General features: G+C 49.6%; 52 protein-coding genes (2 of these 52 cut by a window edge). 24 read left to right on the top strand and 28 right to left on the bottom strand.

The window, feature by feature from the left end; genetic code table 11:
* The 4 genes in view from ABEA14_RS00555 to ABEA14_RS00540 are tightly spaced (at most 45 nt apart) and all read right to left on the bottom strand, a layout consistent with a single transcriptional unit that may run on beyond the window.
* Nucleotides 1-1,327 carry the 5' portion of a protein kinase domain-containing protein gene (locus ABEA14_RS00555; RefSeq protein WP_345337779.1) on the bottom strand. Its footprint begins 473 nt before the window's first position, so only the first 1,327 of its 1,800 coding nucleotides appear in the window; its start codon is at nt 1,325-1,327; its stop codon lies beyond the left edge, outside the window.
* Between the two features lie 32 nt (nt 1,328-1,359).
* On the bottom strand, nt 1,360-2,670 hold the full coding sequence (locus ABEA14_RS00550; protein ID WP_345337778.1) for a 2-oxo acid dehydrogenase subunit E2: 1,311 nt from the start codon (nt 2,668-2,670) through the stop codon (nt 1,360-1,362).
* 45 nt (nt 2,671-2,715) lie between these two features.
* Nucleotides 2,716-3,690, bottom strand: coding sequence for an alpha-ketoacid dehydrogenase subunit beta (locus tag ABEA14_RS00545; RefSeq protein WP_345337777.1), 975 nt, complete (start codon nt 3,688-3,690; stop codon nt 2,716-2,718).
* A gap of 2 nt (nt 3,691-3,692) precedes the next feature.
* Nucleotides 3,693-4,889, bottom strand: a complete 1,197-nt coding sequence (locus ABEA14_RS00540) for a thiamine pyrophosphate-dependent dehydrogenase E1 component subunit alpha (protein WP_345337776.1) — start codon at nt 4,887-4,889, stop codon at nt 3,693-3,695.
* A gap of 365 nt (nt 4,890-5,254) precedes the next feature.
* Between ABEA14_RS00540 and ABEA14_RS00535 the strand changes: the two genes are divergently transcribed.
* A complete protein-coding gene (locus ABEA14_RS00535; protein ID WP_345337775.1) occupies nt 5,255-5,698 on the top strand; it encodes a hypothetical protein in 444 nt (147 codons plus the stop codon).
* 302 nt (nt 5,699-6,000) lie between these two features.
* Here ABEA14_RS00535 and ABEA14_RS00530 read toward each other — a convergent pair whose 3' ends face one another.
* A complete protein-coding gene (locus tag ABEA14_RS00530; RefSeq protein WP_345337774.1) occupies nt 6,001-6,330 on the bottom strand; it encodes a DUF1904 domain-containing protein in 330 nt (109 codons plus the stop codon).
* A gap of 259 nt (nt 6,331-6,589) precedes the next feature.
* Between ABEA14_RS00530 and ABEA14_RS00525 the strand changes: the two genes are divergently transcribed.
* The 5 genes from ABEA14_RS00525 (at nt 6,590) to ABEA14_RS00505 (ending at nt 11,872) form a co-directional block, all read left to right on the top strand.
* Complete coding sequence (locus ABEA14_RS00525; protein WP_345337773.1) at nt 6,590-7,879, top strand: EAL domain-containing protein; 1,290 nt, start codon at nt 6,590-6,592, stop codon at nt 7,877-7,879.
* 242 nt (nt 7,880-8,121) lie between these two features.
* Nucleotides 8,122-8,622, top strand: coding sequence for a PaaI family thioesterase (locus tag ABEA14_RS00520; RefSeq protein WP_345337772.1), 501 nt, complete (start codon nt 8,122-8,124; stop codon nt 8,620-8,622).
* Entirely contained in the window at nt 8,619-9,977 is a 1,359-nt protein-coding gene (locus ABEA14_RS00515) for an ABC transporter substrate-binding protein (protein WP_345337771.1), read from the top strand. Before ABEA14_RS00520 ends, ABEA14_RS00515 begins: the two co-directional genes overlap by 4 nt.
* A 166-nt stretch (nt 9,978-10,143) precedes the next feature.
* A complete protein-coding gene (locus ABEA14_RS00510; protein WP_345337770.1) occupies nt 10,144-11,433 on the top strand; it encodes an ABC transporter substrate-binding protein in 1,290 nt (429 codons plus the stop codon).
* A 37-nt stretch (nt 11,434-11,470) separates the two neighbouring features.
* Complete coding sequence (locus ABEA14_RS00505) at nt 11,471-11,872, top strand: hypothetical protein (protein ID WP_345337769.1); 402 nt, start codon at nt 11,471-11,473, stop codon at nt 11,870-11,872.
* A gap of 47 nt (nt 11,873-11,919) precedes the next feature.
* Here ABEA14_RS00505 and ABEA14_RS00500 read toward each other — a convergent pair whose 3' ends face one another.
* Nucleotides 11,920-12,207 (bottom strand): carboxymuconolactone decarboxylase family protein, encoded by a 288-nt coding sequence (locus tag ABEA14_RS00500; RefSeq protein ID WP_345337768.1) that lies wholly within the window; start codon nt 12,205-12,207, stop codon nt 11,920-11,922.
* Nucleotides 12,208-12,624: 417 nt separating this feature from the next.
* Here ABEA14_RS00500 and gloA point away from each other — a divergent pair, with 417 nt between their 5' ends.
* The 4 genes from gloA (at nt 12,625) to ABEA14_RS00480 (ending at nt 16,191) form a co-directional block, all read left to right on the top strand.
* Nucleotides 12,625-13,011: a lactoylglutathione lyase gene (gene gloA / locus ABEA14_RS00495; protein ID WP_345337767.1), complete on the top strand. Its 387-nt coding sequence runs from the start codon at nt 12,625-12,627 to the stop codon at nt 13,009-13,011.
* 12 nt (nt 13,012-13,023) lie between these two features.
* The gene (locus tag ABEA14_RS00490; RefSeq protein ID WP_345337766.1) at nt 13,024-14,124 is read left to right on the top strand and encodes an alkene reductase; all 1,101 of its coding nucleotides are present in this window, start codon (nt 13,024-13,026) and stop codon (nt 14,122-14,124) included.
* Between the two features lie 131 nt (nt 14,125-14,255).
* The gene (locus ABEA14_RS00485; protein ID WP_345337765.1) at nt 14,256-15,167 is read left to right on the top strand and encodes a DMT family transporter; all 912 of its coding nucleotides are present in this window, start codon (nt 14,256-14,258) and stop codon (nt 15,165-15,167) included.
* 100 nt (nt 15,168-15,267) lie between these two features.
* Nucleotides 15,268-16,191 (top strand): diguanylate cyclase, encoded by a 924-nt coding sequence (locus ABEA14_RS00480; RefSeq protein ID WP_345337764.1) that lies wholly within the window; start codon nt 15,268-15,270, stop codon nt 16,189-16,191.
* A 25-nt stretch (nt 16,192-16,216) separates the two neighbouring features.
* On the opposite strand, the gene ABEA14_RS00475 is transcribed toward ABEA14_RS00480, so the two are convergent.
* Nucleotides 16,217-16,513, bottom strand: a complete 297-nt coding sequence (locus ABEA14_RS00475) for a Dabb family protein (RefSeq protein WP_345337763.1) — start codon at nt 16,511-16,513, stop codon at nt 16,217-16,219.
* A gap of 258 nt (nt 16,514-16,771) precedes the next feature.
* Here ABEA14_RS00475 and ABEA14_RS00470 point away from each other — a divergent pair, with 258 nt between their 5' ends.
* Both ABEA14_RS00470 and ABEA14_RS00465 read left to right on the top strand, forming a co-directional pair.
* A complete protein-coding gene (locus ABEA14_RS00470; protein ID WP_345337762.1) occupies nt 16,772-17,437 on the top strand; it encodes a hypothetical protein in 666 nt (221 codons plus the stop codon).
* Nucleotides 17,434-17,745, top strand: coding sequence for a hypothetical protein (locus ABEA14_RS00465; protein ID WP_345337761.1), 312 nt, complete (start codon nt 17,434-17,436; stop codon nt 17,743-17,745). The genes ABEA14_RS00470 and ABEA14_RS00465 overlap by 4 nt, the downstream gene beginning before the upstream one ends.
* 201 nt (nt 17,746-17,946) lie before the next feature.
* Here the strand turns inward: ABEA14_RS00465 and ABEA14_RS00460 are convergent, their stop codons facing one another.
* From ABEA14_RS00460 to ABEA14_RS00430, 7 genes are all read right to left on the bottom strand, one after another.
* Nucleotides 17,947-18,906 (bottom strand): MBL fold metallo-hydrolase, encoded by a 960-nt coding sequence (locus tag ABEA14_RS00460; RefSeq protein WP_345337760.1) that lies wholly within the window; start codon nt 18,904-18,906, stop codon nt 17,947-17,949.
* Nucleotides 18,907-18,977: 71 nt separating this feature from the next.
* Nucleotides 18,978-19,475, bottom strand: coding sequence for a DUF3592 domain-containing protein (locus tag ABEA14_RS00455; protein ID WP_345337759.1), 498 nt, complete (start codon nt 19,473-19,475; stop codon nt 18,978-18,980).
* 312 nt (nt 19,476-19,787) lie between these two features.
* Nucleotides 19,788-20,699: a restriction endonuclease gene (locus ABEA14_RS00450; protein ID WP_345337758.1), complete on the bottom strand. Its 912-nt coding sequence runs from the start codon at nt 20,697-20,699 to the stop codon at nt 19,788-19,790.
* Between the two features lie 990 nt (nt 20,700-21,689).
* Nucleotides 21,690-22,934: an AAA family ATPase gene (locus tag ABEA14_RS00445; RefSeq protein ID WP_345337757.1), complete on the bottom strand. Its 1,245-nt coding sequence runs from the start codon at nt 22,932-22,934 to the stop codon at nt 21,690-21,692.
* A 193-nt stretch (nt 22,935-23,127) separates the two neighbouring features.
* Complete coding sequence (locus ABEA14_RS00440; protein WP_345337756.1) at nt 23,128-26,259, bottom strand: efflux RND transporter permease subunit; 3,132 nt, start codon at nt 26,257-26,259, stop codon at nt 23,128-23,130.
* Nucleotides 26,260-26,271: 12 nt separating this feature from the next.
* The gene (locus ABEA14_RS00435) at nt 26,272-27,714 is read right to left on the bottom strand and encodes an efflux RND transporter periplasmic adaptor subunit (RefSeq protein ID WP_345337755.1); all 1,443 of its coding nucleotides are present in this window, start codon (nt 27,712-27,714) and stop codon (nt 26,272-26,274) included.
* Nucleotides 27,715-27,787: 73 nt separating this feature from the next.
* Entirely contained in the window at nt 27,788-28,381 is a 594-nt protein-coding gene (locus ABEA14_RS00430) for a hypothetical protein (RefSeq protein WP_345337754.1), read from the bottom strand.
* 513 nt (nt 28,382-28,894) lie between these two features.
* On the opposite strand from ABEA14_RS00430, the gene ABEA14_RS00425 reads away from it, so the two are divergent.
* Entirely contained in the window at nt 28,895-29,692 is a 798-nt protein-coding gene (locus ABEA14_RS00425) for a hypothetical protein (protein WP_345337753.1), read from the top strand.
* A gap of 977 nt (nt 29,693-30,669) precedes the next feature.
* Here ABEA14_RS00425 and ABEA14_RS00420 read toward each other — a convergent pair.
* Nucleotides 30,670-32,712, bottom strand: a complete 2,043-nt coding sequence (locus tag ABEA14_RS00420; protein WP_345337752.1) for a tetratricopeptide repeat protein — start codon at nt 32,710-32,712, stop codon at nt 30,670-30,672.
* A gap of 362 nt (nt 32,713-33,074) precedes the next feature.
* On the opposite strand from ABEA14_RS00420, the gene ABEA14_RS00415 reads away from it, so the two are divergent.
* Nucleotides 33,075-33,953 carry a phosphatase PAP2 family protein gene (locus ABEA14_RS00415; RefSeq protein WP_345337751.1) on the top strand — a complete coding sequence of 293 codons (879 nt, stop codon included), beginning with the start codon at nt 33,075-33,077 and terminating at the stop codon, nt 33,951-33,953.
* 93 nt (nt 33,954-34,046) lie between these two features.
* Nucleotides 34,047-36,185 (top strand): metallophosphoesterase family protein, encoded by a 2,139-nt coding sequence (locus tag ABEA14_RS00410; RefSeq protein WP_345337750.1) that lies wholly within the window; start codon nt 34,047-34,049, stop codon nt 36,183-36,185.
* A 19-nt stretch (nt 36,186-36,204) separates the two neighbouring features.
* On the opposite strand, the gene ABEA14_RS00405 is transcribed toward ABEA14_RS00410, so the two are convergent.
* The 3 genes from ABEA14_RS00405 to ABEA14_RS00395 form a co-directional block, all read right to left on the bottom strand.
* On the bottom strand, nt 36,205-36,624 hold the full coding sequence (locus tag ABEA14_RS00405) for a DCC1-like thiol-disulfide oxidoreductase family protein (protein ID WP_345337749.1): 420 nt from the start codon (nt 36,622-36,624) through the stop codon (nt 36,205-36,207).
* Between the two features lie 124 nt (nt 36,625-36,748).
* On the bottom strand, nt 36,749-37,129 hold the full coding sequence (locus ABEA14_RS00400) for a hypothetical protein (RefSeq protein ID WP_345337748.1): 381 nt from the start codon (nt 37,127-37,129) through the stop codon (nt 36,749-36,751).
* A 101-nt stretch (nt 37,130-37,230) separates the two neighbouring features.
* Entirely contained in the window at nt 37,231-38,013 is a 783-nt protein-coding gene (locus tag ABEA14_RS00395) for a glutamine amidotransferase-related protein (protein WP_345337747.1), read from the bottom strand.
* Nucleotides 38,014-38,237: 224 nt separating this feature from the next.
* Between ABEA14_RS00395 and asnS the strand changes: the two genes are divergently transcribed.
* The 5 genes from asnS to ABEA14_RS00370 all read left to right on the top strand — a co-directional run bounded on the left by asnS (nt 38,238) and on the right by ABEA14_RS00370 (nt 42,309).
* Nucleotides 38,238-39,641, top strand: coding sequence for an asparagine--tRNA ligase (gene asnS / locus ABEA14_RS00390; RefSeq protein ID WP_345337746.1), 1,404 nt, complete (start codon nt 38,238-38,240; stop codon nt 39,639-39,641).
* 81 nt (nt 39,642-39,722) lie between these two features.
* A complete protein-coding gene (locus ABEA14_RS00385; RefSeq protein WP_345337745.1) occupies nt 39,723-40,217 on the top strand; it encodes a GNAT family N-acetyltransferase in 495 nt (164 codons plus the stop codon).
* A gap of 45 nt (nt 40,218-40,262) precedes the next feature.
* Nucleotides 40,263-40,895, top strand: a complete 633-nt coding sequence (locus ABEA14_RS00380; RefSeq protein WP_345337743.1) for a DUF1349 domain-containing protein — start codon at nt 40,263-40,265, stop codon at nt 40,893-40,895.
* Nucleotides 40,896-40,918: 23 nt separating this feature from the next.
* Entirely contained in the window at nt 40,919-41,167 is a 249-nt protein-coding gene (locus tag ABEA14_RS00375) for a hypothetical protein (RefSeq protein WP_345337742.1), read from the top strand.
* Between the two features lie 242 nt (nt 41,168-41,409).
* Nucleotides 41,410-42,309, top strand: a complete 900-nt coding sequence (locus tag ABEA14_RS00370; protein ID WP_345337741.1) for a choice-of-anchor A family protein — start codon at nt 41,410-41,412, stop codon at nt 42,307-42,309.
* 64 nt (nt 42,310-42,373) lie between these two features.
* Here ABEA14_RS00370 and ABEA14_RS00365 read toward each other — a convergent pair whose 3' ends face one another.
* The 4 genes from ABEA14_RS00365 to ABEA14_RS00350 form a co-directional block, all read right to left on the bottom strand.
* The gene (locus ABEA14_RS00365) at nt 42,374-43,291 is read right to left on the bottom strand and encodes a MaoC/PaaZ C-terminal domain-containing protein (protein WP_345337740.1); all 918 of its coding nucleotides are present in this window, start codon (nt 43,289-43,291) and stop codon (nt 42,374-42,376) included.
* Nucleotides 43,291-43,881, bottom strand: coding sequence for a carboxymuconolactone decarboxylase family protein (locus ABEA14_RS00360; protein WP_345337738.1), 591 nt, complete (start codon nt 43,879-43,881; stop codon nt 43,291-43,293). The genes ABEA14_RS00365 and ABEA14_RS00360 overlap by 1 nt, the downstream gene beginning before the upstream one ends.
* Before the next feature lie 75 nt (nt 43,882-43,956).
* Nucleotides 43,957-44,412 (bottom strand): YaiI/YqxD family protein, encoded by a 456-nt coding sequence (locus tag ABEA14_RS00355; RefSeq protein ID WP_345337737.1) that lies wholly within the window; start codon nt 44,410-44,412, stop codon nt 43,957-43,959.
* Between the two features lie 98 nt (nt 44,413-44,510).
* On the bottom strand, nt 44,511-46,535 hold the full coding sequence (locus tag ABEA14_RS00350; RefSeq protein ID WP_345337736.1) for a S9 family peptidase: 2,025 nt from the start codon (nt 46,533-46,535) through the stop codon (nt 44,511-44,513).
* 186 nt (nt 46,536-46,721) lie between these two features.
* Here ABEA14_RS00350 and ABEA14_RS00345 point away from each other — a divergent pair, with 186 nt between their 5' ends.
* Nucleotides 46,722-47,501: a hypothetical protein gene (locus tag ABEA14_RS00345; protein WP_345337734.1), complete on the top strand. Its 780-nt coding sequence runs from the start codon at nt 46,722-46,724 to the stop codon at nt 47,499-47,501.
* Between the two features lie 83 nt (nt 47,502-47,584).
* On the opposite strand, the gene ABEA14_RS00340 is transcribed toward ABEA14_RS00345, so the two are convergent.
* The 3 genes from ABEA14_RS00340 to ABEA14_RS00330 all read right to left on the bottom strand — a co-directional run bounded on the left by ABEA14_RS00340 (nt 47,585) and on the right by ABEA14_RS00330 (nt 50,256).
* Nucleotides 47,585-48,133, bottom strand: a complete 549-nt coding sequence (locus ABEA14_RS00340) for an NAD(P)H nitroreductase (RefSeq protein WP_345337732.1) — start codon at nt 48,131-48,133, stop codon at nt 47,585-47,587.
* 344 nt (nt 48,134-48,477) lie between these two features.
* A complete protein-coding gene (locus ABEA14_RS00335; RefSeq protein ID WP_345337731.1) occupies nt 48,478-48,939 on the bottom strand; it encodes a hypothetical protein in 462 nt (153 codons plus the stop codon).
* Nucleotides 48,940-49,653: 714 nt separating this feature from the next.
* Complete coding sequence (locus ABEA14_RS00330) at nt 49,654-50,256, bottom strand: HvfX family Cu-binding RiPP maturation protein (protein ID WP_345337730.1); 603 nt, start codon at nt 50,254-50,256, stop codon at nt 49,654-49,656.
* Between the two features lie 232 nt (nt 50,257-50,488).
* On the opposite strand from ABEA14_RS00330, the gene metA reads away from it, so the two are divergent.
* Together metA and metH are read left to right on the top strand one after the other, a co-directional pair.
* The gene (gene metA / locus ABEA14_RS00325) at nt 50,489-51,448 is read left to right on the top strand and encodes a homoserine O-acetyltransferase MetA (protein ID WP_345337729.1); all 960 of its coding nucleotides are present in this window, start codon (nt 50,489-50,491) and stop codon (nt 51,446-51,448) included.
* Nucleotides 51,449-51,460: 12 nt separating this feature from the next.
* Nucleotides 51,461-55,141 (top strand): methionine synthase, encoded by a 3,681-nt coding sequence (gene metH / locus ABEA14_RS00320; RefSeq protein ID WP_345337728.1) that lies wholly within the window; start codon nt 51,461-51,463, stop codon nt 55,139-55,141.
* Nucleotides 55,142-55,259: 118 nt separating this feature from the next.
* Here metH and ABEA14_RS00315 read toward each other — a convergent pair whose 3' ends face one another.
* Both ABEA14_RS00315 and ABEA14_RS00310 read right to left on the bottom strand, forming a co-directional pair.
* Nucleotides 55,260-55,466 (bottom strand): hypothetical protein, encoded by a 207-nt coding sequence (locus ABEA14_RS00315; protein ID WP_345337727.1) that lies wholly within the window; start codon nt 55,464-55,466, stop codon nt 55,260-55,262.
* Between the two features lie 12 nt (nt 55,467-55,478).
* A complete protein-coding gene (locus tag ABEA14_RS00310) occupies nt 55,479-55,856 on the bottom strand; it encodes a Tse2 family ADP-ribosyltransferase toxin (protein ID WP_345337726.1) in 378 nt (125 codons plus the stop codon).
* A gap of 539 nt (nt 55,857-56,395) precedes the next feature.
* Between ABEA14_RS00310 and ABEA14_RS00305 the strand changes: the two genes are divergently transcribed.
* Nucleotides 56,396-56,788, top strand: a complete 393-nt coding sequence (locus ABEA14_RS00305; protein WP_345337725.1) for a hypothetical protein — start codon at nt 56,396-56,398, stop codon at nt 56,786-56,788.
* Between the two features lie 58 nt (nt 56,789-56,846).
* Here ABEA14_RS00305 and ABEA14_RS00300 read toward each other — a convergent pair whose 3' ends face one another.
* A protein-coding gene (locus ABEA14_RS00300) for a TolB family protein (RefSeq protein ID WP_345337724.1) crosses the window boundary here: on the bottom strand, nt 56,847-57,671 show its 3' portion. It continues 78 nt past the right edge of the window; 825 of the gene's 903 nt are visible here — the last part of the coding sequence; the start codon falls outside the window, past its right edge — the gene reads right to left on this strand; it ends in the stop codon at nt 56,847-56,849.

The following is a 57,671-nucleotide window of genomic DNA, read 5'->3' as shown; positions in this document are numbered from 1 at the left end:
ACGTGCCTTCACGTTTAATCGCTCGGGCAAGCGTGACCATGGTATTCACCGCAGCATAAAATGCTCGCTGGTGTTCTGCACTGTATAGGTTAAGGCTTGCATCAATGGCAACCTCCCCCTCCAGCCAATGGATCGCCAAACCACCCACCACAGGGTAATGACCAAGTCGGGAGACCGCGGCAATAAACGCTTTTTCGGTATCCCCCATGCCCACCAGATAATTTTTGTAGTACTTCTCCAGTTGCACATCATCCATTGCCAGAAGCTCACGATTTTCTCCGCCAGCCATCAGAAATGAGCGCCGAGAACTGTAAACCACAGAATCGATCGCCTCTTCACTTTCCCTGAGCCAGACGGGCACCAATGGCGCAGGTATCTGCCAGTCATCTTCAGCAAAATAGGTGCGTGCCATACGAGCCATATTCGTTAGCAGATAGTCTCCTGCTTTTTGCCTGAGCTCAGGCTCATCAGCCAATAGATTATCCAGAGTTCTCGCAAACTCCTGAGGCAATCCCAATGCCGATGCAGGAATAACGCGATGCCCAAAGCGACAAGATTGACCCGATGCCAGCGCATAAAGCGTCGATGCCACTCCCTGTTCATCAAATCGCGGACTGGATAGCGCGCCATCCAACTGTTCGGGTCCAATAAAGTAGACGTCACCCAGCCGGGCATTACTGTGGTTCATATCTTCAGACATCAGCCCCTGAATTGAGGTCGCCGCAGGCTGACCATCCGCTTCGAGTTGAGCAAACACAGACGAACCCCAATCAATCAGGCACACCTGTTCAGTATCTGCGTCATAAACAATATTGGAGGGTTTGATATCGCCATGGACCTGAGTTCGACGGCTGTCAGCGCGCAACGCTTTTAACAGATTCACCAACTGTGCGGCAATCTGCACTGTCCAGCGAGCGGGCAGCGGGCCTCTCGACAGGCTGATCTTTTCCAGATCCTCACCCGGCGCGCGGCGCATCATTAAGATCGACTGTTTTCCGACGCGCTCAAACGCCAGCATCTCTGGCACCTGAGGATGACAAACCTGCTGCTGCATAAACGCCTCTTCCTCGAGGCGAGCCTGCACTTTTTCAGGTAAATTCACGCGGGAGAACTTAAATACTTTTTGCACGCCCAGAGAGGAGCTGCCAGCAAAGACAAAGCCGTATGCGCCTTTGCCAATCAGACTGATATCCCGGTAGCCGAGCTGCTCCAACTGAGACATACAGAGCTGCACCCACTGCTTCAGCTTGCGGGCATCGTTCTGACTCAGCAGATAGATGGACTGCTCTTCCGAGATATAGAAGTGTTTGAGCGCCGACTCGGCCATTTCACTCCAACGTTGACTAGGGTCTGTAATTCTTACTTCAGATTAATCAACAAATTAGCAGGTTGCGACAAGAGTTGGCAGAAACGATTGCTGAACTTGGCCATGGTCGCGCCATCAATAATACGATGATCTGCCGACCAACTGATATCGGCAATATCACGGGCTTCCACATTGCCGTCGTCGGCAAATCTGGGCAGCCGCTGTACGCGGCCCAATGCCATGATGGCTGACTCCGGGTAATTGATGATGGGCGTTGCCACCGTACCACCAATCGCGCCTACGTTAGAGAGGGTAAAGGTACCGCCACTTAGCTGCGAACGGCTCAGTCGCCCAGCTCTGGCTGCCGACATCAGCTCATCCATCTGATGCGCAATTGACACAATAGACGAGGTCTCCACATGTTTAACCACGGGTACCAACAACCCTTGAGGTGTGTCGATAGCAAAGCCAATATGGTGATGGTGGTAAAACTCAATTTCACCAGCACTCTCATCAAGGTGGCTGTTGAGAATGGGGAACTCGCCTAATGCAATCGACACCGCCTTGATCATAAAGGGCATCAGGGTCAGGCGCGGGATCTCAGCGCCTGCAGATTGCTCATTAAGCAAGCGTTTTATCTTGACCAGTTCTGTTACATCCAACTGCTCACACATGGTGAAGTGTGGGATGGTTTGCACCGAGCGTTGCATCTGCTTGGCCATCGCCGCCTGTACACCGCGAAGAGGCTCGCGGTGGCTGCTTTCGCCTTGGCCCAGGTTCATCGTTCGGGCTAGTTCACCGGGCACCGCCTGTACCGAACCGGCTTGGCTAAATGAGTACAAGTCCTCTTTATAGACGCGCCCTTTATCGCCGGAACCATGCACCTGTCGAATATCCACACCCATCTCTCTAGCCAGTCTTCTGACTGCCGGGCTGGCAATGGCGCGTTCATGGTGTTCGCTGTGATTGGGATGGTGTTCGAGATTGTTGTCGGGGCCGCCATCGTCAAAGTTCTTGCCGACGGGTTCATTTGCTGCTGGTGCTGTTTCAACTGCGACGGTTTGAGAATCCGCGGCTGATTCCAATACGACTTCTTGTGCCGTATCGCTTGAGGCTATTTCATTAGAAACCATCTCTATCGAAAATAGCGGCGCACCAACCCGGGCTAATTCACCCACTTTGTAGTAAAGCTTGGTGATCGTGCCCGGATGCACGGCGGGGATCTGAACCAGGGCTTTGTCTGTCATCACATCGGCTATGGGCTGGTCCTCAACCACGGAATCACCTTCCTTTACCAGCCATTCAACCAGCTCACACTCAACAATGCCTTCGCCTAAGTCTGGCAGTACAAAATCCTTCAGCATGGGCACTCCTTCTATATTTAGTTATTGGCCCTAAATCACAGGCTGTTAAAAGTTCATGACTCGTTTGATCGCCTCATAGGTTTTGAGGTGATCCGGCATATATTCCGCTTCGTGTACCAGCGGGAACGGTGTATCCAAACCGGTAACACGGGTTATGGGTGACTCCAGGTATAAGAAACAACGCTCCTGCACTGTGGAGACAATCTCGGCACCAAAACCACAGGTGCGCGGCGCTTCGTGGTTAATCACCAACCTGCCCGTCTTAAGCACCGACTCACATACCGTGTCTGCATCCCACGGTAGCAGGCTGCGCAGATCGATCAGCTCACAACTGATGCCGTCTGCTTTGGCCAGCTCGGCAGCTTTCTCAATCGCTTCCATCTGTGCCCCCCAAGCCAGCAGGGTGACATCTGTGCCCTCCTGCACCACTTCCGCCTTGCCCAGCGGTAACTCGTAATCACCCTCAGACACTTCTCCTACCGAAGCGCGATAGATCTTCTTGGGCTCAAGGAACAGCACAGGATTAGGGTCCCTTATCGCCGCAAGCAACAAGCCTTTGGCCTGATAAGGATTACGGGGTACCACCACCTTCAAACCTGGGGTGTGGGTGAAATAGGCTTCCGGCGATTGAGAGTGATACAAACCACCGGCAATACCACCACCATAAGGGGTTCGGATGGTCAGTCCGCCGACATTAAACTCGTTACCGGAGCGATAACGGAATTTGGCCGACTCATTTACGATCTGGTCAAAAGCGGGAAAGATGTAATCACCAAACTGAATCTCTGCCACAGGCACACTGCCCTGAGCCGCCAGACCATTAGCGAAACCAATAATGCCCTGTTCGCACAGTGGAGTATTAAAGCAGCGTGCTCTGCCAAACTTCTCCTGCAAGCCGCTGGTAGCCCTAAACACGCCACCAAAATGTCCCACGTCTTCACCAAAGCAGATCACCTTGTCATTGCCAGCCATGGCAATATCCAGCGCCTGATTAATCGCCTGAAGCAGGTTCAACTGCATGGTTATACTCTCCCTGCTGTTTTCGGGTAGTGCTCTGGATACTGAGCCAAGTGTTGTTCCAGCGCTTCCTGCTGGCGTTGAAGTTCTAAGGTAGGCGTGTCGTAAACATCGGTGACCAGCTCTCTAAGCCTAGGTTTAGGCACCTGCTCGGCTGCTTTCATTGCCGCAAGCACTTCGGCACGCAGGCTTTCATCCAACGCCTTATCCTGCACTTCATCCCAGAGCGCTTGTCCTGAAAGCTTTTGTGCAAACAGCCAGTGGCGGAGTCGTTCAATAGGGTCAAACTGACGCCACTTCTGCTCTTCGTCCTTGGAGCGATAACCTGACGGGTCATCAGAAGTGGAGTGTGCACCCAGGCGATAGCTCATCGCTTCAATCAGCACAGGTTTGTTGATAGACAAACAGATATCGCGCGCTTCCTTTGTCGCCAGATACACAGCCAGCGCGTCATTACCGTCAACCCGTATTGTTTTCAGACCATAACCAATGCCACGGGCAGCAATACCATCACCGGCATATTGCTCCTCCGCGGGGGTCGAGATGGCATAGCCGTTGTTGCGACAGAAAAAGATAACCGGAGCATCCAACACCGCAGCAAAGTTCAGAGCGGCATGAAAATCCCCCTCCGAGGCAGCCCCTTCACCGAAGTAACAAAGGGTAATGGCGCCCTCACCTGCCTGCTTCTGGCCATAGGCATACCCTACCGCCTGTGGGATCTGGGTGGCTAATGGCGAGCTGACCGTCATGTAGTTGAGCTTATGGCTGCCATAATGCACCGGCATCTGACGGCCTTTGCCCAAGTCCAGCTCATTGCTGAACAACTGATTCATAAACTGCTCAGCACTGAAACCGCGATAGGCAAGCGCGCCCTGCTCACGGTACTGCGCCATGATCATATCGGTGTCAGCCAAGGCTGCGGCACTGGCAACACTGGCCGCCTCCTCGCCAGTCGAAGTCAGATAAAAACTGATCCGGCCCTGACGCTGCGCCGCCACCATGCGCTCGTCCAATACACGGGTGAAACACATCGCTTTGTAGATATTCAGTGCTTGTTCAGGGTCTACCGCCGATAAATCTGCGGAATCATCTACTTCACCCTCCTGCCCCAAAACACTGAACATGGGTATGGCAAGGGATTCATTTTCAACAAAGCGCACCTGTGGTGTTCGCGTTGCGTTCTTATAGCCAACCTCTGTCATTGCTTCTCCTTCGTCGGGCCGAGAGCGTCATCATCTGCTCGCCACGGCGCCAGTTAGCTGTTTGATCTGCGCCAAACTTTACCTTTACGTAAATGTAAAGCATTAGACTCAGGTGTCATGTGAAAGGTCTGGGACGGGACAAAGCGAGGTTGTAATGCTCAATTTACAACCTGTATTGGTCAGTAACCAACCAATAGCCAGGGATGGCGAAGCTAAGAAAAAGCTGTTAAGCAGCAACGCCGCTAAAGACAAAATAGGTATAAATACGAACGAAAACTAACAGCGCGAATTTTGCTAATACGGCTCGCTGAAACTAAGGTTTTTGACCATACTTAAACCGAGAAGAAGAAACGGCTGGGACGCCTATGAATATTGTATCGGGTGACTTTACCGGCCTGTCCAGTCATTTGACACACAGGCAACTTCCTAAAGAAACGACTGCGATAGAAATTAGCGACGGCTTCCTGTGCCATCGCAGAATTCGTATTCCAGAAGACATTGCAAACGCCGAACTGATTGCAAAAGATGTGAGACGAACGCAACGTCAACTTTACCTTGCCCTATTCCTCGCCATGACACTGTTTGGTTTGCCTCTGGCTTTATATATAGCCTTGTTTCAACGCCAAACCACGGTGGCGATTCAGCTCAAAACCCTGCGCGGGGAACACTTTGTGTTACTTGCAGATGGTGAGGAGTGGCAGCACCTGAAATCCTGCTGCTATCAATTGGGTAACTTGCGTGCTGAACCAACCAAACAGAGGCAACAACAGCACGGCAAGTCAAAACAGCAAACACCAATAATGCACTAGTAAAAATATATTAACGGTGTGGGTTGTTTAACACTTAGGGTCTGTTGACCTTTAGTGTATGGATTTTGTTCGAATGAAACACGTTTTGAGCAAGAAGTGAGCTACGTAACTTAGCGACGATCTAAGAAAGTAGCGAATGACGCAGCGCAGAACGTGTTTCAACGAACCCTTCGGGCAGCATTTGTTGGGAATTTTTGCTTCGTTATCGGCTGTTTATTGAGGGCCACTCAACTTCACAGCCTCTGCCTCGCCTAAATCCCCAGCATATTGCTGCAAAAACAAACAGCAAAGGTCAACAGACCCTAGTAATGCTGCCCTTCATCGTAGTAGGCACTTGGTGTGAGCGTCACAAAGAACACAGCAATCTCCTGTGTTTCGCCGGCCTGTTTAAGTGCCTGGGTCACTATGTTGGCAAATTTGTCCTGCGTGTCCTGTGGCCGTGGAAACCATAACACTTCTATCATCGGCTCCGGTTTAACATTGGCGCCATCAAACACAAATGCCGACTCGATACACTCAAGCGTAAAATGGTCTCGACCGCTTTCGAGCAATTCGGACAGCTCATCCACCAAGCCCTTACTGATCTCTTTCAGGCGAGACTGCTCAACGCCTCGAAAACGTAAATGTGGCATCCAACTATCCTTTACAAGTCATTAACAATCCCTCAGAAGCGGCGCGCAATTGTGGTGCAGATGTATCAATTTCGCGCACTCTTTATAAGGGTAAATCGATTTGGAGGTAGGCCGAACTGTACCACGAGTCACAATTTCCAATGAAAATTAAACAAGGCCCACAGAGATCCTGTTTGGCACAGGCATTGCTACTAATCCGATGTGTCTCGTCGCGTACGCCACGGAATTGGTGATGCTTAACTAACAGGAGTGATTCAATATGGCCCACCCAGCAGTACCATTGAATTCTGAACAAAATAATAGTCCCCAAAAACCTGTTGCTATTGGCCTTAACCCTGACGCTTACTTCCCTTGGTATCAGCCACTGATTCATGTTGCCAGCGGACAGATCGCGGGTTATGAAGCGCTCGCCAGAACGCGAAATAAAGACGGCGAAATGGTCAGTGCAGGTGCGATTTTCAACGATAAGATGATCAGCTTCCCAGACAAGCTTTGCATCGACCGTGCACTTCGCAAGCAAGCCCTTGAGCGATTTGCAGAACAAAAAGATGCCGGGTTTATCTCGCTGAATATCTCTCCTGATTGGCTGCAACAGATCCCCGGCTCCCACAGCAGCATGACATTGAAGATGCTCGACTCGCTCGACATCGATCCAAGCAGGGTGGTTATGGAGATCACTGAGCATGGAGCCGATATTCAGGGCCTGAAGCGTTTGGTAAACGAATACCACAAGGCAGGTCTGAAGATCGCCATCGACGACTTTGGCGCCGGGGCATCTCAATTAGACCGCGTACTGGAGTTAGACCCGGATATCATCAAGCTGGATATGAAGCTGTTTAAACAGGGTACCCTCGGCGGCAGCCATGGCGATGCCCTGCTCTCAGTCACCTCGCTGGCACAAAAGGCCGGTAGCGAGATTGTTTGTGAGGGTGTCGAAACAGAGCAGGAGTTCCATTTTGGCCTCGAATGCGGTGCACATTACATGCAGGGCTGGCTCTTTGAAGCAGCAGCACCGGGCTTGCTGCCGAAAAACGCCTGTCTGGAAAGAGTCAACCAGTTACGTAAATCTTACCTGGCCAGAAAGACTGTAAGACTCTCAGATGCCATGTTGCATAACATTCAGGTCAAAGACATGGTCTACCGCCTGCGCAGCAGCGTGATGGCGAACAGGCCAGATAGCATCGAGCTCTCCAAGCTCAAAGAGCTGGGCGTTATCCGCTATTACCTGTGTGACGGCGGCGGTACTCAGAGGTCAGCCAACTTTGAAGTCACTGATCACGGCATCGAGGCCAATCCAGGTTCGTTAGGTTATAACTGGAGCCATCGCCCCTACTTCCCAACACTGGTCGCTCTAAAACAGATTAAACAACAACGCATGGTGGTATCTCCTATTTACCGTGACACCAATACACTGCAGTTGTGTAAAACCTTCGGCATCTTCCTGACCCCGGAAGAGGTACTGCTGGTAGATGTGAAAGCAGAAGATACTGCGCTGTTTGCTGAGACCAGCCGCAGCCATGTTTCGCAATTCAACGTGAGTAATGGCTAGCAGACTGAAGCTTTTCCTCAGGCAACAGTGACTTCGCCGAGCAGGAACACTTTCTTCCTTGCAGCGATAACTAAAACGACCGATGGCCCCCGCTTTCGGTCGTTTTAGTTTCTACTTGCCACCAGATTGCACAAATCAGCACTCGACCACCCTTTAGCGCCTGTCACGGCTGAGATGGCCGCCCCGGCAAAGACAACACTCGCCTGCTAAGCTAGGTGGAAATGATGTCGTCAGAGTCGTATATGGAAACGCAGGTAGCATTTCAGGATCAGATCCCTCACAACCACTGCTTTGGCTGTGGTCCCAATAACGCACAAGGGCTACAGATCAAAAGTTATTGGCAAGATGACTGCACAAGTATCTGTAACTTTTCCGCCTTACCTCACCACTCTGCGGGCCCTAAGGGCTATCTGAATGGCGGTATTATCTCAACCCTGATTGATTGCCATGCCATCTGCACCAGCATTGCTGACTGCTACCGAGAAAATAACCAGCATATTGGCGAAGGCCCTGTGCATTGGTGTGTTACGGGGGAGCTGAACGTCCGTTATCTGGCTCCAGCACCTATCGCGACGCCCGTACAGTTAATCGCAAAGGTCACGGAAACCTCAGGCAAAAAACGGATCATTGAGTGCAAACTCTATAGCGTTGACCAACATGACCGGACTCTCTGCGCAACGGCGTCAGTCGTGGCCATAAAAGTGCCTGAAAGCTGGCTGGAAAGCAGTAGCAGGATCGAATGAGGGATACGCAGCTGTCGTGCCAAACCGCACTGAATGACTGGCAGACTCACCGGTATGGCGCTCGGTCTTTCAGCCTGCTGTTACGTCTGCTACATGTTCTCGCTGCTTTCAGCCTTGCATGGTCATCCCATGCCATCAGTTCATCGGATACGCTCGATCCTTTGGTAAGTTCAGCCAGCCAGAATGAAATCAGCGTTGCCATTCTGGTCACGCCGAATCAACGACCACCCTACTATCGCGTGTTCTCAAGGTTCTCCGAGGAAACCGGCATATCGGTGAAAATCGTCCCCAAATCGGATAGCGAATATAAACGGTGGCTACCTATGTGGCTCTACACCGATATAGACAGCCCCGATGTGCTGCAATGGCAAGCATCACAGCGCCTGTTTGCCCACGCAAAAAACGGCGTGATATTGCCTATCACTGATATCTGGCAATCCATGGAGTTGGAGGCTGCGCTGGGCCATATCAATTCTGGCGTAAGCTGGCAGGGAGAGATCTACGGACTACCCACCTCCTATTATCACTGGGGCCTCTACTACAACCCGGCCCTGATTGAGAAATATGGCAAGCCGCCACAAACCTGGCCTGAGTTTACTGCTATATGCGAGGCGCTAAAGCGTGATGGCATTGTTCCCATAGGCTTAGGGAATAAAAACCTCTGGCCAGCGGCTGCATGGTTTGACTATCTGGACTTAAGAATTAATGGTCTGGCGTTTCATCAGGCGTTGCTAGCAGGCGATCTCCCATTTTCTCACCCAAAGGTCCGTGAAGTTTTGACGACCTGGAAAAAGATGATCGATGCAGGTCTGTTCAATGAAAATCATGCTCTTATCGATTGGGATCAGGTCGTACCGGAGCTCTATCGAGAAAAGGTTGGCTTTACCCTGATGGCGAACTTTATTAACTCCAAGCTCAACGAGGCTAACCGCAATGAAATCGCGTTTCTGCCCTTTCCCAAGATAGCGGCGATCCCCAGATATGAAGTGGCGCCAACCGACCTGATAATGATCCCTAAAAAAGCCAAAAACATCATCGGAGCGAAAAAGTTTATTCGCTTTATGGCAAGAGCAGACATTCAACAGGAGTTAAACCAATTACTCGGCTACCTGCCGCCTCATCTGGGTGCCAAAGCTGGTCAGGACCTTTTTGTTGAAGAGGGTGCCGCACTACTGGGTAATGCAGCCGGCGTATCACAATACTTCGACCGAGACGCAGTACCGACTTTCGAAAAAAGAGCGCTGCCCATCTTCGCCAGCTTTCTGCAAAACCCAAACCTGAACGTCGCCATCACTGCCCTGGAACAAGCGCGGCAAGAAGTCTATCTGAGTGAACCACAGCTCCAGATACCCTGACATCCAGAACTTCTGATAAAGCGAAGTTCATGAAGACATGCTACTTTTTGCATACTGTGCCGGAATCACAGCACTGATTTGCCAGAGGGATGAACGCATTATTATGTCGCGAGTTAGCGAGCTGCTTTTTAAATCGATTTATTCTTGTCTGCGATGGCAGGCAACGATGTGTCATCCCCACTTACCTCTAGCAAAACGGCTAACAACCCCGCTAACGTTACTGCTGCTCGGAGTCCTTTTTATTTTCGGCACAGTGCCAAAAGCCTTTGCTCAGACGCAACCCACCATCACAGTAGCTATTCTAGTCACGCCCAACCAGCGCGAACTCTACCATGAGATATTCGCCAGATTCACCGACGAAACAGGCATAGGCATTAAGGTAGAAGCAAGAACTGACAGAGAGTACAAACGCAAACTTCCCGTATGGCTCTATGCCAGCAATGACACGCCCGATGTGATGCTGTGGCAGGCTTCGCAACGGCTATTTGTGCATGTAAACAACGACGCCATTTTGCCTATCACAGATATCTGGCAGGAGCTTTCGTTGGATGCATCGCTTGGACACGTTAAATCGGGGGTTAGTATTGGGGAAGAAGTTTATGGTTTACCTATATCCTACTACCATTGGGGACTCTATTATCGCCCCGAGTTGATTGAGCAATATGGTCAGCCGCCTGGCACATGGCGTGAGTTTATTGATATCGCCGATGCCCTGCGTAAAGACGGAATAGCACCAGTCGGTCTTGGCAATAAAAACCAATGGCCAGCCGCTGCTTGGTTTGACTATTTAAATCTGAGAGTCAACGGCCTCCACTTTCACCAGCAACTACTCGCTGGTGATGTTCCATTTACCGACGACAGAGTCAGGCAAGTGTTGGTTCACTGGAAAAAGATGGTTGTGCGAGGCTTTTTCAACGATGACCACGCATCACTCAGCTGGGACCAGGTGGTGCCAAAACTCTACAGAGAAAAGGTCGGCTTCGTGCTGATAGGCAGCTTTGTCACCACCAAATTTAATGCCGAAATGGGTGGCGACATCTCCTTTCTGCCCTTTCCAAAAATCGAAGCCATTCCTCATTATGAAGTTGCACCTACGGAGATCATGATGATCCCAAAAAGAGCACGCCACATTCCGCAAGCCAAAATGTTTATTCGTTTTATGGCCCGGGCAGAGGTACAGGAGCAACTAAACAACATGCTAGGTTATCTTCCACCGCATCGTGAATCTAAACCAGGCATTGACTATTTCACTCAGCAAGGCGCCGCGCTTCTTAGTTTGGCGGCAGGCGTTTCTCAGTATTTTGACCGCGATACCGTACCCGCCTTTGAGAAAAAAGCCTTGCCCATCTTTGCCCAATTCCTAAAAAGTGGCGATATAGATAGGACGCTAAAAACTCTCGAAAAGCTGCGACAAGATGTCTATCTCAATGATGACTCAGATTTGGATTTAGATTAACCACCGTATGTTGAATTGCAGCACCCGGAGAACTGCTATGCAAAGATTTATAGTGATGATTTTATTGATTCTGGCTTCCAGCGCCTGCAGCGCAGACCCGTCTGGCAAAGCGGCAGACACAGGCGCCCCTGCTAGCGGTGAAGTCAGGCAAACGTCTGCAGGTAGTCTTGTCGCCTGGGATGAAAGCAAAGCCGAATGGGTGGATATAGAAACCTTTTGGCTACGATACGCAGAAGCCAACGGCGGACTCACTTGGGGAAAGAGCCGAGAATATCCTGAATACGACAAAGTGAAAGAGTTCGACAAACTGCTGATTGAACTGGACCAAGGCAACTGCCTGATGGAGTTCTTCCATAGTCGCTGGCGTCGCGCTAACGATGTTCGCCGTTGGGATGATGCTTTTAACGAATATGGCGGCTGCCCATTTGTATTTGACTAAGGCTGCCGCGCGCCAGTCAGAACGGGGGATTAAAATCCCCCAAGGCGTCACTCGAATGTATCCAGATCTATCTGATACTTTTCCAGCACTTCCTGCATCTGCAGCTTTTTCTGACCTGCCGCCACCGCCATCACCTTAGCGGTCACATCCGAGATCTCACCTTTGGTAATGCCCGCCCTCTTCGCCTGTGTCAGGTAGTAGCGGGTACATGGCAAACAGTTCATCGCCATCGCCGCAGCCAACCCCACCAACAGCTCGGTTTTGCTGTCTAAATGTTCATTTTCATGGGTGGAGTGATAGAAATTTTCATAAGGCTTTTGATGCTTCCCTAACATAGCTGTTCCTTGATAATCGATACCGAACTTCACAACGTTCTTTTTACTGGGGGTAAATACTCCCTTGCCAACCAAATGCTACATGAAACAGGTCCAAGCCCCTGTTCTCAGGTCAAAAAAACGGCGTTCGCCAGCGAACTAATTACACGCATGTTTCGATATCGTTTGCGCCCAGCTTATGGCGCCAGAGTGGCGTAAGCAGGCGAGAAAGAGAGGCGCGCAAGAGAGGCAAATATCATCCATAACAAATGATTATTGTATGCATAATCAATGATAATTTTTTGAATAAACAGTTCCCGCGTATATTTCCCTCAGTTTCAAAACAGATGAACCATCAGTCGCCGAACTCAACCAGCAAACGTCCACCGAATAACGTTTATCAAAAATGTTGAAAGGCGCAGTTAGACAGGAATAACCATGAAATTTTTGCACACGATGATCCGCGTTACCGATCTGGACAAGTCCATCGAGTTTTATACCAAGGTCCTTGGTATGCGTGTACTGGATAGAATGGAGAATCCTGACTACCGCTACACCCTGGTATTTGTCGGTTATGAACATCAGGCTGACGGCGCCACTATCGAGCTGACTTACAACTGGGATACCCACGAATATGAGATGGGTACCGCTTTTGGTCACCTCGCGCTGGGCGTGGATGATATCTACGCTGCCTGCGACAAGATCCAGGCACTGGGTGGCAACATCACCCGTGAGCCAGGCCCACTGAAAGGTGGCACCACACATATCGCTTTTGTGAAAGACCCAGATGGCTACCCAATCGAACTGGTCCAGCTGAGCAAGTAGGAGAATCCAAAGATGAGCAACGTATTATTTGATTCAATCCAGCTAGGCAAACTGACACTGAACAACCGCATCGTAATGCCACCGATGACCCGCTCACGCGCCAGCCAGCCGGGCAACGCAGCCAACGAGATGATGGCGGAATACTATGCCCAGCGTGCATCAGCAGGCTTAATCGTCGCCGAAGGCACCCAGATCTCAGAGATGGGTCAGGGCTATGCCTGGACGCCAGGTATCTATACCGACGAACAGATCGCAGGCTGGAAAAAAGTCACTGACGCCGTGCACGAAAAAGGCGGCGTTATCTTTGCGCAGGTCTGGCACGTAGGCCGTGTCACCCACCCGGCAAACATCGGTGGTCAGCAGCCAATCTCATCGTCAGCGCTGAAAGCGGAAAACGTGAAAGTGTTTATCGATGATGGCAGCAATGCCCCTGGCTTTGTTGACGTGGTTGAACCACGTGAGATGACCAAGCAGGACATCGCCGACGTGATTGAACAGTACCGCCAGGCAGCACTGAACGCGGTTGAAGCAGGTTTTGACGGTATCGAACTACACGCAGCCAACGGTTACCTGATTAACCAGTTTATCGATTCAGAAGCCAACCATCGTACAGACGAATATGGCGGCTCTATCGAAAACCGTCTGCGTTTTATGGGCGAAGTGGTGGCAGCCATGGTGGATGCTATCGGCGCAGAGCGGGTCGGTGTGCGCTTGGCACCATTTACTTCACTAAACGGCACCATCGATAAGACACCGGTAGAAACCTACACAGCAGCGGCAGCCCTGTTAAACAAACTGAATGTGGTTTACGTACATATCGCAGAAGTTGACTGGGACGATGCCCCAGATACACCAGTGGCGTTTAAACAAGCGGTACGCGAAGCCTACAAGGGTGTTCTTATTTACGCTGGCCGTTACGACAGTGACAAAGCGGTAGAGGCGATTAACGATGGCTATGCCGACATGATCGGTTTTGGTCGCCCATTTATCGCCAACCCTGATCTGCCGGCTCGGATTAGAAACAGCTACCCGCTGGCACCTCACGATCCAGACACACTGTTTGGCGGCGCGGAGAAAGGTCTGACCGACTATCCGTTTTATCAAAAGGCCTAGTTTTTAATAGGCCTAAAACAGTGCTGAACCAAAACATAAGAGGTATCCCTTATCGGGGTACCTCATTTTTGGTTTTTAGGTGTCAGCGATGCTTCGAAGGCTCCTGATAATGGCTCACCCAAGGTATATTTATGCGCGGTGAAATCTATCTTGTTTTGACCACCCTGCTCGCAGCACTCGGCTGGGGAGCCTCGAAAATGGTGGTCGCCGAGATGCCTGGCGATCTGTTTATCGGCAGCCGTTTTCTTATTGCCGGACTATTACTGCTTCCCAGCTGTTACAAGCAGTTCAACACCCTCGATAGACGACAGTTTGCGTATCTGGTTAGTGTCGGAGTGATCCTGTCGATTGCCCTCCAGGTGTGGGTATACGCGGTATCCAGAACCAGCTCATTGTCGGAAGGCGCGTTCATTATGAGTCTGGCAGTGATCCTGGCACCGCTCACAGCCTGGATGCTGTTTCGGGAAAGGCCAAACAAGCCCTACTGGATCGCCCTGCCCGTCGCCATTGTCGGCATGATGTTGCTGACCCTCACCGACGGCTGGACACTGGAACAAAGCCAATTGGGATTCTTAGCGGCATCAGTGCTGCTGTCTGCGCATTTTGTACTGAACAAACGTCTGACCGCCTCCGTGCCTACCTTGCTATCTATCTGCATCCAGCTAACCGTGGTGGGGATTAGCGGCCTGCTCTTTGCTCAGTTCAATGCCCAACTCAATGCTATCTCCGGTTCAGAAAATGTCAGCTTTGCGCTCACACAGTTTGAACTGTCGAATGCCGTACTGTTCTGGTTTGCGATCTCAATTGTCGGCGCGACGGTTTTACGCTATCTGGTGCAGACGCTAGGCCAATCATCGGTGAAGATAGAGACCGCCTCACTGATTATGATTCTGGAGCCGCTATGGACACTGGCCATCAGCCTGAGCCTGCTGGGCGAAGCGTTTCATCTGCAAAAGGTGGTAGGTGGGCTGGTGATACTGTCGTCACTGGTGCTGTACAGGCGGCGAAGCGCAGCACAAAACAAGCGCGTTCAAAACTGCTAGACCGCCAGCTAACAAACGGCTAACAAGCTTTACCCGCTTAGCCAACCACCCGCCTGAACACTATAGTTACTAGCAAAGGAGTGTTCACGTAGGCCCTACCATGTTCGACGTATGTGATGACATTCAGAATCGTCTGCAAGAGTTTTTGGAGATGACACGAGATGGTTACGCCATATTCGATAGCAACGAATACCTTATCTATTGCAACCCCAGTTTTGCCGACCTATTCAGCCTCGACCGCAAAACCAAAACGCCACTGCACTGGGAGCAGATCCTCAGAACTAACTTCGCAAACCGTCGAGGCGTACGCGTTGACAGCGGTGATATTGAGCAGTTTATTGCCTACACCAGCAAGGTCCGCCGCTCCCGCCCCTACCGCCTGTTTGAAGTTGATTATTTCGATGGCCGTTGGTTTCTGTTCTCAGAGCAAACCAACGCCAAACAAGAGCTGCTGATGCAGATTAAAGAAATCACCTCGCAGAAAGTGATTGAGGAATCACTACAAAAAAACGTCTCCAACCTGAAAGCCGCCGCGCTCACCGATGAGCTGACTCAGGTAGGCAACCGCCGCGCGTTGGTCGAATCGGTCAAAAGCGAACTCAGCCGCTGCCGACGTACCGGCGTATCCATGACCCTGCTGTTGTTCGATTTAGACTTCTTTAAAAACGTGAATGATACCTATGGCCACCAAGCCGGAGATGAAGTGCTGCAACACGTGGCGTCACTAATTAAAGGCGCGATCCGCCCCTACGACATCCTCGGCCGCATAGGCGGTGAAGAGTTTGGCGTATTCCTCAGCAATACCAATCAGAAAGAAGCCGTGATGATCGCCAACCGAACCCGCGAAGCTATCGCCGCGACCGAGTTTGAGTATCAGGGTCAGCAAATCAAATTAAGTGTCTCAGTGGGGGTCAGCACACTTGGCTGTGATGCCGAGTTTGAGGATTTATACCAGCAGGCAGATGAAGCCCTGTATGAGTCAAAACATCAGGGAAGGAATCGGGTTACGGCTTATAAGGCATAAACAGCAGTTCATCTAACGACAGGCTCTACACCTGATAATCAAACACCAAAATATCTTCCAGCAAAGGCCTGAATACCACTTTCAACGCATCATGGGCTGGATGCGGAAAATACTGCTGACGCCCCGCCTCATCGGAAAAAGTCATAAATACAGAATGGGTAAAACCCTGGTTTTTATGCTCGGGGCTATCGTTAACACCCCACTCCACTGACACCACCCCTTCAATCTTGTCGGGTATAGCTTCAAACAGACCTTTAAGCTTTTCTATCCCGGCAGGCTCAGCATCTTGTTTAAACTTGATAAGCAAAATATGGCGGATCATCTTTTATCCCAAAACCTGTTTTTCTGAACAACTCGAAACTAACCGAGACCCGCCACAAAAAACAAGGGGTTGATGCTGCAATGCAGTCGCCAGCATTCGCTGGAAGAATCCAATAAATATTAGTATTTACAAAAGCATGGCACCTAACAGCTCATTTTTTGCGCTACCACATGTTTACGCCTGTTAGATTTGTGACCTACAAATGCTTGTAGTAGGTTACAGAGCGCATTAAGTAAATAATCGACATGGAGTGTTGAAATGAGCGTTTTTGGATCTCGAAATTACAAACTTGAAGATGCGGCTCAAGAGCCTGTTATCTACCTTTCCAAGCTGATGAAGCTAGATCAGCACTACCCTTTTATTAGAAGCAACAAGGACAAGGTGTTACCTGTTCTGACAGGCGTTCTGTTGTATCGCCAACTTAGCCGTTTTGAGCAAAACAAAGTTCTGCCATTAGCTAAAAGTCTTGGTAACGAAAAGTTTTTAGGGGCAATTCAAGTACTCTTAGCTCAAAACGTTGCCAATCCCAACTGGAACAAGTGGTGCTTGTCAGACAAAGAATTAAGAGAATTCTTTGATTCCAACAAAACTGTGAGTGATCTCATTAACTCTTGGTTCTTCACCATTGATCCTAAGCTAGAGGCAAGCTGGATTGCGGCACTGATCTTTGGCGTGTCTACAACGGGCTTAAAAGGTTGGATAGCCGATGTTTCTGGTGCAGGAATGGTCAAACAAACAGCCCCTCAAGTTGCAAAACAAACAGGATTAAAAATTACTAAATCTGGCGTAAACACAGCTGCCAGATATTTCATAGTTGTAACTATTCTCGCTAGTGTCATGAAAGGTATGAGTGACGCTGATATGAAACAAGCTCGCGCAGAACTGTTGCGTAGAGGATTGCTAACAGTTAAGGATTTGGAATGATTATGTGGGCAATTGCTTACTTTATAAGCTTGGTTGTTTTACATGGTAACTGCGCCTCTCTTTTCAGAACATATCGACAGGGAGACAAACCAACGGGCAAAGCACTTGCAGGGATCCTTGTGGGGTTCTATCTATGTATTTTGAGTTTGTCGATACTGGTTATCAGAGAAGCAGGTATTCGTAGTGATGAACTCAAAATTGCTTCAATGATTCTGGGTTTTGTCCCGGTTACTCTCTCTGTCTATCTCGCGAAGCGTTACAGGTTTCGAGATGAGAGATTGGGAACTGACCGTGGCATGTATTTTTGAATGTGAAAGTCTATATGGGCTGGAGTAAGCTACCGAAGCGATGGATTTCGACATACTTCACTGGCTTTGCTTGTACAACAAATAGCCCATAAGCCATTTATAGTGTTCGAGGCGATCATTTCGTGTTTAGGTAAAGGGGTTGGTGCTGCAATTTATTTGTATACAGTTTTCCACAGGCTATCGCATCGGACCCTCTTCCCATCAGTTCGACTTGATTTCAGTCTCAACGGCCAACGATTCCTGCTGCTGAATAAACCGATAGAAATCGGCCTGATCAACAAAAGGGTTTACCGCAGCATCGTCACCCGCCTGCAAACTGGTTCTATCCCTGTTTTTAAACAGATTGTTTTTATGGGGATGGTTGGCCAAGTTAACGGTGACCTCAGGGCTTTGCCCAGCCAAAGCTTTGATTCGCGCCATGCTGGTTTTAAACGCCGCAGCCAGACTGGCGTTCTGCAAGTTAGGGCTATGACCACCCACTACAAATGCCCGGTATTCTTTGCCCCTGTCCTTCACCATAAAATCAACAGACAGGTCCCCTGCGGTATGCCCTGGCGTGATATAGAACTTAAACTCGGTGTAACCCACCATCAGGCTGGAACTGTCCTGAACAAATGACTTCGGGTTTGGTGGTAAAAACTTGCTTTCACCTTTGCTTTTGGCGGCTTGGGCAATGGCCAACTTTTGCCCTTTCTCGGTGATAATCACGTCAGCACCATATAAGTTCTGCAAGTATGCAGCACCGCCAACATGGTCGGTGTGACCGTGCGTCACAATCAGGTGGGTCACCGATTTATCCGCTAACCCCAGCTTTTTCAGGTTTACGGGTATCCATTGGCTGAATGGGAACTCGAGGGTGTCTATCAGCACCAATCCGCTGGACGTCACTACCGCATAGGAAGAGACCCATTTGTCACCAACGTAGTAGACATTATCAAACATCTTAAATGGCTCAACATAACCATTCCTGGCTGTCATTTTGGGCATGATTTGCGGCGGGGTTTTGGGCGAGATTTGGGGCGAGACTTTAGGATTTGTGTCGGATGAAGTTTGAGGAGAATAGGCAGAGAGAGTCTCTGCCATTGCACTGGTTGAGACTTCAATACACACAGAGAGTGAAATACAAAAAGAGAAAGCCAACCCAACAATCAGTTTCTTCATTTACAAACCAGAGTGGAGAAAAGATTGGACAAGGGCGTCAGACCGCAGCTCTAGTAAACAAGTTATACAGGCTAACCGTAAAAACGAGAGTAATACAGGATCATCGGCAGTGTTGCGATTAGCAATGTCACCACGAGGCCGACTTTGCCCGCCACTATGAGCAAAGACTTCTTTGGATTTCGGGGGTTGTAGAACACTTTTACCCCGCCATCCGGATAAGTTTGGATCGCACGCATCTGCTTTTGCAGAATAAATCGGGCGTTATGGCTGGTCACAAAGATCCAGGGAGAGACTTTGGAGCCAGTGTAACTGACATCATCAACGGTATAGGAGTACAAAGCCTCCGCAATATAGTCCTGCTCTGCCCTCACTGAATCCGCACCAAACTTACTCAGCCCAACTTCAATCAATTTACCCTTTACCGAAGGCCAGCGACGGGTGCGCAACTGAAACACAATGGAATAACTGCAGACCAGCAGGCAATAGACCGCCGCCCAGAACCAGATCCCCTGCAGTTCGCCCTGCATGGCCAGCTTCCACATGTTTTCGAGGTAGTCGGTTAGCGTCATTGTTTAGTGCCTTGGATCAACTACAGTGCTTTGGTTAATTTGATTTTTATATGTCTGAACATAACAACTGTAGGTTTTGTAGCAGAGATTACCTTTGGGCACTCAACCCGTTCGCCCGAGAGGTAATCATCTTTATGGCACGATCACCTGTTTCGATAAGTTCGAATCGATATTCGACGTTTTCCCACCCGGTATTCTTAGGATATGTTTTATTAGCCACTCCATGTCCCATACATATTAAGCCCTTCGCAACCGCGGCTTTGTACTAAAGTGGCAGGCCGAACAAAAAAGACGCCTACTTGTCTGCGATTGTTAGCTGATTTTAGTTTTTCCGCTTACAGCATGTATGTAAACCTCTCCCCTTGTCTGCGCCGCTTTGACCTTTTTATCGAGCATTTCGGAAAATGACTGGAACCCTTCTAGAACCATCATCAGATCTTCACCATCGACAAAGATGGTCTTTATGGCTTTGCCATGAACAAGAGAAGTAACCACATTATCGCTGAAGCCGTTTACGGAGATAAAAATTCCTCTGCCGTAAAACTTTCCTTCAATCTTGCCAACAAATTGGTATACGGGTTCATTTGCGGATGCTTTATCTTGCCATTTCGCCTCGACCAGATAATGCTCTCCTTCAAATTTTATAGCTCCATCAATTTGCTCGCCATTGACTCGATAAGGCTCCGTTACTTCCAAGTTTGACAGCTTTCCAAGTTCTTGAAGTACGTTTTCTAATTCATACCCTCGACGCGCTGATGGCGAACTCCCCTGGATAAGCGCGATGTACTTTTCTTTAAGCTCACTAATTGTTTGTTTAGGGTTTTGTGAAGCGGCCTCCTTGGCTGCACGTGTCTTACGCTCTTCTTGGATTCTATGGTCTCTAATTTCTTGCAGTTGCTTAAGGTGGGTAATCGAACGCTCAGCGTCAGCTCGATTGAGCTTTTTCAAATTATCGAAATAATATGGATCAAAGGAAGACCACCCGACTAAGGATTTTAGCATTGAGCGAAAAGGCCCGAGACCACCATCCGGCTTTGCAGCTAAATGAGCAAACATGCAATCTACAATCTTGTATCTTGCAAGTTCTTTATGAGCGCCCAGCACCCTAATATCTGCATTCGTACAGCCATTGTCGACGAAGAACTGAACGATATGATCCTTTGGCCAAAATATTTTGAGAATGCAATCCCGCATTCCACTTTTGATATCTGAAGGAAAGCTCATTGGTATCCTTTTCTACAGCTACACATCATGACTCCCTGCGATGGTGCCGACCTCCCGCTTTTATCGTGGGTTAGCCAAACCAGAGCCACACTGTTAGATGACAAGTCATAACAGCACGGGAAGTCGACATGTATAACGCTAGCACACTTTGCATCGGCTTAGATGTTCACAAAGAAACCACGGATGTTGCGTTGAGTTCAATCAAAGATGACACCGTCACGCTCTACGGCACCATCCCCACTAACATTCGTTCTATCAACAAACTTATCAGGAAGTTACAGCTGACTACCAGTCACTTTTGCGTAGTTTATGAAGCAAGCCCCTGTAGCTTTTGTTTATGTCGTCATTTGCACAAGCAAGGCATTCAGTGTTGTGTGGTCGCCCCAGCACTTATTTTCCTGCCGCGATACTGACTAACAACTCGTTCATCGTAAGTTCACCTTCGTACAATCTTTATTCTTCATTATATCTTTCATCACCGGTATAGACCGCTGAATATGCAAATCTTAGTCCATCAAGAATTAAATATTCTGCGATTAAATATGACTATGGGAATGAAGATTCACGCATTTATAAAAATGCAAACGAAGTCTAAATGAAGCCTCTGCCGCATCCAATATCACTCGAGGAAGTATAATAACCTCTTGATTCCAAGATCGCTTGAGCTCCCACCTTTATTGAGTAAAAACTCTCAATCCCCGATTGAAAAATTCACAATTTTCTTTCGGTTATAGCGAGTTCTTCAACCTTATATTGATTAAATTTAAAGGCTGAGACAAAACAACTACGATTAAAAACCATATGCAGCATTAATTATTCTCGATTTAAGGTTTTGCGCTGATATTAGAAGTGATACGAGTGAAGCAACACTTCCTAAAACCCCTAGCAATATAACTGAATCACTTTCACTTCCATGAGCTTAAATTCTTCATATCAGCTAATCTAAATCTAAGCAGAAACCTATACAAAAAGATGCATATGTTAACTATTTTAACGGGAAAATTTCTTCTTCACCACTTGCTCTGCAGAAGAGTCCTTATAAAGCATTATTTTTATACACATCAAGTATCGGGGATCTTTAATACTATATGTATTTGCCTTATCATTTTTTACAATCAGCGGAGTGTCACCACTAGATAGATCTGTAAGTATCGACCCCAATCCCATATTGGTTGCAGGGACTGTTGTTGGAAACTCTTTGCGTATTAACGCATCGATATCAGATGATTCAAATTGATGGGCAGTAATTTTTGCGAGGCAATAGATAACTTGATTTCTTCTTGCAACAGCAGTAGCCCGACTATTAAGGTGGCTCTCAACAACTTGATAACATTGACGCAACCCTTGCATAAGCCATTGCAGATCAGCAGCATTTAATAAGCTTTTATCGTAAATCCAATTATTTTCTTCAATTTCGTACGCTAATGCTTCACAGTATTCATGAACTCGTTGAGCGATTCCAAGGGTAACATCATGAACATGATCAGCTAGAGAAATTAGAGTATTTCCAGTAATTGCTATATGAAGCTGCGTAAAGCCTTTCTTAACTACCTCCATAACTTGCCCTGAGTCTAGACCATCGACTTTCTGAATCTCTAAGATTCTATTCGCAACCGATTCTACATTTTTAGTTTGACTAAAATATTGGAGAACACCGTTTGGTATGCCTACAATTAAAATATTTACATTGCAATCGGAATATCTAGAATCATCTAGCAATATGATAATATCAGCTAACTCACTCATTAAACTGGTTGATGAAAATATAGATTCAAGATTATCAAGAACAACTATTTTTTTAGAAGAATCAATGTCATTAAATATTTTAAAAGCCCTCAACAAAGGTTCGTCACCTTCTATTTCATAGTTCCCCGTATGTTTGGCAGCACCTTTTGCAAAGCATGCATTAATCTCAGCCGCTTTTTCTTCGCTAAACCCAAGTTTATTAACTGTTCCAGGACTTATAATTGCTTTGCAAATCTCTTGTGTTATGGAGCCAATTCTTGATGCATTGGCACAGTTTGCAACAACGTATTTAATACCTAACGCATCAAGAACTTTCTTGTATAGCCATGATTTTCCGTTTCCACTTTCACCAAAAACCAATGTATGAGAATCTCGTTTTAGAGCTCTAGACAAACTTTTTTCGTGAACCGGTCTTTGCACATACATTTCAGTATTTACATCGCTTTTTCTAGGTGTAAATACTTGATTTATTTCTTTTCTCTTATTCATTCATACTCCATTTCAATTTCTAGAGAATTTTTACAGCTACCGCTAAGTAGTAAGCGCGTCTTGCCCCGGCAAACGAGATCTATGTCCATAAAAACAGGCCATCAGTCAACAGCTGTACACTACAAACCAATTTCCACAATTTCCCTGTGGGATGCAACAGAAGACATCTATTTATTCGAATAAATTCATATGTCTACCTATCCAACCTACCCCGATAAATCAGTAAATACACCGCGGGGATAACAAACAACGACAACAGCGGTGCGGTGACCATACCGCCTACCATGGGGGCGGCGATCTTCTGCATCACTTCGTTACCTGAGCCGCTACCAAACATAATGGGTAGCAGGCCAAAGAAGATAGTGGCCACTGTCATCACTTTGGGCCGGATACGCATAACGGCACCATCGATAAGGGCGGCTTTGAGGTCGGCTTCGCGGAGAAGCGTGCCTTTGGTTGTTCGTTGTTTGATACAGTTATTAAGGTACACCTGCATCACGACGCCAAATTCGGCGGCGACACCAGCGAGGGCGATCATGCCTACGGCAACAGCAACAGACAGGTTGTAATCCAGGTAGTGCAGGAACCAGGCGCTGCCTACCAGCGCAAATGGCAGGCTAAGCATAATGACAGCGGCCTGGGTCATGGAGTTGAAGGTCATCATCAGCAGCAGGAAGATCACCGCGATGGCAAGCGGTACCACTAGCTGCATTCTGGCTTCAACTCGCTCCATATATTCATACTGGCCAGCAAAGCTAACTGAATAGCGCGCGGGCAGCTCCAGCTCTTGGTCCATCGCCTCTCTGGCCTGCGCTATGTAATCTCCTACCGAGATCCCCTGAATATCGACAAATACCCAACTGATCAGGCGGCCATTTTCGCTGGTCAGCATGGGTGGGCCATCGCTGATGGAGATATCCGCCAGGTTCATCAGTGGCACATATTTTCCGGTTTTGGTCATTACCGGTAGCCGTTGCAGCTGTTCGATATTGTCTCGCAGCGCTCTTGGGTAGCGGATGTTGATGGGATAACGTTCCTGACCCTGAATCGACTCAGAGACCGTCATGCCGCCAATCGCCATCTTTACCACGTCCTGAATATCGCTCAGAGTCATACCGTAACGAGCGGCGGCAGAAAGATTGGGGGCGATATCGATATAACGACCACCACCGCTGCGCTGGGCAAATGCTGACAGCGTGCCGGGCAGTGGCGCGAGTATCGCTTCAAGCTGCTCGCCTATTTGTTCCAGCTGCTCGACATTATCGCCGCTGATTTTGACGCCCACCGGAGTTCTGACACCGGTAGAGAGCATATCGATGCGGGTTTTAATCGGCTGTACCCAGGCATTGGTCATACCCGGTACTTTTACCGTTTTCTGCAGCTCGTCGATTATTCCTTCCATGGTCATGCCTGCACGCCACTCGCTGCGCGGCTTCAGCATGATGGTGGTTTCCAACATCGTCAGTGGCGCAGGATCGGTGGCGGTATCAGCACGGCCGACTTTGCCAAACACCCGCGCTACTTCCGGCACAGATTTGATCAGTCGATCTGTCTGTTGCAGTAGCTCGGCGGCTTTACCGGCACTAAGTGAAGGCAACGTGGTGGGCATATAGAGCAAATCGCCCTCTTCCAGTTCCGGCATAAATTCGCTGCCCATACGGCTGATGGGATACCAAGCGCTGGCCAGCGCCAGTAGTGCAACCAGCAAAGTCAGCTTGGGAAAACGCAGCACGACTTTCAGCAGCGGTTTGTAGATGGCGATCAACAGTCGGCTTAGCGGGTTTTTATGCTCGGATGGGATCTTGCCGCGCACCAGATAGCCGATAAGCACGGGGATTAGCGTCACCGCCAATATCGCCGATGCTGCCATGGCAAAAGTTTTGGTGTAGGCCAGCGGATGAAACAGTCGCCCTTCCTGCGCTTCCAGTGCAAACACCGGAATAAAACTCAGGGTGATAATAAGCAGGCTGAAAAACAGCGCCGGGCCCACTTCTATCGAGGATTCCTTAACAATCCACCAATGGGCCTCGCCCGTGGCTGGTTGACCATGTTGTTCCCGGTAATGCTCCAGATGTTTATGGGCGTTTTCGACCATCACAATGGCTGCATCCACCACGGCTCCAATGGCGATGGCGATACCGCCCAGGCTCATAATATTGGCGTTTACGCCCATCCACTGCATCACAATAAAGCTGGCAAGAATCGACAGCGGCAGTGTGATCACGGCTACCAAGGTTGAGCGAGCATGCAGCAGAAACAGCAGGCACACCAACGCCACCACGGCCATCTCTTCGATCACCTTGTTGGTGAGGTTATCGACTGAGTTCAGGATTAATTGTGAACGATCATAGGTATCAACCACTTCGACACCTTCGGGCAAACCGGGGGCAAGTTCTTCCAGCTTGGCTTTCACCCGAGCAATGGTATCCAGTGCATTTTCGCCATAACGCATCACCACAATGCCGCCGACCACTTCGCCTTTGCCATCCAGCTCGGCAATGCCACGGCGTGCCGCTGGGCCTATTCGGATATCCGCCACATCTTTCATCAGTACTGGGCTGCCGGATTCAGACAAAATACCCAACGGGATCTCGGCAAAGTCAGCCAGGGTCTGACGATAACCATCGGAACGCACCATGTACTCGGCTTCGGCCATTTCAACCACTGAGCCGCCTACCGAAGCATTGGCACTTTGCAGCGCGCCGTTAACTGCTTTTAGGTCGAGCTGATACAGCGCCAGTTTGTGTGGGTCGACCACGATCTGATAGGCACGCTCCATGCCACCGACTGTAGCCACTTCTGCCACCCCTTCGACACTTTGCAGCTCCAGCTTGAGGTACCAGTCCTGCAGCGAGCGCAGCTGAGCCAGATCATGGCTGCCGGTTTTATCCACCAGTGCATATTGATACACCCAACCAACACCGGAGGCATCCGGCCCTAATGAGGGTGTGACGCCCTGAGGCAAACGGCTTTGAATCTGTGACAGGTACTCCAACACCCGGCTGCGTGCCCAGTAGATATCTGTGCCGTCTTCGAAAATCACATAAACGTAGGAGTCGCCAAACATGGAGAAACCACGCACGGTGCGAGCACCGGGTACGGCCAACATGGCGGAGGAAAGCGGATAGGTGATCTGGTCTTCTACAAACTCCGGTGGCTGGCCGGGATAGGAGGTTTTTATGATCACCTGAACATCGGACAGAACGGGCAAGGCATCCAGCGGCGTTGAACGCATCGCCTGATAACCCAGCAGCGCGACGATAAGGGAAATTACCAGCACCATGGCGCGCTGACGCAGCGACGCGGAGATAATCTTCTCTAACATCTGACTATCTCCTTAATGCATCTTGTGAATGTCAGCGCCGGCGTGGGGATCGGCTGCATCTGCCCCCTGCCCGCTTAACCGCTGCAAACTGCCCTGGATGCTGGCTTCAGAATCCAGCAGGAACTGACCAGAAACTACCACGCGATCACCGGGTTCCAGCCCAAGCAGTACTTCGGCGCGGCCCTGGCTGATCATGCCCAACGTGACAGGCACAGAAGCAAAGCTGTTATCTGATCGCTGGACCACCACCCGGCTTTCTCGGCCAGTCTGGATAAGGGATTCGGTAGGGACGGTCAGCAAGCCACGCTTAGGCCCACCAAACAGTTCTACATCTACGAGACTTCCAGGCCGCAATAAACCATCGGGATTGGGCAGTGCCACCCGCACCTGCATGGCACGGGTAACAGGGTCGACTTCCGGGTAGATGTAATCGATCTGCCCTTCGATATCGAACAGTCCCTGTGCTGCCGCTGTCACTTCCGCAGGGCGTCCGATCTCCAGCCAGCTCTGTTCGTTCTCAAATACGTCGGCTCGAACCCAAACCCGGCTAAGATCAACCAGCTCTATCAGAGTGGCGCCGGGTTCAATAAACATGCCTTCACGGACATCCAGCTTGCTGATCATGCCGGAATGGGTGGAGTAAAAAGGCACCCGGTAAAAGCTTTTACCGCGCTTCTCCAGCACTTTGATGGTTTTGGGAGAGATCCCCAGCAGCTCCAGACGCAGGCGGGCTTTGCGCAGTAGATCCTGACCACTGGCTCCTCCCTTGCCAATCACTGACTTAGCCAGCAGATAATCATCCTGGGCATTCACCAGTTCCGGCGAGTAGACCTCAAACAGTCGCTGGCCCTTCTCTACCCAATCGCCCTCACTGGCCACGTTCAGGGTTTCGACCCAGCCGGTCATACGTGGATGAACATGGTGGATGGCGTCCTGGTCATATTCCACCGTGCCCAGAGCTTTAACGTATCGCCACAGGGTGTCATCTGACGCCACCTGTTCAGTGCGGATGCCGAGGGCTTGCTGCATGCCACCGGCAACATTCACGTTCACCTCATCTGCCGCCGCGCCCACTTCGACCGGCTCTAACGACATACCACAAATCGGACAATGCCCCTCTTCGTCTTGCACAATCTGCGGATGCATGGGGCAGACAAACTTAATCGATAGGCTGGGCGTTGAGCCGGAGCCTTCAGCAAATCCCGTGTCTTCAGTAAACAACGAGGGCTGCTCTACTGGCGAAATCGCTTCATGCACATGTTCATGCCCCGCGTGCTCTGCATGTGCAGCATGTGGGTCATCCATTACTTGTTCAGAACCAGAGCTGGACCGGTCAAATATGCCGTCGAGCTTCTCCGGCGCGACCAGATAAACGGTCACCGCAGCGGTAATCGCAACGCCCGACGCAAACGCCAGTGCGGGCAGGACAAGTTTGGTGGTTAATGATGTTTTCACTGCTTACTCCAAATAAAACGTACAAAAGCGCAGCACCTGTGCAAGTGCTGTAGATAGGAGGATCAGTGATGGATCAATTCCGCTGGCGTTTTACCTGCAGATACTTCGGTGGATAGCCGCCTGGAGGGTCGGGATCGAGGAAGGCTTGTCTTTGTGACCATTGTCGCGTCAGGTTGTTTAGCTTTTTACCGGTCGCGACGACCCAGCAAAGCAGGCCAAAAACAACCAGCACCAATATCGAAACCACCCACTTCACCAGTTTATGGCTGGCTCCGTCATCGCCGCAGCAATCATGTTGATGTTCTCCATGTTGGAGCGCTCCATGCTCAGCGTGCGCTTCGGTACCTGCACTCGCCATATGATCTGCATGTGCGCCGGAGTGAACATGGGTATGACTATGTGGCTGTTGATGAGGATGTTGGTGCTGATAACCGCCGTGAGTATGAAGATTCTCAGCAGAGGCCTGAAGGCTCTTGGTGTCAGCTATTGCGGTGTTAGCTAAAGCGATACCGTCTGACGGGCTGACATTTGACGAAGCTAAGTTTGTCGGCAATTGGGCAAACAACTGTGGCAGATGTGTACAGATTACGATGATACAAAAGCACAGGCTGACAAGCGCAACCACGCCCACCCTCTGTGCAAGTTTGTGTAATCGTATCAGTGACATCTGTTTCGCTTTAGCAATCAAACTGTTGGCTTACCCTGGCAATTATAGACCTTGGAGTGGCTCCAGGGTCAACGACCAGCTTCGTATTTTGAGTTCGATACGGATGGTTTTTACAAACAAAGGCTATTTGCATTCTGAGGTTGCGGTTAACAGACCATTGCCAATTGCCACATCTACCCAGTTGGTTGGGTTTAGCCATATCGAAAGGCTTCAGAGAGCCAGTTCCAGTCACGTACTTACACTTACAGTTTACCTCTCGTTTTGTCCAAAGCATTCAGTACTGGCAGAGTGGCGCTGCATACCAGCGCCCTTGGTGAAATTTGCGATTAGGTCTTTGACGTTGCCGATAAAAATCTGCCAAAGATCCGGGTAGTGTCGCTTATCACAGAGTCAGATTGGGATTGCATATTTCCTATCCCTGGGCCGTCAATTACATTAGAGTAAAAATCAGTTGTAGCGTTTCCTGCAACGCTTTTGGATGCAGGACAAGATGTAGGAAGTAAGGTGATGAGAATGAATCGAGGTTGGGCTCTTTGGCTGATGAGTTTGCTGTGGACATCGACCTTCTTACAGGCTGAAACGCTGACCGATCCACATAAAAACTTTACGACCTATACTGCACAACCTGATGCTGCGGCCAAGCTTGCGTTCCTATCCAAAGCAGACATGGCGATGATTGACACTTTGAGCAGCGGATCTGAACATTATTACGAGTACTACCGCAGCTTTGTGATTGATAACTTCAATCGAGCAAAATTTCAGGCCGATCTGGCTGAGTTCGAAAAGATGGAACTGACCAACCAACAAGGCCATTTGGTGGGTTTGTTCTACGCAATGATCACTCAGTATGAGTTCTTTTACGGTAAGACTATCTCCGATGAAGCGACCTACATGCTGACTACCATCGCTTCGACCGAATCACCGACGGAACAAAGGGCGCGGGAATACTTTGCAACGTCGTGCAATTCAGGCTGGTTGATTGCCTGTTTTACCTATTTTAATGCGGTAAATACTCAGGTGATCCCTTGTATTACCGGCTACCAACTCAAAGCCTGTTCGCAAACGATGCATGATCTTGCGGAAGCAGAACAGATGTATCTGGACACCGCAATTCTGAATTATGAACTAGCTGCAAAAGAAGAATCTTCGGAACGTTTTGGTCTGGCTGGCATAATTGCTCAGATATACCGTGCGGGCATCACCGGCATTGTAACCGTCGAAGACTATCCGGATTGGATCCGCGACTACCCATTCCCGCGTGACTCCGCAAAGTCAGCGCACTGGCTGAAGTTAGCTCAACCTGTTCAGTGACGAACTGTTAACGACCGGCTTGGTTTAAGCAACTTGGCGTCGCGCAACACCAGACTACATGACCATGAACGCGCTTTACGACGGTGCTCACTGGCAGTGTTGTGCCAATTTCGGGCAATGTTATTACCAACTATCTAGGCGCGCAGTCCTAAACAGCCGACGTTCGTTAGTTGGTGACTTCGGCTAATTTAATGAAGACGCTTTGAAGAGCTCTGCCATAATCGAGAACAATCACACTTGCAATGTACTATCTAAAACACGATGTTAACCAGCAGGTTAGATCATGAGTCTGAGGATATTTTGCCTAAGAGCTTGGTTACTATCATCACAGTTTACTTCTTGATGCTTTTGCTCATTCTTTGGAACGCTAGTGAACCGTTTTCACCCAGTGACTCATACGTAGAGCTTTGCAAGGTTCTTTCTGCTGGATTTGTATTTGTGGGGGTTGTTGTCTTGGTAACGATGATCTCTAGTAGTCCAAAGATGAGCGAAAGAATTAGACGGCAGTGGACAGAAAAAGGCGAAGCGAAGTTGCTGCTGCCCTTTGTCTACTTGGGAATTATATTCATAACTTGGTTCTTCGGATTCCTTTTCTTGAAGCTTGCCCCTGCTTATCCGCTGAGCCTAATTGATGGCCGAGATGTTCAAGTACATGCGACGTGTATAGATAGTTGGGAGAATCGTTATCAGGGTACTCTAAATGTTTTCCACTCGGATGAGCTCGGAAGACTGGAGTTTCCAGGTTTAAAGCGATCGTGTGTGGAGCCCCCCACAGCTTGTGACTTAAATTTGAGTGCTTTTTACGTAGGTTACCGTTTGGAAAGTATCCATTGCGGAACGAAAATCTACTAAATTTTTGGAGACACCTTTCACTGGCACTGCCACCGCAGTGCCACGAGCCGCCTTTTAGGAAGTCCCTTAACCACCAGCGCGAACTAGCCATATATCCTTCGTTATAGTTCGTGTTGAAGGCTGATTCATCGAGGCTGATGTTGTGCCAGAGTTCCTTTCAAAACCGCAACATTCACCTGTTGCTCTAGTTGATGCCATGACTCATCAAGAGGAAAGTGCTGCTGGACTATCTTAGCCAATTGCGCTTTGCCGATCTCGTCCAATGGCAGCTCAGTGCCATTGGTAAATTCAAGCCAACTCAGTACATAGAGTTGATCATCCAAATTATCGATATGACAAATTGCCAGCAAAGCCAAGTTGATTAATCCGGCCTCTGCATAAACTTTAGCTATTTCGACCAATGAACTGTTGGATTTCCGACTTTCAGCCATCTTCAGTAGTTCAGGTGGAAGCAAGGCAATAGCAGCATAACCCTTGGCAAGATCATTGAATAGCATGCTTGGTCTATTCCGGGTGTGCTTGAGCAGACCCAGAACATAGTCCAGGCGAGCTTTGGCTTTTTCGAAATCACCATGTCGCGTATAGCCATTCGCCACACGTAACCACGCCTGCATATGCCGCTCTGGGTAGAAATCAACCCAGGCTGCCACACGCTCAGCCTTCACAAAATCATTGGCATCAGCATAGATATCGATAAGCTCAAGGGCATTATTTGCATTGCTCATCCCAGCTTTCTTAGCCGATAACAGCAGCAGCTGGGATTTGTGGAAATCCCCCATCCGAGCGTAAGCAACTGCAAACTCGCTCTCTTTTTCCAGGGCAACATAATGCGGCTCGCCAACGCCACCTAAGAAGATAGCCTCAGAGTTGAAGCGCTGACTAATGCGCTCTGCTTGTTCGATCAAGCCCTCGCTAAGCAATGCATCTACAATCTCCCAGCCACATTCAGCCATTTTGTGATAATTGGCTTCAAACATGATATCCAACCCTTGGTTATACATCTCGGCTGCAAGCTCGTACCGCCCTGCCTTAAGGTATCGTCTTGCGAAGCTGAACAGAGAATATGCTCTGTCAATCGGCTGAGGCTCGTTGCTAAGGAATTGCATAACATACTTAACGTAAACACCGCTGACATCATGCTCGGCTAACTCAAGCAACAACTCTTGCTGCTCGTAGGTACTGACGGGAACAACTAGTCTGTAGGCATCTAAAGACGCCTGCGGGTTACCGGCAATTAAGTTCCCTAATGCAAGTATGCTATTGATGTGATTACGGTGCTGCTCATTCAGCTCGGGCTGCGCCAGTATCAAAGTCGGTCCAGGCTCTACCAGATGCAGGAGCCCTTTTTCGGCCATATCTTTTGCCCACAAGCCCCACTTCCATGTGTACCGTTCAGGCGCACCAACCATTCCCGTAAGCTCAGGTAATTGATTCTGAAACTGCGGCAGCTCCTGCATCCTGCGGACTACCTCAACCCTCAGTTCCGCTGGTTCAAGCTGCGCCGCCAGCTTCAAACTTATGGCCGCAAGGCTCTGGTCTAAACCTTTATGGCTAAGTAGAAAAGCCAAGCGCTCGCGATCATCTCCTTGCAGTTGTTCTAACCTGGCAAATGCTTTTTTCAGCACCTCGACTGCCAGCTCAGACTGACCGTATCTAACGTACGCTTCCACCAACAGTCTTGCTTCGGCCGCATAGCGCAGTGCATGGAAAGGCTGTTGCTGGCGACAGTGCTTTAATAGCGTCATCAACTCTGACAACTGTTGCGACTGTTCCGAGCTCAGCTCTTGGCTGGTTGCCGCTGCCAACCACCGAGCTGAAATTTGACAGTATTCTGGAAGAGGCTTTTGATTGAACTGTTTCAGATACAGCAGTAAAACCGCATCAAAGGCAGAGGATTCTGCAATCGCACGCTGTCTGAGAGTTTTACCAATAGACAACCACTGGGACTGGCTAACATCGGGAAAAGAACTTTGCTCGGCAAACTGCACGCCGCCTTTCGTTGTTAAAAGCATGCCTTGTAAAGACTGATACTGACGATAAGCCGCTGTATAGCTATCAGCTTGACTGACCAGCACCTGGACCATCTTAGAAGGGGTTTCCTTATCCTCCTCTGCGGCACAGGTACCAAAGCAACAAACGACGATTCCAGCCAAAAACAATCGATACATACCACTTCTCTGTGTGAAAGCTCAGCTTCGCTATCTTAACTACGAAGTTCCGCTAGCACATTGCGATATGTCTATTATCCACCGCTCAGCTGTTGAGACTCTATTCACCTGTTTTTAGTGCTAAGTGAACTCGTTCAACCTAACTTGCCAGAGTCATTCGAAATAAAAGCGTTCCAGTGCATCTGGTGCACGTGGGGATGGTTTTGTAAAAACCAGGCCGTTTTTTTTCAGAACAACACAGTTTGCTGATAGCGAAGGACACAGTTGGCATTTTGCGAACAGCGGCATTGAGATAAAGATCCATTTGCCCTAACTTGCGCCCAGACATTCGTTGTTTTTGCATCAAGACATAATCAAACCTCATGAATGACGCAGCTTCTGCACCTCAGTCCCCATTACCCACAAACACAGTGGAAACCAACGATGCACCACCGATCTGGTTGAGGTTTTTGACCGCCATTTTGATGTTCATCTATTTCGAGATGGGCTATTTCTGGGCTAAAAAACACGCAGCAGGCACGGTCATTTATGACTTTGCCACGCCGCTGGACCAATGGCTGCCGCAGATCCCGTTATTCATCATCTTTTATATGCTCGGGTATCTGTTTGTTTTTTCACCCTGTTTTACTCTGAAGAAAAAGGCAGAGTTTTACTGGGGAACCGCCTGCTTTTTCCTGATTCTGACTATCAGTTTCGCCATTTTTAAACTGTTTCCGGTTGCGATGGATAAAACCATTGCCATGGGTACCGATGGCCTGTCGACACTCACCCGGTTCCAGCAAGAGAATGACACTAAGTACAACAACTTCCCCAGTTTGCATGTATCGCTGAATCTGTTTGCGTTTCTGGTGTTTGCGCGGCATCACCGCACCTTCTTCTGGCAGATGCTGCCGATACCCTGCCTGATTATTGCTTCGACCGTATTAGTGAAACAGCATCTGGTGTTGGATTTAGTCGGCGGTGTTATGATGGCCCTAAGCGCCTATGCGCTATTCCTTACCCTGCTTAAGCGGCAACTGTTTAACTCGCTGTATGCCTACCTTGGCTGTATCGCCATTGTGTTAACCATCATTGTGATCAACCACGATCGGTTGGAGAAGATCTGGCGGATCGTGAAAAAATTCAGCGCCAAAACTCTGGAGTCTGTACCTGCCTGGGCATTTGGCCTGACGCTGTTTGTGTTGCTTGCATGGTGGCTGGCAATGCGCTTCCTGTTCGCCAAGAAAAACACAGCCTCATAGGTTTTGTTACAGTTATCTGGCTGCGGATAGATTGACCAAATTGAGGCTATGCCACTAAGTTATTCATAGCGATGACTTTTTGGGAAGCCTCTTTTGTCTGCGACACAAGCCTCTGAAGCAACGACCGTTTCTATCGATTCGACTACTTCCGAAGAGAGTGGTGTTTCTAACCGGACTCATGTTTCGCACCAAGCTCATATTTCAAATCAGACTCATATTTCAAAAATATTAGCGGGCCCGATATTACGACGCGCTGAGTCTGAGCGTTTGGTATTGTGGCTTGTCGTCTGCGACAAGCCCGAATCACTGACGCTGACAATTTTGCCAACGTCTCACGCCACGCAGAGCTATACCCTAACACCGGATTTACCGAGCCTAACGGTAGTTACCGCGTCCCCCAAGTTGCATTACCTGCTGATCGATTTAACCGTTGAAAACCCGCTGCCAAAGGATGAATGGATCGGTTACAACATCGAGTTTAAATGGGCTGCACCAGCGGTCGAGGATTCAGCAAACAGTGATAGCGCCTCGTTACTGACGGACTGTGTGCCTCACCTCTGTTATCCAGGCAAATCCACACCCGGCTTTCAGCTGTCCAATACCATTGATTCACTGCTTCATGGCTCCTGCCGCAAGCCACACCATGACGGTTTCGACGGCTTGGTGGCGGCCGATGCTTTGCTGAGTCGTTATCTGGAAGCTGAGTCAGAAACAGCAGAACAAGCACCACCCGAAAAACAGTCGCTAAAGAAAAATAACGATGAATCAGCTGTCGCCTGGCCGGCACTGTTGATGATGTCTGGCGATCAGATTTATGCCGATGATGTGGCGGGGCCGCTGTTGCACGCCATTCACCAGCTCAGAAACGCTCTGGAGATGCCTTGTGAGTCGATGGAGCGTCTTGAGCTGGAAGGCGTTGAAGATGACGCCGCGTTAGTCAGCCACCCCTGCAGTTATTATCAGCGCAACAAGCTGCTACCGGCCACCACGAGAAACCGCAGTCTGCTAGAGATGCTGTTTGGTGGTGTGAAGAAGCCGATATTTACCAGCGACAATGCCCACAATCACCTGATCAGTCTGTCTGAATATCTGATGATGTATCTGTTGGTATGGTCACCGACGCCCTGGAAATTAGTCACGCTGGCGGCACCCAACAATTTCAGCCCCGAGCTAAAACAGGCCTATCAGGATGAACTGGCAACCATAGAAGCCTTTGCATCAGAACTCGAACGCGTCAGCCGCGTGTTTGCCCACCTGCCGACGGCCATGATCTTCGACGATCATGATATCTCAGACGACTGGAACCTGAACCGAGAGTGGGAGGAAGCGGTCTACAACCATCCGTTTTCGCGCCGCATGATCGGCAACGGTTTGATCGCCTATCTGTTGAATCAAGCCTGGGGCAATCTGCCTGAGGCGTTTTCCGAAGAATTATTGGCACAGGTACAGGCTGGCTTGGCCGATCCTGGCGGCGCCAACCACGATGAGTTAGTTGAAACCGTTCTGGAGTTTGAGGGCTGGGATTTTCAGTGGCCGACAGAGCCGCCTTTGGTGGCACTGGATACCCGCACCCGGCGTTGGCGCTCGGAAAGCTCTGAAGTTAAGCCCTCAGGACTTATAGACTGGGAGGCGTTGACCGATCTGCAACGTCAGTTGCGGGGCAAAAATGCGGTATTGCTGGTTTCTGCTGCGCCTATTTTTGGGGTGAAGCTGATTGAAGTGATCCAACGTATTTTCACCTTTTTTGGAAAACCTCTGTTAGTGGATGCCGAAAACTGGATGGCCCATCCAGGAACCTCAAACGGCATCCTGAACGTATTTAGGCACCGTAAAACGCCACAGCATTTTGTGGTGCTGTCGGGCGATGTTCACTACTCCTTTGTCTACGATGTTGAGCTGAGGGGGCGCAGCGGTGGCCCGGAGATCTGGCAGATCTGCAGCAGTGGCCTGCTCAATACTTTCCCGGAATCCCTTATCGATAAGCTGGACCGGCTTAATCGCTGGCTATATGCCCCTACCTCCCCTTTGAACTGGTTTACCAGCCGCAGACAGATGCGCATTACCCCGCGTAAACCTGTGGGTGCGCCCTCTGGTCGAAGGTTGTTAAATGCCAGTGGCATCGGATTGGTAGAGCTGGACGAAAGTGGTCGGCCATGGCGGATCAGGCAACTGATAGCTGAGGATAAAGCAGTGGTATTTGAGCGGCGTGAACAGGAAGCCAATTGGCACTAAGTGAAGACTTATAGGCACTCTAATTTTCAGAAAGATTATCGCCGCGGCTTTCTGCCAGCTTGCGAACACCCAGAAGTTTCAGTAGCAGGTTGCGCCCTGCCCGCATCGCTGGGTAACAGAATCGGGCCATAAACTTAGAGCTGAATAGGATGTAATTGAGTCGGTTGAAAAAGCCGCTTTTAGAGCCAATCATGGCCATGATATTAAGTGCGTCCGCACCGTGATAGATGTTGTCATCCAGCATCACCACCATGCCTTCATCCAGGTCATAGCCTTGGGCTAACACATAATCAACAAGGGGATCGGGATCGCGGGCAGATAAGGTTGTAAGTCCGCCAAACTGGCGTGAGACTTGGACCGCTTGAGAGTAACGACGACAAACAGGACAGTCACCGTCGTAAATCAGCACGACATTGCCTTTGTTACGCTGCTCACCCATACCGCCTCCTCGACTACCGGGTTCTGCGCCCGATTAGTCTGTTGTTAACGCTCGGTAGAATAGACCTTTATAACCAGTGCTGGTTCCTTTCATACGGTGGAAACAAACCGATGGTCAATACCATCTAACTTACGCTTGTCACCACAGGAAACATTAGAAGCACACCAACTACTGAGAGAAGGCCAAGTAATATCAGGTTGAACAAGTTGGTGTCTGTTTTCCGGCGCATTCGCTTGCGGTTAAACATCATGGAGAACAGGCTGAGACCGCAGCAGAACCACAGGGATATGAAGATCATATCGCTAAGCCTTGGCAGCCACTCTTCTCGGACTTCTATGCCGTGATAACGCACCAGGCCTGTATTCATTTCCGGTCGGGCGTACTGAACCATCACCAGAACGGCAATAAAGGTCAACCAGCCGGCTAGTGATAACCAACCGACCATTCTTGCCCAAATGTCCGGGCCTTTGCGTCTTTCCTTGAATGGCTTAGCTTCTGTTTCCACGAAAAACTTCTAACACACCAGTAAACAAAATCCGCGACATATTACATGGTGTTAGACAACCGATACGATGACCTTTCTAACAAAGTTCATAAAATTTTTGGTTATGACTTTGAAGCAGCAAAGAATTTGAGCATCAATTGACCAATGTCATGCCCATGATGTGGTGCTCCCACCGAGGCACATGCTTTTTGATAGTTGGCCTCACCTACCCGTTCTCGGCGCAATGTCATCAACGCCTTGAGGTAGTCACCGGTAAATTCTGGATGGCCTTGAAAACTGAGCAGATGGTTTTCGATTCTAAACCCGGCATTGGGGCAAAACGCATTGCCAGCCAATAGCTGGGCATTAGCTGGCAGCGCGAGGACCTGATCTTGGTGGCTGGCAATTAACACCAGGTCCGTTTGCTCACGTTTGGCAGGAGAAAAGCCTAATTCAGCCAGCCAACCAGCGGCTGCTTTCGGCACCTGATAATGATTAATACCCACGCCCCAGCCGTTTGCCGCTCTATCAACTTTACCTCCTGCCACGAGTGCCAGTAATTGATGGCCAAAACAGATCCCTGCGGTCGGTATTTTGGCTTCCAGCAAATCAACAGCATAGTCTCGAAGTTGCTGAACCCAGGCTTCGTCTGAGAATGCATCAGCCTTGCTGCCAGTGACCAACACACCGTCAAAGCAATCCAGTGATTCAGGGTAAACGCCACTAACTACATCAAAGCGCTGGGTTTGCAGGATAAAGTCTTCGCCGAACAGTTGTGGCGTTCTTTCTAAAACAGCAGCAAACAGCTGTTCAAACATGCGGCCATAACTCTGGTAGATGTCGACCAATTCCGGGTAGAGGTGGTCTGCATCCAGAATGGCAATTCGTAGCAGTTTTTCAGGCAAGTAGACATCCTCACTTTACGAACCTTGTCTGGGGATATTGATATCATGGAATCGGAAAAACGTCCCGAATCTCCGCTGAAGTTGCGAAAACTAGGCCCAATATCTTGCCCAGCCGCAATAAAGCCCTCTCCTACGCATGAAACCTCTTGAGTTGTGATCCCACCTAGGTAACATAGTGCGTTCGAAAAAATTTAAAACGCTGACAACACTGGAGTACCTGTTCAATGGCGCACGCGTCCATCGTAGATGTCCTTAAAGGCAAATTTCCGGTCGGCTCAGAAATCGTTGTAAAAGGCTGGGTTCGTACCCGCCGCGATTCCAAGGCTGGCATCTCATTTATCGCCCTGCATGATGGTTCATGCTTCGACACGCTTCAGGCGGTAGTGCCCAATAATTTGGACAATTATGAAGAGCAAGTACTTAAGCTGACTGCGGGCTGCAGTTTGGCGATCACCGGCGAAGTGGTTGAGTCTCCGGCCAAAGGCCAGGATTTCGAACTGAACGCCACCGGTGTTGAAGTACTGGGTTGGGTTGAAGATCCTGATAGCTACCCAATGGCAGCGAAGCGTCACAGCATCGAGTATCTGCGTGAGCACGCACATCTGCGTCCTCGTACCAACGTAATGGGTGCAGTTACCCGTGTTCGCAACTGTCTGGCTCAAGCGATTCATCGCTTCTTCCACGAAAACGGTTACAACTGGATCGCGACACCGATTATCACGGCTTCTGACTGTGAAGGTGCGGGTGAAATGTTCCGCGTATCTACACTGGATATGGAAAACCTGCCGCGCACAGACAAAGGTGATGTGGACTACGACCAGGACTTCTTCGGTAAAGAAGCTTTCCTGACCGTATCTGGCCAGTTGAACGCGGAAACCTATGCGTGTGCCATGTCTAAGGTATACACCTTTGGCCCAACGTTCCGCGCAGAAAACTCAAACACCAGCCGTCACCTGGCGGAGTTCTGGATGGTTGAACCAGAAGTTGCATTTGCTGATCTGGATGATGTCGCCAAACTGTCCGAAGACATGCTCAAGTACGTGTTTAAAGCTGTACTGGAAGAGCGTATGGATGATCTTAACTTCTTCGACCAGCGCATCAGCAAAGGCACCGTTGAGCGCCTGACCAAACTGGCAGAAGCCGACTTCGTGCAGGTTGACTACACCGACGCCATCGAGATCCTGGAAAACTGCGGCAAGAAGTTCGAATTCCCAGTTTCCTGGGGTATCGATATGTCGTCTGAGCACGAGCGTTATCTGGCAGAAGAGCACTTCAACGCCCCTGTGATCGTGAAGAACTATCCGAAGGAGATTAAAGCCTTCTATATGCGTCTGAACGACGACGGCAAAACTGTGGCGGCGATGGATGTTCTGGCCCCAGGCATTGGTGAGATCATCGGTGGCAGCCAGCGTGAAGAGCGCCTGGATGTTCTGGATGCCCGCATCAACGAGATGGAAGACCAGAATCCAGAAGATTACAGCTGGTATCGCGACCTGCGCCGTTATGGCACCGTGCCTCACGCAGGTTTCGGTCTGGGCTTCGAACGCCTGGTGGCGTATGTGACCGGCATGGGCAACGTCCGCGACGTTATCGCCTTCCCGCGCACACCAAGAAGCGCAAACTACTAAGCACAATCGGCTGAGTATCAGGCGTCCCAAGGGACGCCTTTTTTGTACCATTCTCTGACCAACGACTGAGCACCGATATCTATGTTGAAGATACGCAGCTTCTCTCCTGATGATTTTCCCAGAGTTCAGGCCATCTACGCCCAGGGTATCGCCACCGGAAACGCCACTTTTCAAACCAAAGCAAAAACCTGGCAAGAGTGGGATAACGGCTTACGGCCTGACTGCAGACTGATAGCAGAGATTGATGGCGCAATTGTGGGTTGGGCAGCCCTCTCTCCAGTTTCCAGTCGCAGCGTCTATGCTGGGGTGGCCGAAGTCAGCATTTATATTGATTCCAGTTATGGTGGCCGTGGGATCGGTATGCAATTGTTGGCCGAGTTGGTAGCGGCATCGGAGCAGCATGGCATATGGACGCTGCAAGCGGGTATTTTTCCTGAAAACCAAGCCAGCATCGCGATTCATCACAAAAACGGTTTTAAACAACTTGGTGTGCGAGAGAAACTCGGCCAAATGAATGGAAAGTGGCGCGATGTGGTGCTGATGGAACGACGCAGTAAAGTGGTGGGTGTGAGTTAAACCATACGTAGGTATCTCAAGCAATTAAATGAGGGAGTTTTTGGGATGACAGATTTCACGCAGGCAGATTGGATATTTGAACCGAAAAACCATGAGGTGAACCAGGACCGCGTTGTGATTGTCACCGATCCTGAGACCGATTTCTGGCAGCGCTCCTACTATGGTTTCAGAAACGACAACGCACCGGGTCTGTTGCTGGAAACCAGCGAGAATTTCAGTTTTACAGTTAAGGTTGCCTTCCAATACCAGGCACAATTCGACCAGTGCGGCGTGTTGGTTTATCTCGACAGTGACAACTGGTTCAAGGCTTCTATCGAATATGAGAACGACCACTTTTCTCGACTGGGCAGTGTGGTTACTAATTTGGGTTACTCAGACTGGGCCACCACAGACATCGAACTCCCCGACGCCATATGGTATCGGCTTAGCCGCAGAGGGCCTGACTTCCTTATCGAATCATCGTTAGACGGTGTTAACTTTAAGCAGATGCGGATCTTTCACCTGCATAAACTAGGCGAGACCACCCCACAGATGGGCAGGTGCGCCCCACCGATGGCGACCTCAACCCCAGTGCGCTTCGGATTGTATGCCTGCAGCCCACTGAACTCCTCATTTAAAGCAGAGTTTACCGAGATGCAGTTAGGGCCGTCGGTGTGGCAGGCGCATACTGCTGAGTAGCCAAGCCCCCAGAGAAGAGTGTCATGTTCAAATACAGAGTCTTTTTCTTTAATTCCGGCGGCTACCGAGACAACGAAATCATCTCAACGCCTTTTGAAATTATCGAGCGCGACCATCGCTTGGTCGTTATCGACAATGCCAGAGAGATAGGCAAGGAGATTGGTGGCGCAGAGATGGTAGAGCAGATGATTAATGACACGCGGGGATGGCAAGAAGCAAACACAGCAGTCAGAGTTGAAAAAGTTTCTCTCGACCACCCTGATGAGAGCTAACTAAATTTGACATTAACCTCTGATATTCACGCTGTTGCACCAAAAAATGACATAAAACATCTTAAACTCCACCTTATCCCCTGCTTATCATAAGGTTTAAGCTGTCGAGATTACTTACAAATATTTTTTCATTTTATTAACCCACCTTCTATAATTCCCGCCTACAAAGGGTTTGCAGCTTAGGCTTGATTATTGCTAAAGCCCAAGCAGTAAAATTCCGATTCTTCTTCTAAGGAAAGATGATGCCTTCGTATTTTAAACATTTAGGTGCCGCGCTTGTATTCGGATTCTCTATCAACGCACAAGCTATGCCACTATCTGACTACAATCTGATACTGCTAGAGAACTACAACTTCCAAGGCGGCGATGTAGAAGGCAAAACCTTCATCGGTGGCGACCTGAACGCTGGCGGTTATGCCGCAGACTTTGGTTCACGCGCACCAAGTGGTGAAGACTCTTTATCAGTGGTTGGCGATATCAACGCCTCCAACCTCAATATCCAAAATGGTAATCTCGTCTACGGCTCCGCATTGAACGTTGGTAACGTGAATATGAATGGTGGTGGTACCATTCGCCATGATCCAACATTAAGTATCACCGGCGTAGTCAACGAGCTGATCGACACCAGTTTTTCTTATTCAAACATGTCAGCAAACGGCTTCTATGACGCCTTCAGTAGCACGTTAACGTATACAGGTAACGATGCCGTCGCAGTTTTCGATGTGGCTGCGACAGAGGTGTTTGCTCAAAACACTAGCCTGCGTCTTGATTCCGGTAATGCAGACACTGTCATCATCAACCTATCCGGGGTAGATATCACAGCCGCTGGTGGCGTAAATCTGGTTGATGGTTTTCACCATCAAGATATAGGCGCAGAGAATATTCTTTGGAATTTCTACGAAGCCGAGGCAATCGACTTTAACAACCTGGCGATGTTTGGTTCAGTCTTGGCGACCTTTGCCGATATCACTGGCGGCGCGGTATTTGATGGTGCGGTTGCCGCCAGGTCATACACGGGTGGCCGCGAGTTCCATAACTTCCTGTTTAATCCACCCACAGTAGATGTGAACGAACCGGTCACGCTGGGTCTATTTGGGCTAGGCCTTCTGGTGATGGGTTTACGCCGCAAAGCTCGCAGCTAACAGTAATCGCAATCTGCTCAAAAAAGCCGGGGAATTCCCCGGCTTTTTTTTGTAATTCATGCAGCTATAAGCTGACCTCACCCGCCACCAATGCATTGCCTGCAACGTCAGTCAGTTGATATTGATGCTCGCCTAGCTGTTGCGAGCCTGTTACATCCTCGACATCAGCGTCCAATGCGAGTAGCAGAACCTCACTCGGAAGTGGCACAGGACGTTCAAAGCTCGCCGAGATCCGTTCGATCGATTTACCTGTGGCCGATTGGATTAACTCGAAACTTCTGACAAAAGAGCCAAAACCATGCAGCACTTTGCCTTTCAGTGGTGAGCGCTTAGCGACAGCTTCAATCCAGTGAATCGGGTTAAGGTCGCCCGTCAGCAGACCAAATTGCCAACCATCATTCGATGAAGCTGACCACTGGCCAAGGTCCTTGAAATGAACCGCTTCCAGCGCTTCAACTGACTTACGACTATCGGTTTGCTTGTTTTTGTTACGGCGCTTAAGCAGAAACAACAACTGCAACTCGACTTCAACGGCTTTGGCCTGGCCCTGATAACCAATCGTCAGCCTGCAGCTGAGCTTGGCGCGATAGCCGTCGTCATCAACCTCTGCTACCTCTGAAGTTACAAACAGTGCCTGTCCGCGGGGGATATCAGCAAATACCCGCATAGTGCAGCCACGATTAATCACCCTGTGCAGCCGATAACGACTTTGTTCCAGAATCGGCAACAAACTCGGCAGGGCAAACTGTGTAAACAAATGGGGTGGGATCGTTTGCTGATACTGTTCTTCACTGGCACCACACCATTTGCAGTAATGCGCTATCAGGCTATCGCTGGGCGGCGGCAATACACGCTCAATACGCGGCCATTGCTCCGGATTCGCTTTAGGCCGCTGACTATCAAACAGACTGCGCCACGCAATTTTGGCCAACGTTTTCAGCATCGGCCCCTGTTGCAGCAATAGCGAGGCAGGCACAGACATCAGAGATGTTTTCCTTTGTTCCAACCGTCAACCACCAACAGCTGCTCACCCGAGGCGATAGCGCCCTCTTCCAGCGTGGTCGCCATGCTGTCGTTCCAGCGGTTAAGGTAGCCAAATAGTGCAATTACCCCCATGATCTCGACGATCTCAGCTTCATCCCAATGCGCTTTCATACGTGTTTGGATCTCTTCATCGACAGCGTTTGGCACCGCTGATGCAGCAACGGCCAGATCAAGAGCAGCGCGCTCTGCGTCGCTAAAAGCGGGATGAGTACGGTATTCCCAAACATTTTCCAACTGAGCCTGCTCTGCACCATATCGCTCTGCAGCTCGAATAGTATGCGCCTGGCAATATCGGCAACCGGTTGCCTGACTGGAAACATAAGCGATCAAGCGTTTCAGCGCACTAGTCACCCTGCCCTGGTTTTCCATCACTGCCATATTCAGTTGAATAAAGGCTTTAGCGATCGCCGGACGGCGCTGCATGGTAAGCACGCTGTTGGGACAGAATCCCAGTGTTTCATTGAAGAACTCAGCCAGGGCTTTCACTTCATCATTGGCATCTTCGGCAAGTGGTGTCACAAATGGCATAGCGGTTCCTTTTTATTTTTTGTTATCTATATTATTTAGTCGTCCAACATGGAGTGAGTTTATCGACTATTCCAACTATCGGTTGAGGAGCTGGCGCAGCAGTGTGTCCAGCGAGTTGGCAAAATGCTGGCGGTCTGACTGACTCAGCGGTGGCGGCCCACCCGTTTGCACTCCAGAACTGCGCATCTGGTCCATAAAGTCCCGCATATTCAGACGTTGCCGAATATTGTTCTCGGTATAACGCTCGCCACGCGGATTAATGGCATTACCACCTTTTTCGATCACTTCCGCCGCCAATGGAATATCCGCGGTGATCACCAAATCGCCCGGTTCCAGCTTTTCAACAATATAGTTGTCAGCCACATCGAAACCAGAGGTCACCTGGATTGCCCGTATCACCTTCGATGGTGGCGTTTGCAGATACTGGTTCGCCACCAGCAACAGCGGGATCTGTACCCTTTCAGCCGCGCGATACAAAATCTCTTTAATTGGTTTAGGGCAAGCGTCAGCATCCACCCAAATCTGTTTCAAATCTGTTCTCCATCACTCTGCTCAGCAGATAAAACAAACCCCAGCACTATAACAGTGACCGGGGTTTGTATCAGTTCAATGCTGAGGCTTTCAGCCGATTATTCAGCCTCTTTCATCTTTTCTTCATGGTCCAAATCATGCGGAGGAATGCCTTTACCATCGCCCTTCAGGTAATGATCCATCCAGCGCATCAAACGCAGACTGTAGTCATACTGAGCAGCGACTTTGCGGTTGCCGTGGCCTTCACCCGGATACCAAACCAAACGCACTGGCGCCTGACCCAATGTTTTAAGGTATCGGTAAAGCTCCAACGACTGAGCAGGATGCACTCGAGGATCTTCTTTACCATGCATGATCAGCAGAGGTGTTTTGTGTTTCTGGGCGTGATAAACAGGACTGCGCTCGAGCATATCCTGCCAATGCTCCCAAGGCCACGCACGGGCGTGTACCAGGTACATCTCATTCGGGATATCTGTAGTACCGAATTTAGAGATAAGGTCAGACACCCCCACAAACATAACACTCGCTGCGAAGTGCTCTGACAACGCGGTCGCGCCCCAGGCAGAAGCGTAACCACCGTAACTACCGCCGGTGATCCCCACTTTCTTGGTATCAACCAAACCCGCTTTCACCAACGCATCTTTGGCATCCACCAGGTCGTCAAACTCTTTACCGGCATAGTCATTCTGACCCATCATGGTGAACTTCACGCCCTTGCCTGTGCTACCACGGTAGTTCGGAAAGTAACTGATATAGCCCTGCGCCGCAGCCACCTGAGCAGGGTTTGAGTAACGGTTAACCCAACCGTTAGAGATATGGGCTTCAGGGCCACCATGCACAAACATGATCAGTGGATAGCGCTTACCTTCCTGGTAGTTAAGGGGCAGCACGAGGACACCACCCAGCTCGAGGCCATCACGGGCGTTGTATTTGAAGACTTTCTGCTCAGCAAGCTCGGCTTCTTCCAACCATGGGTTGCTCACAGACAGGCGCTGCAGAGGTTTGCCAACACCTGCGACATGGTAGAGCTCAATGGGATGTTGCGGGGTTTCTGCCAACAGGCTGATATGGTCATCATCGCCGACACTGAGGCTGCGAAGAATCGCTTCGCCGGTTGGGATCAGTGTGCTTTGGCGTTTGCTGTCAATGTTGACCATGCCCAGTGTAGATTCTTCACCTTCATGACCCACATAGAGCGCCTGTTTGTCATTAAGCCAACCGATCGCTTTTACGTGGCCCATATAGTCGGGCAACAGCTCTGTATATTTGCCCCCCGTAGCTGGTACCAGGTAAAGGCGACCATCCGCAGGATCGTGAATATCCGCTGCACCGATAAACAAGACGTGCTCACTTGAAGGTGACCACTCTGCGCGACTCAACTTGCCTTCATGTTTCACTGTGGCCAGTGTCTTACCGTTGGTATCAGCGATATGAAGCGCGCTTTTCATCAGGATGTCATCAATGCCGGAACTGGCAGAGACTTTCAACAGTAATTTGCTGCCATCCGGGCTGAATTTGGCGAACAACACATTGTCTTTGCGCTCCAGCATCTCTGCTTCAGGCTTTTCCTGGGACAGGTCTACCTTCCACAAACGTCCGGGCTCACGCTCCTCTTCGTAAACCTGCGCTTTGAAGCCTTTCTCTTTTAGCTTCTTGTCGCTCTTTGGTTTCGCTTCGCGGGAGACAAACACCAGAGTCTCACCATCCGGGGAAAAATCATATTCACTGATATTACGGCTATGGGCATACACGACCTGCGCTTCGCCACCATCCACAGGGATTTTCCATAAGCTCACATGCTTTTGGTCAAACCGTTTGGCCAGGAAGTAGATGGTTTTGCCATCATTGGACCAGCTGATGCGCTTAACACTCACCTTGCCAGTCACAAACGGGCGCGCCTTGCCACTGCTGTCCGTGACATAAAGACGACGATAAGCCGAGCCATCTTTGTCCTTATATATTTCACGGGGGGCATCAACCACATAAGCAATATTATCGCCTGAAGGTGATGCCGCTTGCTCGACGACGCGCTGCACGCGTGTGAGATCTTCCAAGTTCAATGGCGCTGCGCTTGCCAATGTACTTAAAAGCGCTAATCCCACCAGCCAAACCGTTCTGAGCATGTTATTTTCCTCTTTGCCCTTTTGACGTAAGCATTAAAGATAAAAGCTACGGCATCTTTCAGCCACTATTTAACCCAAATTCTGTTACCTTGTAGTGGCTTAGACGTACCTGAGGGTTGCCAGCCTCGTCGTTTTTAGTGAGAAGCTGACAAACACAAACATTAATGATTTCACCAACAAGTGATTATGGATATGTTCTTTCGCGCTTTCGTTTTTAGCCTTTGTGCACTGATATCTTCTTCTGCATTCGCCAATGATCCAACCGGGTTACCCGTGCCTAACTGGCAACTGCTGGCTTCCCCTGCGGCGGGCGAGATCAAATACCAACACCTGAAAACCTACGACGATGAACTGACCGAACTAACCGGTTATCTGGACCACGGCGCAGCCTATGCCGAGCTGTTAGATCGTGGCAAGAACGAACAAGCGATTAACCTGATCACCGCGACTTTGCGACCTTACGCCCATACCGATGCCCAAGCGGAACACCTGCTTGGAGTCATGGCCCATTGGCGCGCGTACGCTAAGTTCCATCACATGATGCTTCGTTACGGTGACAGCAATGACCCCGAAGTACGTCAGGCGCTAATGACCACCTATCGCAAGGCATTGGAATCCGATGAGGAAAACCGTGCCATGCAGATGTTTCAACATGGATGTGAAATCGAGAGCTATTTACTAAGCTGTCTGTCGCGTATCGCCAGTCTGAACGAACAAACCATGTTGTGTGTGCTGGATTCAACCCATTGCCCGGTATTGATGGAAGAGCTAGCCCGAGCCGAACAGGCTTTGGTTAAAGTCGCGGAAGCCAAATATGAACAATCACCTCGCCAAAAAGAGATCGCGCTGATTCTGGCAATGACCTATCGCGGAGACCTGCTGCCGCTGGATGATGAAACCGTCGCTAAGTTCAAGTTCCCGCGCGATGAAAAGCTGGCAGAAGATTGGGCAAATAAGAACAAGTAACCCCGTTCAGCCTGGATGCAGGAAATAGTCTTAAGAAACAAAAAAGGACGCAAAATGCGTCCTTTTTTGTTCAGACTAGGTTTTTAAAACTTAGCGAAAAAATCGTCACTATGTAGGATGGGGGCCGCGGGTGGTTCCTGAGCAGTCGTACCCAGATAAAGAAAACCAACAATCTCTTCGTGAGACTCCAATCCCAATGCCTCAAGCACTTTGGGATGGTGAGAAAGCGCACCGGAGCGCCACATGCCGCCAAAGTCCTGCGCATAGGCCGCCTGTTGCATCGCCATCATGGCACAGCCCGCCGATATCACCTGCTCAGAACGTGGCACATTGGGATGCTCTTTTGGCGAAGCAATCCCCACAATAATCATCGGCGCCCGCAGAGGCATTTTCGCCGCACGAGCCACCTTATCTTCCGGCGCACCCTCGGCAGCAGAAACATCCGCAAAAATCTTACCCAGACGTGTCAGTCCTTCACCTTCAACCACCAGATAACGCCAGGGCTGCAAACGCCCATGATCCGGAACTCGCAAAGCCGCCTGAAAGATGTTTTCCAGAGCTTGCCCTTGTGGCGCAGGGGCCTTCAATTGGGGCTGGGAGCAACGATTGATTAGCAGATCGATAACTTGCATCGGAATAGTTACGCCTTGATAAAAAGTGCATCCAAGTTACCAGATCCCATACAGTGGCTCTACTCTCTGAGCCGGCTTATTTGGAAGATGTGAAACCTGACACGGAGATTTCGTACGCACACTTCCAGCTCTTACATTTTGATAACATTTAAGTGCAAACTCCCTATCGAGTTAATGGATATTGCAACATGATTTGTTCTTTCAAACCTCTTCTCCCTCTGGGAGAAGATTGAGATGAGGAAGCTATTTTCATGTTTCAGCAGCAAATCGTAGCTAATAGTTTCGGACGCATACTAGCGGCCTAGTGCCGCGAGCCAAGTGGACTAAGTAAAGAAAACTAGCACTTAAGAAGACTTAAATCCGCCCGCGTTTAACCTAATGAATTTACCGATTATCAGAAAACTCTCGCTAAAGTAGACTTCAGCTTTTCCTTCAGGGTAAGTGATAAAAATCGTTCGCCTATCAGCCTCGCAAAGAACCTCTATTTCGTTAGATTCGATCAGTGCTACTTCCCTAGATACATCGCCAAAGATTCTTGCTGATAGAATCACGAAAATTTCTTGTTCTGTTAAGTCATCAAAATCATCTTTGAGGCGACCCCTCATAGCTGAAATGTCGTGCAATGAAGCCAAGCCATCATAGTTCAATCTGCCCGCAGAGTGCTGCGATTTAAAAATGGTTTGGTAGTCACCAAACACATTCAATAGCCTGGATTCACAGCTGGGTTTATCTATACCTGCGTAAACAGGCGAGACGCCAAGCAGAACAAGAATAAATACCAGAAACAATTCTCTAATTAATTTCACTCGAGGCCTTCCCTGCTTTAACTCTAAAAGTCGTTTACGACCAGACGCCAGGATACTGCAAGTACACTACTACAGTACGAGTTTTCAGACAGTAAACATTCGAGACCATGCCTTTCGCGTTGCTGATGCAGGTCAGCCGATTGAGCCCAAGGCAAGGAGCTGGGTGCGGTGTTTCTCTATCTGAGTGAAAGATTTCGGGCGCACAGCATTCATCTTTTTATACAAAGATAATCATCTGCGCCCAAGGCAGGGAGGCACTGCGCGTAGCCTCCCTACCAACCCTGTCGCGCCCCAACTATGTGCTAATCCTTCGCTCCCGACTTCACCTGCACTAACAGCTCGATAAACATCCCTGTTTAACGAGCCTAAACTGGGCATCCATGCCCAGTTTCACGTTTGCCTTTGTCTCCGCTACGGGCACATAGAAGGGGAAAATTGGCGCCGGGCTCTGCTACGGGACTCGTCTCCCTTCAGGCTCGCTGAACGGAAACAACTGAGAGAGCAAACGAGGGCATGGACGCCCTCGTTAAGAACTGCAAGCAGGGACGCTTGTCAGTTCTGCTGCTTGGCAAAGTTGATGAAGTGAAGATGACGAGCCTTTGGGAGTGCGGGGGATTGGCAAGGGGCTGCGCATACAGCCCCTTGCCTTAGGCGCCATAAACCTTATTCGTTTATCGCCATTGAAATTTGGGCGCCTAACATTAAAGCCAAAAGCTATGACTTCATAACACTTCGATGAACCCAATAATCCACACTGGTATAACGCCCACCACCCGTAAAGAACAACGACAACAACATCACAAAGTAGGTTATCGCGAATTCAATACCGTTATTCAGCACGACAAAACTGCCGCTGGAGGTTAACCAATCGTAGTTACCGTGCTCTTGCAGAATCTCTTTAGCGATACTCAGCTTACGCGCAGATTCAGCCACCTGCTCGCCAGCCAACCAGCTGTTTGGGTCTGCAATGGCTAACCAGCCATTCTCCCAGTGAACCGAGAACGCCGCGACCAGCATGGTGACCATCAATGGAATACTCACCCAGCGAACCAGAATGCCCGGGATCAAAAGAATACCGCCGATAAACTCTGCGCCTATCGCCAACGTCGCCATCAATGCAGGAAACGGTAATCCCAAACCCCAGTCACTGTTGCCAAACCATTCAACAACACCATCAAAACCTTGGATCTTGTTCCAGCCTGCCTGGATCATCACAGGTGCCAGGTAAAGCCTCAGCAGCAGCGGCCCTAAGCCATCGATCTGCATGATCCGTTTCCACACATTATCTACCGGCGTATATAACTGTTGCACACCCATGATTGCTACATCCTTCAATTTTCAAAACAAGTCAGTTATGAGGATAGAACGGTTTAACAGCGAATAACTTTCAACCTAATGACAGATCTGATCTGTTAAAACTTTGTCAGCAGCGGATGTATAGACACTAAGACTTCTAGACGGCTAAACGTGATTAGGATAGACTCGGTTCAGCTTGGGCAAGGTGTATCCCATACAACTAATATATACACGGTGATATAGGTAACAGCGTATGCCGATCAGAATTCCAGACTCGCTACCCGCGGCAAATATTCTTCGTCAGGAGAATATTTTCATCATGCCTGCGTCGCGAGCAGAGCATCAGGATATCCGCCCCCTTCGAGTGCTGATTCTGAACCTGATGCCAAAGAAGATTGAGACAGAAACGCAATTGTTGCGCCTGTTATCCAACAGTGCGCTACAGATTGATGTCGAGCTGCTACGCATCGATGATCGCCCTTCCAAGAACACGCCGAAAGAACACCTCGATGCCTTTTACCGCAGCTTCGAAGAAGTTAAAGACAACTGCTACGACGGCTTTATCATCACAGGTGCCCCACTCGGCCAGATCGCCTTTGAAGAAGTGCTTTATTGGGAACGGATGCAAACAATCATGGAGTGGTCTCGCAGCCACGTGACCAGCACCATGTTCCTGTGCTGGGCTGCCCATGCTGCGCTGCACCATTTCTATGACTTACTGCGTCATCTGCGTGAAGAGAAACTTTCTGGCGTCTATGAACATCAGGTTCGCCAGGCAGCCAAGGCGCATCCGCTGTTACGCGGTTTTGATGAGTATTTCTTTGCTCCCCATAGTCGTTATGCCGAAGTTCGCGTATCAGCGATTGACAACCATCCTGAGCTGGAAGTGTTAGTTGATTCAGAAATCGCCGGGCTATATCTGGTGGGCTCCAAAGATGGTCGCCAGTTCTTTGTCACAGGCCACCCCGAGTATGACCCCAACACCATCGACGATGAGTACCGCCGTGATATCGCTGCAGGCATCGAGCCTCAGATACCTGAAAACTACTACGCCAAAGATGATCCAAACAATCCGTATAAGGTGACATGGCGCAGCCATGGTAATCTGCTGTTTACCAACTGGCTTAATTATCACGTGTATCAGTTGACCCCGTTTGACCTGAATGAAGCGAACCTCGCCGCGCTCAGCCAACAACACGCCGAATCGATATAGGAAGATTGAAGTTTGAACAGAGAACAACGCATTCAGGCGCTTAAAGACACGCTTCAGCAACGTATCGCCATCATTGACGGCGGTATGGGTACCATGATCCAGAATCGCAAACTGGAAGAAGCCGACTATCGTGGCGAACGCTTTGCAGACTGGCCTTCCGACCTGAAAGGCAACAATGACCTGCTGGTGCTGACACAGCCAGAGATCATCTACGATATCCACCGCGAATACCTGTTGGCCGGTGCCGATATTCTGGAGACCAACAGCTTTAACGCCACCAGCATTGCCATGGCTGATTACGACATGGAATCGCTGGTTACCGAGATTAACTTCGAGTCTGCCCGCTTAGCTCGTAAAGCCGCTGACGATGTTGCAGCCGAAACCGGTGTGCCACGTTTTGTTGCGGGTGTACTGGGCCCGACTAACCGCACCGCTTCCATCTCACCTGATGTGAACGATCCCGGTTTCCGAAACACCAGCTTTGATGCCTTGGTTGAAGCTTATATCGAAGCGACCAAAGCGCTGATTGATGGTGGTGCAGATCTCATCCTGATCGAAACCATTTTCGACACGTTAAACGCCAAAGCCGCCGTGTTCGCGGTGCAAACTGTATTTGCCGAGATTGGCTTTGAACTGCCTATCATGATCTCTGGCACCATTACTGACGCTTCTGGCCGTACCTTATCGGGACAAACCACTGAAGCTTTTTATCACTCCCTACGCCACGCTAATCCGATTTCCATGGGTCTTAACTGTGCGCTTGGACCAAAAGAGCTGCGTCAATACGTATACGACCTGTCTGAGATCGCTGAATGCCCGGTCTCTGTTCACCCTAACGCTGGTTTGCCAAATGCCTTTGGCGAATATGATTTGGGTGCTGAAGAGATGGCTGGTCATATCAAAGAGTGGGCAGAATCTGGCTTAGTTAACCTGGTGGGTGGCTGCTGTGGTACCACGCCGGAGCATATCGCCGCCATGGCCGAAGCGGTTAAAGGCCTGACGCCGAGAGCGATGCCAGAGCAAGACGTTGCCTGTCGACTGTCGGGGTTGGAACCACTGACCATTACTGCCGATACCCTGTTTGTGAATGTGGGAGAACGCACCAACGTCACCGGTTCAGCAAAGTTTAAGCGTCTGATCAAAGAGGAAGCTTACGAAGAGGCGCTGGATGTCGCCAAACAACAGGTAGAAAACGGCGCCCAGATCATCGATATCAACATGGATGAAGGCATGTTGGATGCCGAAGCCTGCATGGTTCGCTTCCTCAACCTGATTGCAGCCGAGCCTGATATTGCTCGTGTGCCTGTGATGATTGACTCATCCAAATGGGAAGTGCTCGAAGCCGGCCTGAAGTGTATTCAGGGTAAAGGTGTCGTTAACTCCATCTCGATGAAGGAAGGCGAAGAGAAGTTTATCGAGCAAGCCACCCTGATCCGTCGCTACGGCGCCGCGGTGATTGTGATGGCGTTCGATGAAGTCGGCCAGGCCGATACCCGTGCCCGCAAGTTCGAGATCTGTCAGCGCGCTTACGATGTGCTGGTTAACAAGGTTGGCTTCCCACCGGAAGATATTATCTTCGACCCTAATATCTTCGCTGTTGCCACAGGTATCGATGAACACGACAACTATGCGGTCGACTTTATTGAAGCCACAGCTGATATCAAGCAGCACCTGCCTCACGCGATGATCTCAGGTGGTGTATCTAACGTGTCATTCTCGTTCCGTGGTAACAACCCGGTACGTGAGGCGATCCACGCGGTATTCCTCTACCACGCCATTAAAAACGGCATGGACATGGGTATCGTTAACGCGGGCCAGCTGGAGATCTACGAAGAGATCCCTGAGAAGCTGCGCGAAGCGGTAGAAGATGTGGTACTCAATCGCCACAGTGATGCCACTGAGAACCTGCTGGCCATTGCCGATGAGTATCGCGATTCAGGTGCAGCAAAAGAGGATGACTCTGCCGCTGAGTGGCGTTCTTGGGACGTCGCTAAACGTCTGGAACATGCACTGGTTAAGGGCATCACCGACTTTATTGAAGAAGATACCGAAGAAGCACGTCAGCAGGCAGACCGTCCACTACACGTGATTGAAGGGCCATTGATGGATGGCATGAACGTGGTCGGCGACTTGTTTGGTGCCGGTAAGATGTTCCTGCCTCAGGTGGTTAAGTCAGCGCGGGTGATGAAACGCGCGGTGGCCTATCTCGAACCCTACATCGAAGCAGAAAAATCAGCCGGTCAGAGCAACGGAAAGATCTTGATGGCCACGGTGAAAGGCGATGTTCACGATATCGGTAAGAACATCGTAGGTGTGGTACTGCAGTGTAACAACTACGAAGTGATCGACCTTGGCGTGATGGTTCCCGCCGACAAGATCCTGCAGGTGGCCAAAGAGGAAAACGTCGATATTATCGGTCTTTCTGGCTTGATCACCCCATCTCTCGACGAGATGGTACATATGGCCAAAGAGATGCAGCGCCAGGGCTTTGACCTGCCGCTGATGATCGGCGGGGCTACCACCTCGAAAGCCCACACCGCGGTTAAAATCGAACAGAATTACGACGAGCCGGTTGTTTACGTACCCAACGCATCACGCGCTGTAGGTGTTGCCAGCCAACTGCTGAGCGACGAGCACAAGCCAGGCTTTGTTGAGCGCCTCGATAAAGAGTATGACACCGTACGTATCCAACACGCCCGCAAGCAGTCGCAGGCCAAGCCGATCGCTATCGAAGACGCCCGCGCGAATCGCTTCTCGCCGGATTGGGATGAGTACACCCCACCAGTACCAAAACATCTGGGCGTAACCCGCCTGGAAGATGTGTCGCTGGAAACACTGCGTGACTACATCGATTGGACGCCGTTCTTCCTGACCTGGCAGATGAAAGGTAAATACCCTTCCATCTTCGACAACGAGGAGCAGGGTGAAGAAGCGAAGAAGCTGTTTAATGATGCCAACAAGCTGATCGACCAAGCGATCAAAGAAGGCAAACTGAAAGCCAGTGGCGTACTGGGGCTGTTCCCAGCCAACGGTGTTGGCGACGACATCGAAGTCTACAAAGACGAATCACGCAGCGAAGTACTGACCACGCTACATAACCTGCGTCAGCAGACACAAAAGCGCCCTGGGCAGCCTAACTACTGTGTGTCGGATTACGTGGCACCCAAGTCTTCTGGCAAAGCCGATTATGTGGGTGGTTTTGCTGTCACCGCAGGCTTGGGCGAAGATGAATGGGCCAAAGAGTTTGAAGCGGCCCACGATGATTACCACGCCATTATGGTGAAAGCGGTTGCTGACCGCCTGGCAGAAGCCTTTGCTGAATACCTGCACCAGCAAGTGCGCAAAGTCTACTGGGGTTACTCGCCGGAAGAAGATCTGACTAACGACGACCTGATCCGCGAGAAGTATCAGGGTATCCGCCCTGCCCCCGGCTACCCAGCCAACCCAGAGCACACCGAAAAAGTCACGCTATGGGAACTACTGGATGCCGAAGCCGCCTCAGGTATTAAGTTGACAGACAATTACGCCATGTGGCCAGGTGCTGCTGTATCAGGTTGGTACCTGTCTCACCCTGACAGCAAGTACTTCGCAGTCGCTCAGATCCAGCAGGATCAGGCGGAAGACTACCAACAGCGTAAGGGTTGGGATAAGGAAACTATGGAGCGCTGGTTAGCACCGAACTTGCCGTATTAAGGTATGGCCTTACTAAGATTTGGTGCTTTGAGTTTTGTGTCATTAAGCCCCGGTATTTACCGGGGCTTTTTCTATGTAGTAATCGAGCCTTTACCGGCACGATTTATTTACCAATTAATTAGTAATCGCCAAACTTCTCAGCCACCGATTTTGATATGGATGACTCTAAGCCTTTTAAAAGCTCATTATCATTCAATAAATCAGCCAGAGTGTCCTCATCAACCGCATCATCATTCAAATTCTCAATATGGGCGATGTAATGGCGCAGTGCATCTAATACCAAGGTCGCATCTGAGCAAGGAAGTTTTAGGTCAATTGTTTCCATTCACTATTATCCTTATGAAATTCTCTGAGCATGCTCTCTAACTGAGTCCATCAGAGCATGAAATTCACTTAGCCTCATTGTTACTTGTGGGGCCAACATGTAGTGGTTTTCCCTACCAGGGCGCTTGTCTATGACGAGTTTTATGCCTTGCGGTAGTGGAGTACCTTTAGGAAGCTTCCAAGTATTTTTCTTTCCACTTGCCACAGAGGAAAATGCACTAATGCCATTGCCATCAGCCACAATGTACTTGATTCCATTCCTGTTTTGAATGATGGCATCTTTCATTGGTCTGACGTGGTCAAAGCGTGGACTCGATGCATTTCCATATCGATATAAATCAAGAAAAAGTTCTGTGTAGTCAGAAATATAGATCTCATCAGGCGTAAGCACCTTAAACCTCCTTGTCTAAGTGAAACCCGCAACACTCTGTGACGGATTGAAGTGCAAAACTACATCTATGTTGATAAGTATTCAACCTCAAAAATAATATAAATCATTGTTAATTAATGCTTTTATTATTAATTCTTTCCTTCATTATGCATTCAAAATGCACACCACGGGCGCATAGAAGGGGAAATTGGCGCCGAGTTCTGCTTCGGGAATCGTCTCCCTTCAGGCTCGCTGAACGAAAACAACTGAGAGAGCAAACGAGGGCATGGACGCCCTCGTTAAGAACAGCAAGCAAGGATGCTTGTCTGTTCTGCTGCTCGGTAAAGTTGGTGCAGTGAAGATGAAGAGCCTGTGGGAGTGCGGGGGATTGGTAAGGGGCTGCGCATACAGCCCCTTACCTTGGGCGCAGACAATTATCTATGTATAGAAAGGTGTACTCTGTGCGCCCAAAAACTTTCACCCAGATCGAAAGAAGAACACCGCATACAGCCCCTTACCTTGGGCGCAGATGATGACCTGTACATAGAAAGATGAACGTTATGCGCCCGAAACCTATATCCCAAACAGAAAGCAGTATCACTGACCAGAGGCCAAACCCACCAATAAACGGTATAGTTAACCAAGACCAACTACCCTCCCCCAGCAGCATGTTCAAATGGCTTACCGGCAAAAAGAAATCTAAACCACAGCCCGCTACGGTGAGTCTGAAAAAACGCGCGCCTGCAAAGAAACAAACGCCTCAAAAGCCGCAGGCCAAGTCATCAAAAGCCAAACTGGAAGCAGAAAGAAAGCTAAAGCGGCTGGGTCTGCTCAAGCTGAGTGAACAGGAAACGGTAAGAGCAATTAGAAAGTATGTGCGAGACAATCCGAAGCAAGCAGCTAACCTGATATCGCTTTGGATTGCCACCGAGCAACAGCGGAATAAGAAGTAAGCCGCATACCAAGTCTCTCTGTTGGCAAACGGCTAACCATTAATGAGAAAAGCCTCTGCTAAAGACCCAACGCACTCAACTTAATCTGATACAGATTTCCGCGTCCATTTTCGATACGGGTAAAGAACAGGTACTCACCATTTGGCGAGACAATGGGCGTGAACTCATGGTCGGGCGTATTCACTTTGTCGCCCAGACTTTTCGCTACGGTCCACTTGCCATCGACTTTCTGAGACACATAGAGGTCGCCACGGCCAAGGCTGTCTTTGCGGTTTGAGATACTGAAGATAATGGTGTTGCCATCACGCAAAACAACAGAGTCCCCTATCTTGGCATCTTCGCCATAGATATGAGCGGGGAGCGGTTTAGGCTCTTCAAAGCCTGAAGGCACCCGTTTGGCAACGTACATTTGGCGACCATTGTTGCGAAATGAAGGGAAATATAGGTCGCCGTTATCAGTAATTGAAGGGTAAAGGTCATCACCATCAGAGCTCAGCGAAGCCAGATACTTTGGCTCTTGCCATTCTCCGTCGGCAGAAAGCGCGACACGCCATAGATTTACTGAACCACTTATCTCTCCACCCGCCACAGTTGGCCGCTTGGAAACAAAGTAAACCTGAGAATAATCTTCATTGAAATAGGGATCGGCTTCGAGGTAGCCACCTGAGAATGGCAGCGCTACTGGCGTTTGCCACTGTCCTTGCTTGTAGAAAGACTCCATCATGGTACAGCTGCTGAAGTCATCTTTGCATCGCGCAAACAAAAGGTGATCTCCAGCCTCATTGAACACAGTATTGATTTCAAAGTGCTCAGCGGTAGAGATAATTCCTGGCGCAAACTGCACGGCTTTCTCAGAAGCTTCTGCATTATGATAAGGCGCTGG

This window comes from Corallincola platygyrae (genome assembly GCF_039544265.1).
Classification (GTDB): domain Bacteria; phylum Pseudomonadota; class Gammaproteobacteria; order Enterobacterales; family Neiellaceae; genus Corallincola; species Corallincola platygyrae.
Note: the sequence above shows the minus strand (reverse complement) of the source record. Positions and strands in the feature narration are given on the sequence as shown.

Bases quoted from the DNA above. Each gene is read 5' to 3' on its own strand.
- ABEA14_RS00550 (WP_345337778.1), bottom strand. From the start codon at position 2,670: ATGCTGAAGGATTTTGTACTGCCAGACTTAGGCGAAGGCATTGTTGAG.
- ABEA14_RS00545 (WP_345337777.1), bottom strand. From the start codon at position 3,690: ATGCAGTTGAACCTGCTTCAGGCGATTAATCAGGCGCTGGATATTGCC.
- ABEA14_RS00540 (WP_345337776.1), bottom strand. From the start codon at position 4,889: ATGACAGAGGTTGGCTATAAGAACGCAACGCGAACACCACAGGTGCGC.
- ABEA14_RS00535 (WP_345337775.1), top strand. From the start codon at position 5,255: ATGAATATTGTATCGGGTGACTTTACCGGCCTGTCCAGTCATTTGACA.
- ABEA14_RS00530 (WP_345337774.1), bottom strand. From the start codon at position 6,330: ATGCCACATTTACGTTTTCGAGGCGTTGAGCAGTCTCGCCTGAAAGAG.
- ABEA14_RS00525 (WP_345337773.1), top strand. From the start codon at position 6,590: ATGGCCCACCCAGCAGTACCATTGAATTCTGAACAAAATAATAGTCCC.
- ABEA14_RS00520 (WP_345337772.1), top strand. From the start codon at position 8,122: ATGGAAACGCAGGTAGCATTTCAGGATCAGATCCCTCACAACCACTGC.
- ABEA14_RS00515 (WP_345337771.1), top strand. From the start codon at position 8,619: ATGAGGGATACGCAGCTGTCGTGCCAAACCGCACTGAATGACTGGCAG.
- ABEA14_RS00510 (WP_345337770.1), top strand. From the start codon at position 10,144: ATGTGTCATCCCCACTTACCTCTAGCAAAACGGCTAACAACCCCGCTA.
- ABEA14_RS00505 (WP_345337769.1), top strand. From the start codon at position 11,471: ATGCAAAGATTTATAGTGATGATTTTATTGATTCTGGCTTCCAGCGCC.
- ABEA14_RS00500 (WP_345337768.1), bottom strand. From the start codon at position 12,207: ATGTTAGGGAAGCATCAAAAGCCTTATGAAAATTTCTATCACTCCACC.
- gloA (WP_345337767.1), top strand. From the start codon at position 12,625: ATGAAATTTTTGCACACGATGATCCGCGTTACCGATCTGGACAAGTCC.
- ABEA14_RS00490 (WP_345337766.1), top strand. From the start codon at position 13,024: ATGAGCAACGTATTATTTGATTCAATCCAGCTAGGCAAACTGACACTG.
- ABEA14_RS00485 (WP_345337765.1), top strand. From the start codon at position 14,256: ATGCGCGGTGAAATCTATCTTGTTTTGACCACCCTGCTCGCAGCACTC.
- ABEA14_RS00480 (WP_345337764.1), top strand. From the start codon at position 15,268: ATGTTCGACGTATGTGATGACATTCAGAATCGTCTGCAAGAGTTTTTG.
- ABEA14_RS00475 (WP_345337763.1), bottom strand. From the start codon at position 16,513: ATGATCCGCCATATTTTGCTTATCAAGTTTAAACAAGATGCTGAGCCT.
- ABEA14_RS00470 (WP_345337762.1), top strand. From the start codon at position 16,772: ATGAGCGTTTTTGGATCTCGAAATTACAAACTTGAAGATGCGGCTCAA.
- ABEA14_RS00465 (WP_345337761.1), top strand. From the start codon at position 17,434: ATGATTATGTGGGCAATTGCTTACTTTATAAGCTTGGTTGTTTTACAT.
- ABEA14_RS00460 (WP_345337760.1), bottom strand. From the start codon at position 18,906: ATGAAGAAACTGATTGTTGGGTTGGCTTTCTCTTTTTGTATTTCACTC.
- ABEA14_RS00455 (WP_345337759.1), bottom strand. From the start codon at position 19,475: ATGACGCTAACCGACTACCTCGAAAACATGTGGAAGCTGGCCATGCAG.
- ABEA14_RS00450 (WP_345337758.1), bottom strand. From the start codon at position 20,699: ATGAGCTTTCCTTCAGATATCAAAAGTGGAATGCGGGATTGCATTCTC.
- ABEA14_RS00445 (WP_345337757.1), bottom strand. From the start codon at position 22,934: ATGAATAAGAGAAAAGAAATAAATCAAGTATTTACACCTAGAAAAAGC.
- ABEA14_RS00440 (WP_345337756.1), bottom strand. From the start codon at position 26,259: ATGTTAGAGAAGATTATCTCCGCGTCGCTGCGTCAGCGCGCCATGGTG.
- ABEA14_RS00430 (WP_345337754.1), bottom strand. From the start codon at position 28,381: ATGTCACTGATACGATTACACAAACTTGCACAGAGGGTGGGCGTGGTT.
- ABEA14_RS00425 (WP_345337753.1), top strand. From the start codon at position 28,895: ATGAATCGAGGTTGGGCTCTTTGGCTGATGAGTTTGCTGTGGACATCG.
- ABEA14_RS00420 (WP_345337752.1), bottom strand. From the start codon at position 32,712: ATGTATCGATTGTTTTTGGCTGGAATCGTCGTTTGTTGCTTTGGTACC.
- ABEA14_RS00415 (WP_345337751.1), top strand. From the start codon at position 33,075: ATGAATGACGCAGCTTCTGCACCTCAGTCCCCATTACCCACAAACACA.
- ABEA14_RS00405 (WP_345337749.1), bottom strand. From the start codon at position 36,624: ATGGGTGAGCAGCGTAACAAAGGCAATGTCGTGCTGATTTACGACGGT.
- asnS (WP_345337746.1), top strand. From the start codon at position 38,238: ATGGCGCACGCGTCCATCGTAGATGTCCTTAAAGGCAAATTTCCGGTC.
- ABEA14_RS00385 (WP_345337745.1), top strand. From the start codon at position 39,723: ATGTTGAAGATACGCAGCTTCTCTCCTGATGATTTTCCCAGAGTTCAG.
- ABEA14_RS00380 (WP_345337743.1), top strand. From the start codon at position 40,263: ATGACAGATTTCACGCAGGCAGATTGGATATTTGAACCGAAAAACCAT.
- ABEA14_RS00375 (WP_345337742.1), top strand. From the start codon at position 40,919: ATGTTCAAATACAGAGTCTTTTTCTTTAATTCCGGCGGCTACCGAGAC.
- ABEA14_RS00370 (WP_345337741.1), top strand. From the start codon at position 41,410: ATGCCTTCGTATTTTAAACATTTAGGTGCCGCGCTTGTATTCGGATTC.
- ABEA14_RS00365 (WP_345337740.1), bottom strand. From the start codon at position 43,291: ATGTCTGTGCCTGCCTCGCTATTGCTGCAACAGGGGCCGATGCTGAAA.
- ABEA14_RS00360 (WP_345337738.1), bottom strand. From the start codon at position 43,881: ATGCCATTTGTGACACCACTTGCCGAAGATGCCAATGATGAAGTGAAA.
- ABEA14_RS00350 (WP_345337736.1), bottom strand. From the start codon at position 46,535: ATGCTCAGAACGGTTTGGCTGGTGGGATTAGCGCTTTTAAGTACATTG.
- ABEA14_RS00345 (WP_345337734.1), top strand. From the start codon at position 46,722: ATGGATATGTTCTTTCGCGCTTTCGTTTTTAGCCTTTGTGCACTGATA.
- ABEA14_RS00340 (WP_345337732.1), bottom strand. From the start codon at position 48,133: ATGCAAGTTATCGATCTGCTAATCAATCGTTGCTCCCAGCCCCAATTG.
- ABEA14_RS00330 (WP_345337730.1), bottom strand. From the start codon at position 50,256: ATGGGTGTGCAACAGTTATATACGCCGGTAGATAATGTGTGGAAACGG.
- metA (WP_345337729.1), top strand. From the start codon at position 50,489: ATGCCGATCAGAATTCCAGACTCGCTACCCGCGGCAAATATTCTTCGT.
- ABEA14_RS00315 (WP_345337727.1), bottom strand. From the start codon at position 55,466: ATGGAAACAATTGACCTAAAACTTCCTTGCTCAGATGCGACCTTGGTA.
- ABEA14_RS00305 (WP_345337725.1), top strand. From the start codon at position 56,396: ATGCGCCCGAAACCTATATCCCAAACAGAAAGCAGTATCACTGACCAG.